Here is a 57,671-nt window from a genome sequence, read left to right on the forward strand (position 1 = left end):
GGTGAACGCCGTCGCCGGTGACACCGGGGGCGGGCGGGTCACCGAACTGGTGGCCCGGCCGCTGCTCGCCGCGCTGCGGCCCGAGCTGGGTTCCATGCTGCAGCCGCTCGGCGGCGAGTACGCGGCCACCCGGGAACTGCTGACTTCGGTGCCGTTCGCTCCGGGCTACGGTGTGGAGATCGGCCTGTTAGTGGACACGTTCGACCGGCTGGGTCTGGACGCGATCGCGCAGGTCAACTTGGGTGTTCGCGCGCACCGCAACCGCCCGCTGGCCGAGTTGGGCGCGATGAGCCGGCAGGTCATCGCCACCCTGCTGTCGCGCTGCGGGATCCCCGACTCCGGGGTCGGTTTGACCCAGTTCGTGGCCGACGGCCCCGGCGGCTCCGATGTTGAGGGCTACACCCAGCACACCTCGCCGGTGTCGCTGGCGGACCGGCCGCCAATGCAGATGATCAGGCCCCGGTAGGCCCGGGCGCGGTCACGCTGACCGTCGCCGTGTCGGCGGCATAGGGCAGTATCGATCACGTGGCGTTGGTGTTGCTGTACCTGGTGGTTCTGGTGCTGGTGGCGATCGTCCTGTTCGGCGCGGCCAGCCTGTTGTTCGGTCGCGGCGAGCAGCTGCCGCCCCTGCCCCGGGGGACGACGGCCACGGTGCTGCCCGCGTTCGGGGTGACCGGCTCCGACGTCGACGCGGTCAAGTTCACCCAGGTGCTGCGCGGTTACAAAACCAGTGAAGTGGACTGGGTGCTGGATCGGCTTGCGCGCGAGCTCGAGGCGCTGCGCGGCCAGCTGGCCGCCGTGCACGCCGCTCCGGGCGTGGGGCAGCAGACCGAGGGCGAATCCGGGGAACCCGACGACGGCGAGGATCGTCAGGACTCAGTGTGAGTGAAGACGAGCTGGTTCGCTGCAGTTGGGCGACCGTGCGGCCCGGACCCGATTTCGAGCTCTACCGCGACTACCACGATCGCGAATGGGGCCAACCGGTGCGCGACGGGGTCGCGTTGTTCGAGCGGATGAGTCTGGAGGCCTTTCAAAGTGGCCTGTCGTGGCTGATCATCCTGCGGAAACGGGAGAATTTTCGGCGCGCGTTCGACCGATTCGACATCGCCAAGGTCGCCGGATACACCGATGCCGACGTGCAGCGGCTGATGGCGGATCAGGCAATCGTCCGCAACCGCGCCAAGATTGAGGCGACGATCGCCAACGCGCGTGCCGCCGCTGAACTGGGAACTTCGGCGGACCTGGCGGACCTGTTGTGGTCATTTGCGCCGTCGCCGCGCGCCCGCCCGTCTGACCCATCCCAAATCCCCTCGGCCACTGATGAATCGAAGGCCATGGCGCGTGAACTCAAGCGGCGCGGATTCCGGTTCGTGGGGCCGACGACCGCCTATGCGCTGATGCAGGCGACCGGCATGGTCGACGACCACATTCGCGGTTGCTGGGTGCCCGCAACAGCCTGCTGAGAACACAGATGTGGGTCTTTGTTCAAGTGGTGACCTGGATAGGGAACAATGGAGGGGTGATTACGCAGTTCGATGCCGGGCATGGCTTGAAGTTCGCTGGCCGGGCATGCTCGGTGCCGACCGGGTCCGCACGGGCGGGCCGGCTCGAACCTGGAGGGAGCACTCGATGGCGGCGATGAAGCCCCGGACCGGAGACGGTCCTCTGGAAGCAACAAAGGAGGGGCGCGGCATCGTGATGCGGGTACCACTTGAAGGAGGCGGTCGACTGGTCGTCGAGCTGACTCCCGACGAAGCCGCTGCCCTCGGTGACGAACTCAAGGGCGTCACGAGTTCCAGCTAGGGCTTGCCGCCGAACGGATGTCGGCGGCGCTACGCACACACCTTCCGATAGATCTCCAGGGTCTGCTCGGCGACGTGGGCCCAAGAGAACTCCTCGACGCAACGCTGGCGTCCTGCCTTGCCGTAGCGCTGCGCTTTTTCGCGGTCGGCGATCAGCTCGTTGACCGCATCGGCCAATCCGGCCTGATACCCGCTCACATCGTCGGGCTCATAATGCACCAGTGTCCCGGTGATCCCGTCAGCGACCACCTCCGGGATTCCGCCGACATCGGAGGCCACCACCGCAGTCGAGCAGGCCATCGCCTCCAAATTCACGATCCCCAACGGTTCGTACACCGAGGGGCATACGAAAACTGATGCCGCCGACAAGATTTCGCGTAACTCCCCGATGGGCAGCATTTCCCGGATCCAGAACACGCCCGTGCGACTGCGGGCCAGGGCGGCTACGGCGTCGCGAATCTCCTCGGCTATCTCCGGGGTATCGGGGGCGCCGGCGCACAACACCACCTGCGCCTCAGGGCTGAACCGGTGGGCGGCCGCCACCAGGTGCGCCAGCCCCTTCTGCCGCGTGATCCGACCCACGAACACCACGATGGGCCGGGCCGGATCGACGCCGAGTCCGGTCAGCATCGAACCGGTTTGCAACGGCCCCGCCGGGTACCAGACGTCGGCGTCGACCCCGTTACGAATGACGTGCACGGCGCTGGGATCCAGTGCGGGATAGACGCGCAGGACGTCCTCGCGCATCGCGGAGCTGACCGCAATAACGGCATCGGCGGCCAGCACCGCGGTCTGCTCGACCCAGCTTGAGATCCGGTAGCCGCCACCGAGTTGCTCGGCCTTCCACGGGCGCAGCGGCTCGAGCGAATGCGCGGTCAAGACGTGCGGGATGCCGTAAAGCAGCGCGGCCAGATGCCCGGCCATGCCGGCGTACCAGGTGTGTGAATGCACCACGGCGGCCCCCGATGCCGCATTGGCCATCATCAGGTCGGCCGACAGGGTCGACATCGCCGCGTTCGCGCCCTGCAGCCGCGGGTCGGGCTGGTGCGCCTGCACTCCCTGGGCACCCGGACGCGGTGCGCCCATGCAATGCACATCGACCGCGCACAGCCGGCGCAGCTGGGCGACGAGTTCGGTGACGTGTACTCCCGCTCCGCCGTAGACCTCCGGTGGGTACTCCCGCGTCATCATCGCCACCCGCATACCCGAACGGTAGTTCGCCGGTCGGGTCCCCCGCGAGTCGGGTTGGCCACCCAGTGCGGACGATGTTTGCGACGTGCGCGGCCAAATACCTTGACAGACAGCCCCACAGAACTTCGCCAATCGACCCTGCCCCCTGGCAGCCCTTCGCAACGGCCGATAGGTTTGACACCATGAGGGAAGCGCCACACGTGCTGGGTATCGTCCTGGCCGGCGGTGAGGGCAAGCGGCTGTATCCGCTGACCGCGGACCGCGCCAAGCCCGCGGTTCCCTTCGGTGGCGCCTATCGACTGATCGACTTCGTCCTGTCCAACCTCGTCAATGCCCGGTATCTGCGCATCTGCGTTCTGACCCAGTACAAGTCGCATTCCCTGGACCGTCACATCTCGCAGAATTGGCGGTTGTCCGGCCTGGCCGGTGAGTACATCACCCCGGTGCCCGCGCAGCAGCGCCTCGGCCCCCGCTGGTACACGGGCTCGGCCGACGCGATCTACCAATCGCTCAACCTGATCTATGACGAAGACCCCGACTACATAGTGGTTTTCGGTGCCGACCACGTGTACCGGATGGACCCCGAACAGATGGTCCGATTCCACATCGACAGCGGCGCCGGCGCGACGGTCGCGGGCATCCGGGTACCGCGCGGCGAAGCCACCGCGTTCGGCTGCATCGACTCCGACGAATCGGGCCGCATCCGCAACTTCGTGGAGAAGCCCCTGGATCCGCCGGGAACCCCGGATGACCCCGAGGCGACGTTCGTGTCGATGGGCAATTACATCTTCACCACCAAGGTGCTCATCGACGCGATCCGCGCGGACGCCGACGATGACCATTCCGATCACGACATGGGCGGTGACATCATCCCGCGACTGGTCGATGACGGGATGGCCGCGGTGTACGACTTCAGCGACAACGAGGTCCCCGGCGCCACCGATCGGGACCGGGCCTACTGGCGCGATGTGGGAACGCTGGACGCGTTCTACGACGCGCACATGGACCTGGTGTCGGTGCACCCGGTGTTCAACCTGTACAACAAGCGCTGGCCGATCCGCGGGGAGTCGGAGAACCTGGCGCCGGCCAAGTTCGTCAACGGCGGTTCCGCGCAGGAGTCGGTGGTGGGTGCCGGCAGCATCATCTCGGCGGCTTCGGTGCGCAACTCGGTGCTGTCGTCCAATGTGGTGGTCGACGACGGCGCGATCGTGGAGGGCAGCGTGATCATGCCCGGCGCCCGGGTCGGCCGCGGCGCGGTGGTGCGCCACGCGATCCTGGACAAGAACGTCGTCGTCGGTCCGGGCGAGATGGTGGGCGTGGATCTGGAAAAGGACCGGGAGCGCTTCGCGATCAGCGCCGGCGGCGTGGTCGCGGTGGGCAAGGGCGTCTGGATCTAGCGCTGCGACGACGCGGTCCGGTCAGGCGGGACACCCCGAGCATGACCACATCGCCGTCGCTGCACCGCTGTCCGGCGATCCACTGCGCCAGGTCGTAGGTGTCCTCGGCTTCTTGGGAGACAGTAAGTTTTCCGGTGCCGTCGGAATGGCCGCAGCCGCGGGAGTCGGCGTTCACCACGACGAAGCCGTGCACGGTCCACCCTGCCGGATCCGGTGCCTCCCAACCAGTCCGGGTGGAAAAGGCGACCGGTTGCGGCTGGCGTATCACGCGGTACTGCGTGGAGAACGTCGTCTTGTTGCCGCGCCGGGTCGGCAGGTCGTCCTTGCCGTAGGGGTGAATGCTCAGGATGACCGGTTGGGGTACGGCCCGGTCGCCACCTGCGTGAAAAACGTTGATCCGCAACATCATTCGTCCCGCGCGGCGATGGCCACGTCTCGCTCGACATGCAGACCGTTGGGTGGTCGGTGACGGTGACGGGGGGCGGGCGATGCCGCGACCTGTTCAAGGCGTAGCCCAGCACGTCGGGGCGCCACGGACGGTCAAGGGCCGGTGGCCGATTGGGCAGCACGCGAATACCCTGAGCGGCCGGCCCGGTGGCTACCAGACGTAGGGCACCATCCGGTAGCCCACGCGTTGGGCGTATTCGCGGTATCCGGGTAGTTCCCGGGTCAGCAGCTGTTCTTCGTCGAGGATGCGCAGCGTGAGCACCAGGGTGCCCGGGATGAGGAAGAGTAGTCCCCAGTAAGAGCCGAGCGCCAGGGGGATACCGACCATCATGATCACATTTCCGACGTACATCGGGTGACGCACGAACTTATACAGGCCGTCGGAAACAACTGTCTGCCCGGTTTCCACGGTGACCGTGGCCGCGGCATAACTGTTCTGGACGATCACCAACATGGCGATGCCGAGCCCCGTCGTCACCAGCGCGTCGCCGAGCACCGACAGCCAGGGCGGCACCGACGACCAGCCGAACCGATGATCGAGCGCACTGAACACCATCGTCGCGAACAGACCCAGAAACGAGCCGGTGATGATGAACTTCTGAGCCTTTCGGGGTTCCGCCCGCGGGCCCGCGCGCATGCGGCGCTGCAGGGCCGCGGGATTGGTCCGGCCCAGGTAGACGGTGGGGACGATGGTGGCCACCGTGAACACGGCGATGAAGAGCCACGCCTGCCAGTAGTGCAGCGTGCCGGCCGGCAGGAGCAGGATCAAGATCCACGAGAGGATGCCCCAGACGGATGTCGCCGTTATCCGGATTCCGGTCTTCATCGCGCTCCTAGCAGCGTAGATCGCGGCGCCGAAGAGCCATGGCACCGAGAATCATCAACCCTACGTCGATGGCCAGTAGCCACAACAGTGGTACGACGGTGAAATCTGCGCCGATCCGCGGGATGTGTGCGAAGGGTTCCAGGTCGAGCAACCACTGCGAGAACCCGGCCAACGACCCGATCAGGTACAGGGCGACGAAGCCGATCAGCACACCCCAGGCCACCGGCGTCAGGCGCGGCGCGACGCCGAACACACAGACCGTCACGGCCGACAACAACCACACCGCGGGCAGTTGAACGGCCGCGCTTGCCACGACCATCGGCAATTTGGCGCCGACATCGCCGACCGCGACGCCGTAGACAACACCGGCGGTCAGCCCGCTGGCCAGCATCGCCACCGCGGATCCGGCCAGCGCGGTCGCCAAATGGCTTGCCAGCCAACGGGTTCGCGACACCGCACCGGCCAGCACCGTTTCGGCTCGCTGGCTCGACTCTTCCTGGTGTAACCGCAACGTGAGCGAGACGGCGAATGCCGCGGCAACCATGCCCATCATGGCGAACGCGACGGCGATGAACGCCTCCTCGAGGGCGCTGGTGCCGCCCATCCGCGCGACGATGTCGCGCGCCACGCCGCTGCCGCCCAGCTCATCGCCGATGCCGTGCACCACGCTGCCGATCAGCAGGCCATACAAGCACAACCCCACCGTCCACAGCAGCAGCGCGGCGCGGTCCAGCCGCCACGTCAGCCCGAACACGTTGCCCAGCGCCGGCCCGGCGCTGGCCGGGCCGGGCCGCTCCGCGATCAGCCCGGCGCCGACGTCGCGGCCGGCCAGCAACCGATACGCCAGCACGGTCAACACGGCCGTCGTCACCAGGTGCAGCACCAGCACCCACCACCGGTCGCCCGCATACGGTTTGACCTGCAGCGACCACCCCAGCGGGGAGAGCCACGAGAGCGTGCCGTCACCGGCGTCGCCGACGGCGCGCAGGGTGAACGCGGCGCCCAATACGGCGAATGCGGCGCCGCGGGCGAACCGGGCGCTCGGCGACAGCTGCGCGGTCACCGCGGCGACGGCGGTGAATACCAGGCCGGAGCAGGCCAGCGCCGCCCCGAAGGCCAGCGACCCGCCGGCCGGGACGTCGGTGCCCAACAGCCCGGCCGCACCGATCGCGCCGGTGGCAATCGATGCTCCGAACGACAGCAGCAGCGCCGCGCTCAGTCCGGCGTAGCGACCGATCGCGGTCGAGTCCACCAACTCGGTCCGACCGTTCTCCTCGTCGGCGCGGGTATGCCGGATCACCGTGAGGATGACGGCCACCGCGATCAACACATGGAACATGCCGGCTTTCCAAATCCCCACGGCACCAAGGCTGTTGTTGTAGATCTGGCCGTAGAGGGCGCGCTGGGCCGGGCTGGCCATGATGGAGGCCGCGAAACCGGCGCGGCCGGCCTCGGTGGGGTAGATCTTTTCGATGCTGCCGACGTATACCGTAGCCAACGGTACCGACAGCAGCAGCACCCACAACGGCATCGAGACCCGGTCGCGGCGCAGGTAGAGGCGCAGCATCGCGAGCGTCCCGGCGAAATTCGAACTATGAAGCGGCGCAGGCGATGCCGACGCGAACGATCGGTCCAGTGTTGTGGTGCTCATGACAGCGAGACCCTTGCCGCATCGCGTCCGTGCCGACCGTCGCCGCCCGAGGTGTCGTAGTGGCGCAGGAACAGCTCTTCGAGAGTCGGCGGCTGGCTGACAAGACTGCGCACCCCGGCATCGCCGAGCACGCGGATGAGCTCACCCAGGCTTTCGCTGTCGACCTGGGCGCGCAGCGTATTGCCCTCGACGCTGACGTCCTCCACCCCTTTGATGCGCCTGAGATCACCTGGATCACCGGTCATTTCGGCCTTGATCGAGGTGCGGCTCAGGTGTCGCATCGAGTTCAGCGAACCGCTTTCGATGGTCTTGCCGTCCCGAATGATCGTCACCCTTTCGCACAACGCTTCCGTTTCGGCCAGGATGTGGCTGGACAACAACACCGTCGTGCCCCGGTCGCGGGCTTGTGCCACGCATTGTTGAAACACGTTCTCCATCAACGGGTCCAGGCCGCTGCTCGGCTCATCCAGGAGCAGCAGCCTGGCGTGCGACGAGAACGCCGAAATCAGGGAGACCTTCTGGCGGTTGCCCTTGGAATACGTGCGCGCCTTCTTGTGCGGGTCCAGATCGAAGCGTTCGATCAGCTCGGCGCGGCGCTTCTTGTCGATGCCGCCTCGCATGCGGGCCAGTAAATCGATGGTTTCGCCGCCGGTCAGCGAGGGCCACAACGTCACGTCGCCTGGAACGTAGGCGATTTGGCGATGCAGGGCGACGGCCTGAGTCCACGGGTCGCCGCCGAGCAGTCGTACAGTGCCCCCGTCGGCCTTCACCAGACCCAGCAGGACGCGGATGGTCGTCGACTTCCCCGCGCCGTTGGGCCCGAGGAACCCGTGGACTTCGCCTTCCTGCACCGTGAGGTCCAGGCCGTCCAGCGCCCGCACCGAACCGAAATTCTTGGTGAGACCTCGGATCTCGATGGGGGCGTTTTCAGTTGGCATCAGATTCTCCTTGATCTTCGGCGGCCAGGAATGCGTCGTACATGGTCCGGTCGGTCAGCAGTCCCTCGGTGTAGACCTCGAGCGCGGGCAATACCATGTCGCGCGAGTAATCGCGCAGCACCGCCCGCAGATCAGTGGGGGTCTCATGCATTTGGATGTAGAGAAGGAAGCCGCCCCCGCCGGTGATCGCCAGATATCTGGCCCTGGCCTGGGGGTCGCGGCTGGGCTTGACCGTCCCGGCGCGCACGCCCTCTTCCATGTATTCCTCGGCGTTGTCAATCATCTTGCGCCACAGCATGTTTGCCAGGGCTCCGCCGGCTTGCATGCTGCGCACCAGATACGCCATCAGTGGCGCGTACTCCTCGATCTCGGCCATCTGGGCGAACCACGTGGCTGGGTCGTTGGATTGCAGCGCGTCGGACTTGGTGCCACGGATCGTCTCGGCGATGTAGTCCTCGCAGGCCTTGCGCAGGCCTTCCTTGGAGCCGAAGTGATGGATGACCAGCGCGGCACTCACGCCGGCCGCTTCGGCGATGGCGCGAAGTCCGACGCCGAACCCGTGCTCGCCGAATTGCTCGATCGCCGCATCTCGGATCCGGGCGGCGGCCGTCAGGTCGGCTGAACGCATGTTCAGTAGGCTAAACGCATGTTCAGTGCGCGGTCAAGGCCGGTGCGCGTCAAGAATTCATAAAGGGCGCGGCCCACCCCCGAAAAAGCGTGGTCAGGGCAGAAGTGGCTAGCGGCGAATAGGAGGCCTGCCGCGAATCAGTCGCGAACGGCGGCCAGAATGCCGTCGCCGAGCGGCACCAGCGCCGGGGTGAGCCGCTCATCCTCGGCGATCAGGCGGGCCGCCTCCCGCACCGCGACCACCTCGGCATCGCGGGCGGCCGGATCGCCGGCCCGGCCCCCCAGCGCGGCGCGATGCACCACGATCACGCCACCGGGACGCAGCAGCCGCACGCCCTCGACGACGTAGTCCGGCTGGTCGATCGGGTCGGCATCGACGAACACCAGGTCGTAGGACGCGTCGGCGAGCCGGGTGAGCACCTCTTGGGCGCGGCCACCGATCAGCCGGGTGCGCGACGGACCGATGCCGGCTTCGGTGAACGCCTGCTTGGCCAGCCGCAGATACTCGGGCTCGATGTCGATCGTCGTCAAGACCCCGTCGTCGCTCATGCCGGACAACAACCACAGCCCACTGACGCCCGCGCCGGTGCCCACCTCGGCGATGGCCTTGCCGCCACTCAGCTTGGTCAACAGGCTCAGCAACGCACCGACCGCGGGCGTCACCGCACCCGCACCGATGTCCACAGCACGCTCACGGGCGGCCGCCAGCAGCGCGTCTTCCGATATCGAGCTTTCGGCGTGCGCGAAGAGCGATTCGGCCCGACTGGGCACTGTCTGGCCGGGAGCTTCTGCGTCGGTGCCGTCCATGCCCGCAGCGTATTCCACTTCGGCGCGCAGTCCGACAGGCGCGCCTGAATGCGATTCGGGTGACACGCCCAACAGGCCGGACGCGTTTAAGGTCACTCCGCGATGGATATCTCCTGCACAGCGCAGGTAACAGTACGGTTTCTCAGGGTCAGCTCAGACTGTTCATATACCGCACATACTCCGGTACGCGACGGTAGCCCTATGGATCGCGGAGGGCGTTGGACCGGGAATACCGACTGGGAACTACCTGTTGCCGCAAATGACGAAATGTCACTGCATGGCACGCCGAATTCGGAGGATTCGATCATCACCACGCTTCTCAACCCGTCCAGCATGTCTCACGCGCAGGGGCTCCCTGCCGACGAGTGGGTGGAGCCGGCCGACGCGCCGCAAGGGACCGCGGTTTTCGATGCGACCGGAGACAAGGCGGCCATGCCGTCGTGGGACGAGTTGGTGCGGCAGCACGCCGACCGGGTGTACCGGCTCGCTTACCGGCTTTCCGGCAATCAGCACGATGCCGAGGACCTCACTCAGGAGACCTTCATCCGGGTCTTCCGGTCGGTGCAGAACTACCAGCCGGGGACGTTCGAGGGGTGGTTGCACCGCATCACCACCAACCTCTTTCTCGACATGGTGCGCCGGCGCTCGCGCATCCGCATGGAGGCGTTGCCCGAGGATTACGAGCGGGTGCCCGCCGACGAGCCCAACCCCGAGCAGATCTACCACGATTCGCGGCTGGGACCCGACCTGCAGGCCGCGCTGGATTCGCTGCCGCCCGAGTTTCGTGCCGCCGTCGTGCTGTGCGACATCGAAGGCCTGTCTTACGAGGAGATCGGCGCCACCCTGGGCGTCAAGCTCGGCACCGTGCGCAGCCGCATCCACCGCGGGCGCCAGGCGTTGCGGGACTATCTGGCCGCGCACCCCGATCACGATGCATTGCGCGCCCGATCGGCCTAACAGACAACCGGACCGCCTAACGTTCGGGCAGCTATTCAGCGGCTTTGCGGCCTTAGCCTCGGTACTGCGCCCCCGCTCGCGCTACATTCGAGATGAGGCGGCAATAACTAATGAGTGGCGAGGAGTTGGTGATGCCCGATCGAGGACATGTGTTCCGCCGCGCGTTCTCCTGGCTCCCCGCTCAGTTCGCCTCCCAAAGCGACGCGCCCATCGGTGCGCCGCGCCAGTTCGGTTCCACCGAGCACCTGTCCGTCGAAGCGATCGCGGCGTTCGTCGACGGTGAGCTGAGGATGAACGCGCACCTGCGGGCCGCGCATCATCTCTCGATGTGCGCCCAATGTGCGGCCGAGGTCGACGATCAGAGCCGGGCGCGTGCGGCGCTGCGCGATTCGCGCCCGATCCGCATCCCCAGCACGCTGCTCGGCATGCTGGCTGACATTCCCTACGATTCGCCCGATGACTCCTCGGCGCCGGCATCCGAGCATTTCGCGGACCGTGACGCGCGCGAGCGGCGCAGGCGCAGGTAGCGTGCCGCTTTTTCACCGATGCCCCCGCGATTGATCCGCGCCACGCGGCCCGCGGCCACCCCACACGCGCGTTCGTGCCGACCCACCGCGGGCCGTGGATACTAGGGTGGACACGGACAACGCCGGTGCCGCGTATTTCGCCCGGTAAAGGCCTGTCTCGAGCGCTCAAGTAGAGGATCCAAAAAGGGATAACGTGACCTCCGACCAAGGCTACGACCAAGCAAAAGACAGCGGCAACCGCTTAGCCCCGCGTCCCGTCTCGCGTCCGCCGGTCGACCCCGCATCGCGTCGGGAGTTCGGTCGTCCCGACGGGCTGCGCGGGTCGTTCGTGGCCGAACGGGTCCGTCCGCCGAAGTATCGGGACCAGGCCGAATTCCGGCCGAGCGACCGACCGGCCGACCCCGTCCTGCAGGAGGCATTCCACCGGCCGGACGGCAGCCCCGAGTCGCTGCAGCGCCACCCGGTGGACGCCAATGCGCTGGCTGCCGAGAAAGACGGTGTGGAGCCCGACGAGCTCGACGATCCCTGGCGAAACCCGGGGGCGGCGGCGGCCTTGGGCACACCGGCGGTGGCGCCGTCGCGATCCGGGACAGCGCTGGGTTACGGCGGAAAACTGGGCGTGCGCGACGTGTTGTTCGGCGGCAAGGTGTCCTACCTCGCGTTGCTGGTATTGCTGCTGATCGCGTTGGTCATCGGCATGCTCGGCGGTGTGATAGGCCGCAAGACGGCCGAGGTCGCCGAGGCGTTCACCACCTCGAAGGTGACGCTGTCGACCAGCGGCAACGGCGAAGGCCCGGCCGGCCGTTTCGCCAAGGTGGCTGCCGCGACGGCGGGCGCCGTGGTGACCATCGAGTCCAAGAGCGACCAAGAAGGCATGCAGGGCTCCGGCGTCGTCATCGACGGCCGCGGCTACATCGTCACCAACAACCACGTCATCTCCGAGGCGGCGAACAACCCGAGTCAGTTCAAGACCACGGTGGTGTTCAACGACGGCAAAGAGGTGCCGGCGAACCTGGTGGGCCGCGACCCCAAGACCGACCTGGCCGTGCTGAAGGTCGACAACGTCGACAATCTGTCGGTGGCGCGCCTCGGTGATTCCGACAAGGTGCGGGTGGGTGACGAGGTCCTGGCCGCGGGTGCGCCGCTGGGGCTGCGCAGCACCGTGACGCACGGCATCATCAGCGCGCTGCACCGACCGGTGCCGCTGTCGGGGGAGGGCTCGGACACCGACACGGTGATCGACGCGCTGCAGACCGACGCGTCGATCAACCACGGAAACTCCGGCGGTCCGCTGATCAACATGGATTCCCAAGTGATCGGCATCGACACCGCGGGGAAGTCGTTGTCCGACAGCGCAAGTGGGCTTGGCTTCGCGATCCCGATCAACGAGGCCAAGCAGGTCGCGCAGACGCTGATCAAGGACGGCAAGATCGTGCACCCGACGCTGGGGGTCAGCACCCGGTCGGTGAGCAACGCGATTGCATCCGGCGCTCAGGTGGCCAACGTGAAGGCGGGCAGCCCCGCGCAGAAGGGCGGAATCCTGGAGAACGACGTCGTCGTCAAGGTCGGCAACCGCAAGGTCGCCGACGCCGACGAGTTCGTCGTCGCCGTGCGGCAGCTGACCATCGGCCAGGATTCACCGATCGAGGTCGTCCGCGACGGACGGCACGTCACGCTGACCGTCAAACCAGACCCCGACAGCTGATGTTCGGCAGCCTGAGCTGGGAGCACATGCTCGTCCTCGTCGTGGTCGGGCTGGTGGTCCTTGGGCCGGAGCGGCTGCCGGGTGCCATCCGGTGGACGTCGAACGCTTTGCGTCAGGCGCGTGACTACCTCAGCGGTGTGACCAGTCAGCTGCGCGAGGACCTCGGACCCGAGTTCGACGATCTACGCGTTCCGTTGAGCGAACTGCAAAAGCTACGGGGCATGACGCCGCGTGCGGCGCTGACCAAGCATCTCCTGGATGGCGACGATTCCTTCTTGACCGGGAGCTTCGACAAACCGGTGAGTGGCGCGTCAGCGCAGACTCCGCAACCGGGCACTCCCGCGGCGAACGGGCAGACGTTGGCGGCCGAACAGCAGGCCGGCGGTCATACGCCATTCGACACCGACGCGACCTGAACGCCATCAAGGGCTTTGGGCCGCAGGGTCGTGAGTCCTCAGCGCCGGGTGGGATCGAGCCCGAGCGATACCCCGGCAAGTCCCCGCTTGCGCGACGACAAGCCGTCGGCCACCCCGCGCAGGGCCTTGCCCACCGGCGAATCGGGTGCGCTCAGCACCAGCGGCGTGCCGGAATCGCCCGCGGCCACCAGCTCGGGATCCAGCGGAATCTGACCCAGCAATGGCACATCGGCGCCGACCGCCCGGGTTAGCCGCTCGGCGACCTGATGGCCGCCGCCCTCACCGAACACCTGCAACGTGGAGCCGTCGGGCAGGGTGAGGCCCGACATGTTTTCCACGACGCCGACGACGCGCTGACGGGTCTGCAGCGCGATGCTGCCGGCCCGCTCGGCGACCTCGGCCGCGGCCAACTGCGGCGTCGTCACCACCAGGATCTCCGCGTTCGGGATCAGTTGCGCCACCGAGATGGCGATGTCGCCGGTGCCCGGCGGCAGATCGAGCAGCAGCACGTCCAGATCGCCCCAGTAGACGTCGGCCAGGAATTGCTGCAGCGCCCGGTGCAGCATCGGCCCGCGCCACACCACCGGGGTGTTGCCCTCGGTGAACTGAGCGATGGAGATGACACGCACCTCGTGAGCGATGGGCGGCAGGATCATCGATTCGACCTGGGTGGGCCGCTCGGTGGTGCCCATCATGCGGGGGATGGAATGGCCGTGGATATCGGCGTCCAGCACTCCGACCGACAGGCCGCGGGCCGCCATCGCCGCCGCCAGGTTGACCGTGACGGTGGACTTTCCGACGCCGCCCTTCCCGGACGCGACCGCGTAGACCCGGGTCAGCGAATTCGGTTGTGCGAACGGGATCACGGGCTCGCGGGCATCCCCACGCAACTGCTTGCGCAGCTCGGTGCGCTGCTCGTCGTTCATCACGTCCAAGGTGACTTTGACCGCGCCGGTGCCCGGCACGTCGGAGACCGCCTGGCTGACTCGGTCGCTGATCTCGGTTTTCTTCGGGCAGCTGGCGGTGGTCAGGTAGATCGCGACGTGCACCGCGCCGCCGGGCTCGGTGTCGATGCTCTTGACCATCCCGAGTTCGGTGATCGGACGTCGCAATTCGGGGTCGATCACCTTGCCCAGGGCGGTGCGGATAGCCGCGTTCAGGTCGGCTGCTGAATCAGAAGAGTCATGGCGGGACATCACCGCCGAGTGTAGGCGTGCGGGAAGGGGCCGTTTGGCGGGCCTGGATCAGCCGGCCGAACCGGGGCCGGGCTGCTTCGGTTTGGGCGCACCGGCCGCCGTGCTCGACGGGGCGGCGGGCTTGGGCGCCGGTACGACTTGCGAAGGTCCGGCGGCCGGGGGCGCCGGCACCGCGGCCGGGGGCGCCGGTGCGGGACCGGCCTCCGGCGGCGGCGCACCGAAGGGCGGTGGCGCGGTCGCCGGTGGCGCGAACGGCGGCGGGGGTGCGAACGGCGGCGGGGGTGCGAACGGCGGCGGCGGCCCGGCGGGCGGCGTCCCCTGCGAGCTGATGCAGATCACCGTGCAACCGACTTGGGTCGGCGCCTGCTGGGGGGTGGGCGTCATCCAGGGGAACATCGGCGGCGGACTGACCATCGCCGGGCTGCTCAAGTCGATCAACGGGACGCGCGCCAGCGGGTCGTCCAGTGGCAGACCGTTGATGTTCAAAGGCAGGTTGGGTCCGAGCCCCTCGGGGTGCTCGAGGTGCGCGTCGCCCAGTGGCGGCGGCGGTCCGGTCATCGGCGGCAGGTCGACCGGCACGACACCGGTGGCGTAGGCCGCCGCCCAGCCCAACACGTTCTGCGCGTAGGGCATCGAGTTGTTGTAGCGCAGGATCGCGGTCAAGACCTGCGACTGATCGCGCAGGTTGAGTCCGCCGCTGCACAGGTACCGCGCGGCCGCCAGGGTGGCGTCGAAGATGTTCTGCGGATCCGCCACGCCGTCGCCCTTGCCGTCGGAGGCGTAGCGCGCCCAGGTCCCCGGCAGGAACTGCATCGGTCCCATCGCGCGGGCGTAGGTGACGCGGTTGCCGGCGCTGCTCTGGATGATGGTCTCGTTGCCGGGCAGCGTGCCGTCCAGGGAGGGGCCGTAGATCGGGTTGATCGCGGTGCCGCGCGCGTCGACCGCACCGCCGCCCGCGTGCCCCGATTCGATGCGCCCGATTCCGGCCAACAGGTTCCAGCTGACGCCGCAGCCCGGGACGGCGACGGCCATCTTCTGCTCCGCGCTGCGGTACGCAGCCAGCGCGACACTTGGAATACCAAGTGCGCCACGCGCATTCACAATCATCGCCGGCGGCGGAGCGGACAACGCGGGCTCGGCGACGTGAAAGACGGTCGGGCCGCGGTCGATCGCGACGACGGCGGGCCCGGTGAGGTCGGGGAAGGTCGGGGAGACGGCGGCCACCGGGGTGACGGCGGCATGCACCGGCGGCATTCGCATGGGAAGCGAAGGAGCTGCGGCGCTGACCGCCCCCGCGAAGACCAATGGAGTAATCATTGCCACGCCGAAAATCGGCTTGCGCGTGTTCCGAAGTGCTCGCTGCCGCACAGTCGCGGCGGCGGGGCTCTCACCCCGGCTTCCCCCTATGCGCACTCGACCGTCCTAGATATGTGAGCTGGGTCCACTTTCTGTTAGCTCGGTGAACCAGATCACCATACATAACTCTTGTGACACGAGTGGCGCAATGGTCTAAACGGTTCTCACCTGGATTTCTTAGCTGTTCGCTCCAGGCCGTCGCCGACCTGAACCGGCTCGGCATCCGCGGTTTCCGGTCGCAAGTCGGCCAGTAGTTCACGCAGGTCATCGAGCTCGTGGCGCAGGTATTCACGCGTCACCACCTCGCCGACGGCCAGCCGCACGGCGGCCAGTTCGCGGGCCAGGTACTCGGTGTCGGCCTTGGTCTGCGCGGCACGACGGCGGTCGTCTTCGAGTGTGACGCGATCCCGGTTCTCCTGACGGTTCTGGGCCAGCAGGATCAGCGGCGCTGCGTAGGCGGCCTGGGTGGAGAAGGCCAGGTTCAGCAGGATGAACGGATAGGGATCCCAGCGCAGTCCCACGGCGAACAGGTTCAGCGCGATCCACACGATAACCACGATCGTCTGCAGTAGTAGGTATCGGCCGGTGCCGAAGAAGCGTGCGATCGACTCGGTGAACTGCCCGACCGTGTCGGGATCCAGCCGCAGCGAGTACCTGCGCGATGTCCGCGGGGTGTAGAGCCCCCGCGGAGCCGTGGACTTGCTCACGCGGATCCTCCCAGTCCTTCGAGCCGGCCGACGGTGTCGAGTTCCTGCATGTCCACCCGCCAGTCGTGCGGCAGTAGATGATCGAGCAGGTCGTCGACGGTGACCGCCCCCAACAGATGGTTCTGGTCATCGACCACGGGTCCGCACACCAGGTTGTACGCGGCAAGGTAGCGGGTCACCGAGACCAGCGGTGTCTCCGGCGTCAGCGTCAGCAGGTCGCTGTCGACGATCCCGCCGACCAGTTCGCCCGGTGCCTCCCGCAGCAGTCGCTGCAGCGCCACACAACCCAGGTAGCGTCCGGTGGGAGTGGCCGTGGGCGGCCGCACCACAAACACCATGGACGACAGCGCGGCGCTGACCTCGGGATCACGGACGCGGGCCAGCGCCTCGGCGACCGCGGTGTCCGGGGTCAGCACCACCGGGTCCGAGGTCATCAAGCCGCCCGCGGTGTCCGGCGAGTGGGTGAGCAGCCGGCGCACCGAGGCGGAATCTCCCGGGTCCATGCGGGTCAGCAGCATTTCGGCGTCGGTCGGATTCAGCACGCCCAGCAGGTCGGCCGCATCGTCGGGATCCATCTCCTCGAGCACGTCGGCGGATCGCTCCGTGCCCAGCTGCGACAGCACGTCGGCCTGATCCAACTCGGGCAGCTCCTGCAGGATGTCGGCCAGCCGGTCGTCGTTGAGCGCCTTGAGCACCTCGTAGCGGCGCTTGGCCGGCAGTCCGCGGATGGCGTCGGCCACGTCGACCGGTTTGCGGCCCTCGAACTGATCCAACAGCTGTGCCACGCCTTGACCGGGCAGCGCCAGGGCCGACGGGGTCAAGCCCTGCACGTTGCGCCAGTCGACGACGTGTACGGGACCCCGCCGTCCCAGCCGGCGTTGGCTGCGCACGGCGACCCGGCTCACCATCCAGTCCCGCGTCCGGGTCTGCTCGATACCCAGGTCGGTGACCACCACGTCGAGGCCGGCCAGCTCCGGCAGGTCGGGGTCGTTGACCTTGACGACCGTGTCGAGCACCTGGCCGATCGCCAGCACCTCGCCGGGCCGCTGCACGAAATGGCGTAAGGACACGTTGCCGGTGCTCAGCGTCACGGCGTTGGGCTCGATGGAGGCGACGCGCAAGATCGGGATGAAGATGCTGCGTCGTGTCGCGAGGTCGACGACCAACCCCAGCACGCGCGGTTGCTGGCGGACGATGCTGATGCTGATCACGACATCGCGCACGCGCCCGACGGATTCGCCGAGCGGACCCAACACCAACATCCGCGAAAGCCGCGCGACGTACACCCTGTTGACCGATCCCATGGAAGAGAGCCTAGGCAGCCGCGAGGCCGATGGCAGACAACCCGGGCCGATCGGCCGGGGTCTGATGCGTGGCGACCCGCTGCGCCCGGCTCCGCCGCGCTTGCGATCGCCCCGGTCTGATGCGTGGTGACCCGCTGCGCCCGGCTCCGCCGCGCTTGCGATCGCCCCGGGGGGAATGCGCTAATACACGTGCAGCTTAAAGAGCAGGAACACCAAAGCCACTACCAGAGTGGCGATTCCGATGACGATGCCGGCGACCGCCATGCCGAAGCCATCCTGGCGAGTCCGCTTGATCTGATCCAGGGCGATCACGCCCAGCACCAGGGCCACGATCGAGCCGATAAAGCACAGCAGCCCCGTGAAGGACGCGATGAGCGAGGCGATCGCCAGGGCGTTCGTCCCGGGCTGCGAATAGCCACCGTGGTAATCGGGCGTCGGGTAATAGCCGCCCGGATATGCGGGGGGCCCGTAAGTGGGCGGCCCACCGTACGGCGGAGGCGCCGGCGGGTAGGCCGGTCCGCCATAGCCGGGCGGCTGCTGCTCGTATCCGGGTGGGGGAGGAGGCACGGGCGGCGGGTACCCGGAGGCGTAGTCGGGGGAGTAACCCGGTGCGGGATACATCGGTGGCGCCGATTCGGCCGGCGGGGGCGCGGCGGGCGGTTCCCAGGGAGCGGCCGGATCCGGCGGCCCGGCGGCTCCGGCGCCGGCGGGGGGCGGGTCAGCCTCGTGGTCGTGGGCGCCCTCACCGAAGCCACCCCCGGGAGCTGTCATGGTGTTCAACCTAACCCATGCGCAGGTGGCGGGTGCCGCCGCGAATGGCCCGCAGGCAGACCAGCATGCCGCAACGGTCGGTGCGCGCGCTGGTGCGAAACCTCGGCTCGTCGTGGCACCCGGGGTTGGATCGGTGCCGCCGTGCCTATCGTGTTTTCGCAGGTGACGGGAGGTCAGTGGTTAGGGTGGAGAGGCCCTGAGATGAAACGACGGCCGAGGCGGAGGACAATGAGCGGCGATGACTAATCCTTTCCAGCCTGGGCAGGTTCCCGGCGCGACGCCTCCGGGTGCGGCGGGTCGCCGCGGAGCGCCCGGACTACCGACGCCGCCGCGAGGCTGGCCGGTCGGGTCGTATCCCACCTACGCCGAGGCGCAGCGCGCCGTCGACTACCTGTCCGACCAGCAGTTCCCGGTGCAGCAGGTGACCATTGTCGGTGTCGACCTGATGCAGGTGGAACGGGTCACCGGCAGGTTGACCTGGCCCAAGGTGCTTGGCGGCGGCGTTCTGAGCGGGGCGTGGCTGGGGTTATTCATCGGGCTGGTGTTGGGCTTCTTCAGCCCTAATCCGTGGGGGGCGTTGGTCACGGGTCTGGTCGCCGGTGTCTTCTTCGGGCTGATCACCTCCGCCGTTCCTTATTCGATGGCCCGTGGCACAAGGGATTTCAGCTCGACGATGCAATTGGTAGCCGGGCGCTACGACGTGCTATGTGATCCGCAAAACGCAGAAAAGGCGCGGGACCTTTTGGCGCGCTTGGCGATCTGAGCCGCGCACGAGAGGCGTGAACTAGTGGTGAGTCGGCGCGGGCGCATGCGCCGGGTAGGCGCAATCGCGCTGGCGACGGCGATCATCGCCGCGGCGGTATCGGCGTGCGGTTCCGGAAGCCACGGGTTGGTCATCAGCTTCTATACGACGGCCGCCGACGGTGCGACGTTCACCGCGGTCGCCCAGGACTGTACGAAGCAATTCGATGGTCGCTTCGCGATCCAGCAGATCAGTCTGCCCCGGGCCCCCGGCGAGCAGCGTTTGCAGTTGGCCCGCCGGCTGACCGGTCACGACCGCACGCTGGATGTGATGTCGCTGGACGTGGTCTGGACGGCCGAGTTCGCCGAAGCGGGCTGGGCGTTGCCGCTGTCCGACGATCCCGAGGGGCGCACCGAGACCGACGCCACCGTCGATACCTTGCCGGGCCCACTGTCGACAGCGCGCTGGAAAGGCAGGCTGTACGGTGCCCCCGTCACCACCAACACCGAATTGCTTTGGTATCGGCGCGATTTGGTGACACAGCCGCCGCGAACCTGGGACGGCATGGTGTCAGAGGCCACCAGATTGCACGCCGCGGGACAGCCCAGCTGGATCGGCGTGCAGGCCAACGAGGGCGAAGGTCTGGTGGTCTGGTTCAACACGCTGCTTGCGAGCGGGGGTGGTCAGGTGCTCTCCGAGGATGGCCGCCGTGTCACGCTGACCGATACGCCCGCGCACCGGGCGGCCACCGTCAAGGCGTTGCGCATCCTCAAGTCGGTGGCCGTCGCGCCCGGAGCGGATCCGTCGATCAGCCGGACCGATGAGAGCACGGCGCGATTGGCGCTCGAGCAAGGTCGGGCGGCGCTCGCGGTCAACTGGCCGTACGCGCTGGCGTCCATGCTGGAGAACGCGGTGAAGGGCGGGGTTCCCTTCTTGCCTCTCAACCGGAATCCGAAGATGGCCGGCAGTGTCAACGACGCCGGGACATTCGTGCCCAGCGACGAGCAATTCCGTATCGCGTATCAAGCCAGCCAGCGAGTTTTCGGCTTCGCGCCGTATCCCGGTGTGGCGCCGGGCCGTCCGGCCAAGGTGACGATTGGCGGGGCGAACCTGGCGGTGGCCAGCACCAGCCGTCACCGCGCCGAAGCGTTCGAAGCCATCCGCTGCCTGCGTAACCTGCAGCACCAGAAGTACGTTTCGCTCGAAGGCGGCCTGCCCCCGGTACGTACCTCGCTGTATTCCGACCCGCAATTCCAGACCAAATATCCGATGTACACCATCATTCGCCGCCAGCTCACCGATGCCGCAGTGCGCCCGGCAACGCCGGTCTACCAGGGTGTGGCTATCCGGCTCGCCGCGACACTGAGCCCCATCACCCAGATCGACCCCGAGCGGACCGCCGACGAGCTCAGCACCCAGGTGCAGAAGGCGATCGACGGGAAAGGGCTACTGCCGTGACGCGTGCCGGTGACGACGCAGAACGTAGCGATGCGGGGAAGCGGCGCCGATGACCGTAGCCGTTCCCGAAACCCGCACCGCGCGAGCACCTTTCGTGGCACCCCGGTTGCGCAGTCGGCCATCCGAACGGCGACTGGCATTTGTTCTGGTCGCCCCCGCCGCGATCCTGATGCTGGCGGTGACGGCGTATCCGATCGGCTATGCCGTGTGGTTGAGCCTGCAGCGCAACAACCTTGCCGTTCCCAACGACACCGCGTTCGTCGGACTGGACAACTACGTGACGATCCTCACCGACCGCTATTGGTGGACCGCGCTGGCGGTGACGCTGGGCATCACCGTGGTCTCGGTGTCCCTCGAGTTCGTCCTGGGCCTGGCGCTGGCGCTGGTGATGCACCGCACCCTGGTGGGCAGAGGCCTGGTGCGCACCGCGGTCCTGATCCCGTACGGCATCGTCACCGTGGTCGCCTCGTACAGCTGGTATTACGCCTGGACGCCCGGCACCGGTTATCTGGCCAACCTGTTACCGCAGGGCAGTGCGCCGCTGACCGAACAGATCCCGTCGCTGGCGATCGTCGTCGTCGCCGAGGTCTGGAAGACGACGCCGTTCATGTCGTTGCTGCTGCTGGCCGGATTGGCCCTGGTCCCAGAGGATCTGCTGAAAGCGGCCCAGGTCGACGGTGCCGGCGCGTGGCGGCGGCTGACCAGAGTCACCCTGCCGATCATCAAGCCGGCGGTGGTGGTCGCGTTGTTGTTCCGGACCCTGGACGCGTTCCGCATTTTCGACAACATCTACGTGATCACCAACGGCGCCAACAACACCGGATCGGTGTCGATCCTGGGCTACGACAACCTGTTCAAGGGCTTCAACGTCGGGCTCGGCTCGGCGATCAGCGTGCTGATCTTCGTCTGTGTGGGTCTGATCGCCTTGCTGTTCATCAAGGTGTTCGGCGTGGCGGCGCCCGGGGGTGACGTCGATGGCCGCTAACGGGGCGGGCTTATCGATGGGCGCGCGGCGCACTGCGGCGTGGGCCGTCATCGACACCCTGGTGGTGGTGTATGCGCTTCTTCCGGTGTTGTGGATCTTCAGTCTGTCCCTGAAGCCGAGCTCAACGGTCAAGGACGGCAAGCTGATTCCGTCGTCGGTATCCTGGGACAACTATCGCGGCATCTTTGGCGGTGACTTCTTCAGTTCGGCGCTGATCAACTCCATCGGGATCGCGTTGAGCACCACCGCGATCGCCGTGGTGCTCGGCGCGATGGCGGCATACGCGGTTGCCCGGCTGGACTTTCCGGGCAAGCGGTTGCTGGTCGGGGCCACCCTGTTGATCACCATGTTTCCCGCGATCTCGCTGGTGACGCCGCTGTTCAACATCGAACGCTTCATTGGTTTGTTCGACACCTGGCCGGGTTTGATCCTGCCCTACACTACGTTCGCGCTGCCGCTCGCGATCTACACGCTGTCCGCCTTTTTCCGGGAGATCCCTTGGGATCTGGAGAAGGCGGCGAAAATGGACGGTGCGACGCCGGCTCAGGCGTTCCGCAAGGTGATCGTGCCGCTGGCGGCGCCCGGTGTGGTGACGGCGGCGATCCTGGTGTTCATCTTCGCCTGGAACGATCTGCTGCTGGCGTTGACCCTGACCGCCACCAAAGCGGCCATCACCGCGCCCGTGGCGATCGTGAACTTCAGCGGCAGCTCCCAGTTCGAGGAGCCGACCGGGTCGATCGCGGCGGGCGCCGTCGTGATCACGGTCCCCATCATCATTTTTGTTTTAATCTTCCAACGACGAATCGTCGCCGGGTTGACCTCGGGCGCGGTGAAGGGATAACTCGATGACCGAGATTGTGCTGGACCATGTCAGCAAGAGTTATCCCGATGGCGCGACGGCGGTGCACGACCTGAACCTCACCATCGCCGATGGCGAATTCCTGATCCTGGTCGGCCCTTCGGGCTGCGGCAAGACCACGACCTTGAATATGATTGCCGGGCTTGAGGACATCTCATCCGGCGAGCTGCGCATCGGCGGTGAACGGGTGAACGAGAAAGCGCCCAAAGACCGCGATATCGCGATGGTGTTCCAGTCCTATGCGCTGTACCCGCACATGACGGTGCGGCAGAACATCGCCTTCCCGTTGACGCTGGCCAAGATGAAGAAGTCCGACATCGCCCAGAAGGTCGAAGAGACGGCGAAAACCCTCGACCTCACTGAACTTCTGGACCGCAAGCCATCGCAGTTGTCGGGCGGGCAGCGGCAGCGGGTGGCGATGGGCCGCGCAATCGTGCGGCATCCCAAGGCGTTTCTGATGGACGAGCCGCTGTCGAACCTGGACGCCAAACTGCGGGTACAGATGCGCGGCGAGATCGCCAGGCTGCAGAAGAGACTGGGCACCACGACGGTCTACGTCACCCACGACCAAACCGAGGCCATGACGCTGGGCGACCGCGTGGTGGTGATGCATTCCGGTGTTGCGCAACAGATCGCCACACCGGACGAGCTGTACGAGCACCCGGCCAACCTGTTCGTCGCCGGCTTCATCGGCTCGCCGGCGATGAATTTCTTTCCCGCCACGCTGACGCCCGTCGGGCTCAAACTGCCCTTCGGCGAGGTGATGCTGACACCGGAAGTCCAAGAAGTGATCGCCCAGCATCCCGAGCCCGCGAACGTCATCGTCGGCGTGCGGCCCGAGCATCTGTCCGACGCCGCGTTGATCGACGGTTACCAGCGAATCAGGGCCCTGACCTTCGAGGTGAAGGTCGACTTGGTCGAGTCGCTGGGCGCCGACAAGTACGTCTACTTCTCCACCGCGGCGTGGGCCGCGCACTCGGCCCAGTTGGACGAGTTGGCCGCCGAGTCGGACGCCCACGAAAACCAGTTCGTAGCAAGGGTTCCCGCCGAATCGAAGGCGGCCATCGGACAGTCGATCGAGTTGGCGTTCGACACCACCAAGCTGGTGGTTTTCGATGCGGATTCCGGGGCAAACCTGACCGTCGCGCCGGCCGGGGCATCGTGACACAGGATCGGGTGCGCGCGCATCTGCAGGCTCACTTCACCGACGCCGAGCCCGATGCGGCGAGCGTGACGTTTCTGGGCACCGAGACCATCGAAGTGCTGCGATTCCGCGAGCCGGACGCGACGGTGCACTACGCCACGTTGGGCTGCTCACGCCATCCCATGACCGAACCAACGCTGGATATTGCCGACCCGGTGCGCGGCCCGCGCGCCGAAATCGTGCTGCAATTGCGCGATCCCGGACCGGTCACCGGCATCGCGCGCAGCCTGGCGATACTGGCGGCGGCCCCGGCCGTCGACGGTGTGGTGCTGTGCGCCGACGCGCTGGTCGATCTCGGCTCGCCGTTGTGGGCGTCCCCGTCGGCGCGGGTGCCGTTCACCGCCGTGCTGTTGGGCCGCAGCGACATCGACGATCTGCCGCTGGATGCGCCCCGCGACCCCGTGCAGTTTCTGTCGGCGACGCCCATCACCGCAACCGAAGCGGCGTGGGTGCGGCTCAAGGGTGCCGAGGCGATGCGGCAAGCGTGGGACAACGACGGTGTCGATGTGCTGGATCCGAATCGCCCTGCCGCACAGCCTGGTTGACGCCAGGCGCCGATCCCTCGAGCGTGCTAGAGCCAGTTGTTGCGCCGGAACTGGAAATACAGTCCCACGCAGGCGACGGTCATCACGGCCATGATCCCCGGATAACCCCACGTCCAGTTCAGCTCGGGCATGAAGTGGAAGTTCATCCCGTAGATTGCCGCGACCATGGTGGGCACCGCCAAAATACCGGCCCAGGCCGCCATTTTGCGCATGTCGTTGTTCTGCTGCATCCCGACCCGGGCCAACGCCGCCTGGATCAACGAGTTGAGCATGTCGTCGTAGCTGGCGATCTGGTCCGCGGCCTCGGAGTGGTGGTCGGCGACGTCACGCAGATAGCGCCGCACTTCTTTGGAGATCACGTCCTTGTTGTCCATCTGGATGCGATGGAATGCGCCCGACAGCGGACTGACGCACCGGCGCAGTTCGACCACCTCGCGCTTGAGCAGATAGATCGGTTCGACGTCGATCTTGCTGCCCGGGGCGAACGCCAGCCCCTCGATGCCGTCGATGTCGGACAGCATCAAACTGCTCACCTCGAGGTAGTGGTCCACCACATGGTCGGCGATCGCGTGCATCACCGCGTAGGGGCCCAACTGCATCTGCTCGGGGTCGCCGTCCATCCGCTTACGCACGTTGGACAGTCCGCCGTGTTCGCCGTGGCGGACCGTGACCACGAAATCCCCGCCGACGAAAACCATGATCTCGCCGGTCTCGACGATCTCGCGGGCCAGCACCACCGATTCGTGCGGCACGTAGTTGACGGTCTTGAGGACAAGAAACAGGGTGTCGTCGTAGCGCTCCACCTTGGGCCGCTGATGGGCGCACACCGCGTCTTCCACCGCCAGCGGGTGCAGCCCGAACACGTCAGCCACTTCCTGCATCTCGGACTGGCTGGGTTCGCGGAGGCCGACCCAGACGAATGCCTGGTGCCCCAGCGATTCGATCTCGCGCACTTTGTCCAGTGCGGCCGCGTACCCGAGTTTGCCGGGCAACCGATGGCCATCGGCGTAGACGGCGCAGTCGACCAGCGTCTCCTTGCGCGGCTCTGGGGGCGGGCTCGGCTTGGGGTGCGGATCGTGCGCAAGGGGCCGAAGCGCTTCGGGCAATGCGTCGAATCCTTGGAACACATCCACCTCCCACTACGCGCAGATCCGACCAGGCGGTGCTCCATGCTACGCGTCCCGGCTGTTCAAAGCGCGACGATCAGGTGTCGAAAAGCCCTGGTAGTGGACCGGAGATCGTCGGCCGACGAGAGTGCGCTAGTTTCGAGCCGAAACCCGAATCTGCACGAACTTCTCCACAAGGAGTAAAACGACGTGAGCGCAAGTCCTCTCAAGGTCGCTGTCACCGGCGCCGCCGGCCAGATCGGCTACAGCCTGTTGTTCCGCCTGGCCAGTGGCTCGCTGCTGGGCCCCGACCGCCCGATCGAGCTGCGTCTCCTGGAGGTCGAGCCCGCGCTCAAGGCGCTGGAGGGCGTCGTGATGGAGCTCGACGACTGCGCGTTCCCGTTGCTGTCCGGCGTCGAGATCGGCGCGGACGCGAACAAGATCTTCGACGGCGTCAACCTGGCGCTGCTGGTCGGCGCGCGGCCGCGCGGCCCGGGCATGGAGCGCAGCGATCTGCTGGAGGCCAACGGCGCGATCTTCACCGCGCAGGGCAAGGCGCTGAACTCCGTCGCCGCCGATGACGTCCGTATCGGCGTGACCGGCAACCCGGCCAACACCAACGCGCTGATCGCGCTGAGCAACGCCCCCGACATTCCCAAGGAGCGGTTCTCCGCGCTGACCCGCCTGGACCACAACCGGGCGATCTCGCAGCTGGCCCGCAAGACCGGTGCCGCGGTGACCGACATCAAGAAGGTGACCATCTGGGGCAACCACTCGGCCACCCAATACCCCGACATCTTCCACGCCGAGGTCGGCGGCAAGAACGCGGCCGAGGTGGTCAACGACCAGAACTGGATCGAGAACGACTTCATCCCGACCGTCGCCAAGCGCGGCGCGGCGATCATCGACGCGCGCGGCGCCTCCTCGGCCGCTTCGGCGGCGTCGGCCACCGTCGACGCGGCCCGTTCCTGGCTGCTGGGCAGCCCGGACGGTGACTGGGTGTCGATGGCGGTCTACTCCGACGGCTCCTACGACGTGCCCGAGGGGATCGTGTCGTCGTTCCCGGTGACCACGAAGGACGGCAACTGGTCGATCGTGCAGGGGCTGGAGATCGACGAATTCTCGCGTGGCCGAATCGACAAGACCACCGCCGAGCTGGTCGACGAGCGCAGCGCGGTTACCGAGCTCAAGCTGATCTGAGACCCACGTCACCAATTAGGGCTACTAATGGGTAGTCAGTACCCTGAAGCGCGTGTCCGAATTGCTTGAATCGATACAGACGCGCGCAGAGCAGGGCGTGATCACCGACGCGGAGATCTTCGAGGCACACGTAGGCGGCAAGCTTTCGGTAGGCCTGACGTCGCCCCTGGACACCCAACGCGCATTGTCGATCGCCTATACCCCCGGCGTGGCGCAGGTCAGTCGTGCGATCGCCGCCGACCACGCCCAGGCCGCTCGCTACACGTGGGCGAACCGGCTGGTCGCGGTGGTCAGCGACGGCAGCGCGGTGCTGGGCCTCGGCGACATCGGGCCCGCGGCGTCGCTGCCGGTGATGGAGGGCAAGTGCGCCCTGTTCCAGGCGTACGGCGGACTGAACGCCATCCCGATCGTGCTGGCCACCAAAGATCCCGACGAGATCGTGGAAACCCTGGTGCGCCTGCGCCCGACGTTCGGCGCCGTCAACCTCGAGGACATCGCCGCACCGCGCTGCTTCGAGATCGAACGTCGCCTGATCGAGGCGCTGGACTGCCCGGTGATGCACGACGATCAGCACGGCACGGCGATCGTGGTGCTGGCCGCACTCATGGGTGCGAGCAAGGTGCTCGGCCGCGACATGACGTCGCTGAAAGTGGTGGTTTCCGGAGCCGGCGCGGCCGGTGTCGCGTGCACCAATCTCCTTATGGTGATGGGTGTTTCGGATATCACTGTGCTCGATTCGCGCGGGATTCTGCACCCTGGCCGCGACGACATGAACGACGTCAAGGTGGCTCTGGCGCGGCGCACCAATCCCGACGGCCTCACCGGCAGTCTGGCCGAAGCCGTCCAGGGCGCCGACGTTTTCCTGGGGTTGTCGGGGGGTGTGGTGCCCGAAGAGATGATCGCCACCATGGCGCCCAACGGGATCGTGTTCGCGCTGTCCAACCCCGATCCGGAAATCCACCCCCACGTCGCGGCCAAGTACGCCTCGGTGGTGGCCACCGGCCGCAGTGATTTCCCGAACCAGATCAACAACGTGCTGGCCTTCCCCGGGGTCTTCCGCGGTGCGCTGGAAGCCGGTGCCCGCCGGATCACCGAAAAGATGATGGTCGCCGCGGCCGAGGCGATCTTCTCGGCCGCCAGCGACGACCTTGCGCTCGACCGGATCGTCCCCAGCCCGCTGGACACCCGGGTCGGGGAAGCCGTCGCCACAGCGGTGGCGCTGGCCACAGAAGCCTCAGACACCTCCGTCGCCGGGGGGTGAGAATCGCCAGGCTGGCGGTGCCGCTGCTCGCCGCCGCACTCGTTGTGGCCGGTTGCGCAACCGACACCGGCGACCGTCGTGCCCGTGCCGAAGTGGTGGTCGGATCCCGGCCTGACGCCGATTCGGTGCTGCTGGCCGGCGTGTACGTCGCCGCCCTGCGGTCCTACGGGTTCGGTGCGCGGGCCGCAACCGCGGCCGACCCGAAGCAGCAACTGGATTCCGGCGCATTCACCGTCGTTCCCGCCTTCACCGGGCGCATGCTGCAAACCTTGCAGCCCGGCGCGACGGCAATGTCGGACAAAGACGTCTACCGCGCGATGATCGCCGCGCTGCCCGAAGGCGTCGTGGCGGGCGACTACACGACCGCCGCTGAGGACAAGCCCGTCTTGCTAGTAAGCCGGCCCACCGCCAAAGCGTGGGGCGGCAGCGATGTTAGCGCGGACTTGAGCACGCTGCCCCGACACTGCGACGGCCTTGTCGTCGGGGCCGCCGCCGGGCGCCAGGAACCGTCGACAGTTGGCTCGTGCCGACTTCCCGCGCCGCGTGAATTCCCCGACAGCGCAACGATGTTCGCGGCAATCCGGGGCGGCGAGCTGACGGCGGGATGGACCACTACCGCCGACCCGGGCACTCCCGGCGATCTGGTCGCGCTGGCCGACGGCAAACCCGCACTGATCCGCGCCGAGAACGTGGTGCCGCTTTATCGCCGCAACGCGCTCAGCGAACGGCAGTTGCTGGCGATCAACGAGGTGGCCGGCGTGCTGGACACCGCCGCCCTGGCCGAGATGCGCCGGCAGGTGCGCACCGGCGCCGACCCGCAGGCGGTGGCGGGAGGCTGGCTGGCCGAGCATCCGCTCGGCCGCTGACGGCTAGGGCTGACGTGCCCCGGCTCTCTTTCGCGCGTATCCACGCGCTCATCGACCGGGTCAGGGCTGACGTGCCCCGGCTCTCTTTCGCGCGTATCCACGCGCTCATCGACCGGGTCAGCGCTTCGGCATCAACCGGTGCACAACCTGCTGAAGCCGGCCCATGATGGGGCCGCCGAGCAGCCGCTCCGGTCTCGAGCCCGTCAGCCGTACGACCAGGTCCATCGCTTTGACGTCGGGACCGACCAGCACCCGCGCCTTGTTTTTGCGCACGCCTTCGAGGATGAGCTGGGCGGCTCGCTGCGGGGTGGTCTTGGCCTGCTGCTCCTCGAACATACTGGCCAGCTCGGCATGGTCGAGGCCCTCGACCCCGGTGGCGTTGCGGGCGAACGCGGTCTTGATGCCGCCCGGATGCACCGTCGTCACCCGCACCGGGTGACCGGCCGCCGCCATCTCCTGATGCAGCGCCTCGGTGAACCCCCGGACGGCGAACTTCGCCGAGACGTAGGCCGCCTGGCCGGGCGCCGAGAACAGCCCCAGCGCACTCGAGATGTTGATGACGTGCCCGTCGCCGGAGGCGATAAGGTACGGAAGGAATGCCTTGGTGCCGTTGACGACGCCCCAGTAGTCGACGTCGATCACCCGCTCGATGTCCTTGAACCGGCTGTCCTCGATGGATCCGATGAACGTGATGCCGGCGTTGTTGTAGATCTGGTTCACCGTGCCGAAGTGCTCGTTGACGGCGTCCGCGTAGGCCAGGAAGGCCCCACGCTCGGTCACGTCGAGCCGATCGGACTTGAACGCCGCGCCGATCGCCGTCAGCTGTTCGGCGGTCTGCGCCAGCCCCTCGGTGTCGACGTCGCTGATCGCCACCTTGGCACCCGCCCGGCTCAGCTCCACCGCCAACGCCTGGCCGATACCGGAACCCGCACCGGTGACGACGGCGACCTTGCCGGCGAACCTATCCATGCAACACTCCCTCGACCAGGGTTGACCGCTTGACGCTAATCGTTACCAGCGATGCTGGCTACAGCAGGCCGAAATGGTGAATCAACGGTCATCGACCCTGAGAGATCGGTCACTGCTTGGGCAGCAACCGGCCCATCACCGGCCCGAACAGCTGCTGATAACCCGAACCCGTCAGCCGCACCAAGAAGTCCAGGACCTTGGCGTCCGGTCCGACCAACACCCGCGCCTTCTTCTTGCGCACCGCGTCCAGGATGATCTGGGCGGCGCGGTGTGGGGTGGTCTTGGCCAGCCGCTTGTCGAACAGTTTGGCCAGCTCGGCCTGGTCGAGGCCCTCGGCGGCGGTGGCGTTGCGCGCGATCGCGGTCTTGATGCCGCCGGGGTGCACCGTGGTCACGGCCACCGGGTGGCCGGCGGCCGCCATCTCCTGGCGCAGCGCCTCGGTGAAGCCACGCACGGCGAACTTGGCCGAGTTGTAGGCAGCCTGCCCGGGCACCGAAAAGAGCCCGAACACGCTGGATACGTTGATGACGTGCCCGTCGCCGGAGGCGATCAGGTGCGGAAGGAACGCCTTGGTGCCATTGACGACGCCCCAGAAGTCGACGTCCATCACCCGTTCGATGTCCTTGAACTGGCTGACTTCCACGTCGCCGGTGAAGGCGATGCCGGCGTTGTTGTAGATCTGGTTGACCTTGCCGAAATGCTCCTTGACCCCGTCAGCGTAGGCCAGGAAGGCCTCGCGCTCGGTCACGTCGAGCCGATCGGACTTGAAGGCCGCGCCGATGGCTTTCAGCTGGTCCTCGGTGTGGGCCAGACCCTCGAGGTCGACGTCGCTGATCGCCACCTTGGCCCCCGATCGGGCCAACTCAAGGGCCAGCGCCTGCCCGATACCCGAACCCGCGCCCGTCACCACCGCGACCTTGCCGGCGAACCCTTGCATGAGCACCCTTCCTAATCGGCACGTTTGCGTCGAGGCTAGCCGGTACCAGCGGTCCCTGATACCTGCGGGTAGCCGATTGCGCCCTCGCCGGTCTAGCCGAAGGCCGTGTCGAGGATCTCCTGCTGCTCGACGGCGTGCACCTTCGACGAGCCCGACGAGGGGGCCGACATCGCCCGGCGCGAGATGCGCTTGATCCCGGTCAACTTGTCGGGCAGCAGCTCGGGCAGCTCCAGCCCGAATCGCGGCCATGCACCCTGGTTGGCCGGCTCCTCCTGGACCCAGAAGTACTGCTCGACGTTCGGGTAGCGATCCAGCGTTTCGCGCAGCCGGCGCTTCGGCAGCGGAGCGAGTTGCTCGATGCGCACGATCGCCACATCGTCGCGGTTGTCCTTGGCCTTGCGGGCCACCAACTCGTAGTAGATCTTGCCGCTGGTCAGCAGGACCCTGCTGACCTTGCTGCGATCACCGATGCCGTCCTCGTAGGTGGGCTCTTCGAGCACCGAGCGGAACTTGATCTCGGTGAAGTCCCTGACGTCGCTGACCGCGGCCTTGTTGCGCAGCATCGACTTCGGCGTGAACACGATGAGCGGACGCTGCACACCGTCGAGGGCGTGGCGCCGCAACAGGTGGAAGTAGTTCGACGGTGTCGAGGGCATCGCGATCGTCATCGAACCCTCGGCCCACAGCTGCAGGAAGCGCTCGACGCGACCCGAGGTGTGGTCGGGGCCCTGGCCCTCGTGGCCATGCGGCAGCAGCAGCACGACATTGGACAGCTGGCCCCACTTGGCCTCACCGGAGCTGATGAACTCGTCGATGATCGACTGCGCACCGTTGACGAAGTCCCCGAACTGCGCCTCCCACAACACCAGGGCGTCCGGGTTGCCCACCGTGTAGCCGTACTCGAAGCCGACGGCGGCGTACTCGGACAGCGGCGAGTCGTAGACCAAGAACTTGCCGCCGGTCGGGGTGCCGTCGGCGTTGGTCGCCAACAGCTTCAGCGGCGTGAACTCTTCGCCCGTGTGGCGGTCGAAGATCACCGAATGCCGCTGGGAGAAGGTGCCGCGCCGGGTGTCCTGCCCCGACAGCCGCACCAGCTTGCCCTCGGCCACCAGCGAACCCAGCGCCAGCAGCTCACCGAAAGCCCAGTCGATCTTGCCCTCGTAAGCCATCTCCCGGCGCTTCTCCAGCACCGGCTGCACGCGCGGGTGCGCGGTGAAGCCGTCCGGAATCGCCAGGAATGCGTCACCGATGCGGGCCAGCAGCGCCTTGTCCACCGCGGTGGCGAGGCCGGCGGGCAGCATCTGGTCGGCCTCGACCGATTCGCTGGGCAGCGCGCCGTGTTTCTCCAGCTCGCGAACCTCGTTGAACACCCGCTCCAGCTGGCCCTGGTAGTCGCGCAGCGCGTCCTCGGCTTCTTTCATCGAGATGTCGCCGCGGCCGATCAGGGCTTCGGTGTAGCTCTTGCGGACTCCCCGCTTGAGGTCGACGACGTCGTACATCGCGGGGTTGGTCATCGACGGGTCGTCGCCCTCGTTGTGGCCGCGCTTGCGGTAGCACAGCATGTCGATGACGACGTCCTTCTTGAACTCCTGCCGGAAGTCGACGGCCAGCTTGGCCACCCACGCGCACGCTTCCGGGTCGTCGCCGTTGACGTGAAAGATCGGCGCCCCGATCATCTTCGCGACGTCGGTGCAGTACTCGCTGGACCGCGAATACTCCGGCGCGGTGGTGAAGCCGATCTGGTTGTTGGCGATGATGTGGATGGTGCCGCCGACGCGATAACCGGGTAGGTGGGTCAGGTTCAGCGTCTCGGCGACCACGCCCTGGCCGGCGAACGCGGCGTCGCCGTGCAGCATCATCGGCACCACCGAGAAGGCTTTTTCGTCCCCGTGGTCTTCCGCACCGCGGTCAAGCAGGTCCTGTTTGGCGCGCACCAGACCCTCGAGCACCGGGTCGACGGCTTCCAGGTGCGACGGGTTGGCGGTCAGCGACACCTGAATGTCGTTGTCGCCGAACATCTGTAGGTACACACCGGTGGCGCCCAGGTGATACTTCACGTCCCCGGACCCGTGCGCCTGTGCCGGGTTGAGGTTGCCCTCGAACTCGCTGAAGATCTGGGAGTACGGCTTGCCGACGATGTTGGCCAGCACGTTGAGCCGGCCGCGGTGCGGCATGCCGATGACCACCTCGTCGAGTCCGTGCTCGGCGCACTGATCGATCGCGGCGTCCATCATCGGAATGATGCTTTCCGCACCCTCAAGTGAAAAACGTTTCTGGCCAACGTATTTGGTTTGCAAGAAGGTTTCGAATGCCTCGGCCGCGTTCAGCTTGCTCAGGATGAACTTCTGCTCGGCCACCGTCGGTTTGACGTGCTTGGTCTCGACGCGCTGCTGCAGCCATTCCTGCTGTGTCGGTTCGAGAATGTGGGTGTATTCCACGCCGATGTGGCGGCAGTAGGCGTCGCGCAGCAGACCCAGCACGTCGCGCAGTTTCTTGTACTGGCATCCGGCGAAGCCGTTGACCTTGAATACCCGGTCCAGATCCCACAGCGTCAGGCCGTGGTTGAGAATTTCGAGATCGGGGTGGCTGCGGAAGCGGCTGCCGTCCAACCGCAGCGGATCGATGTCGGCCATCAGGTGACCGCGATTGCGGTAGGCCGCGATCAACTCCATCACCCGGGCGTTCTTGTCGACGATCGAGTCCGGGTTGTCGGTGCTCCAGCGCACCGGCAGGTACGGGTTGCCCAGCTCGCGGAAGATCTCGTCCCAGAAGGCATCCGACAGCAGCATCTCGTGAATGGTGCGCAGGAAGTCGCCGGACTCCGCGCCCTGGATGATGCGGTGGTCGTAGGTCGAGGTCAGCGTGATCAGCTTGCCGATACCCAGCTCGGCAATGCGTTCCTCGCTGGCGCCCTGGAACTCCGCGGGGTACTCCATGGCGCCGACACCGATGATGGCGCCCTGGCCGCTCATCAGCCGCGGCACCGAGTGCACCGTGCCGATGGTGCCCGGGTTGGTCAGCGAAATAGTCACGCCGGCAAAGTCTTCGGCGGTCAGCTTGCCATCGCGGGCGCGTCGCACGATGTCTTCGTAGGCGGTGACGAACTGCGCGAACCGCATGGCTTCGCAGCCCTTGATCCCCGCGACCACCAGGGAACGCTTGCCGTCTTTGCCTTGTAGGTCGATGGCCAGGCCGAGGTTGGTGTGCGCGGGCGTCACCGCGGTGGGCTTGCCGTCGACCTCGGCGTAATGCCGATTCATGTTCGGGAACTTCTTGATCGCCTGCACCAGCGCGTAGCCCAGCAGGTGGGTGAACGAGATCTTGCCGCCGCGGGTGCGCTTGAGCTGGTTGTTGATGACGATCCGGTTGTCGATCAGCAGCTTGGCCGGGACGGCGCGGACACTGGTCGCGGTCGGCACGTCCAGCGACGCCGACATGTTTTTGACGACGGCCGCCGCGGCACCCCGCAGGGTCTGCAGCTCGTCGCCGTCCGCCGGCGGGGGAGCAGAGGCCTTGGCCGGCCGCGCCGCGCTCCCATTGCCGGCGGCAGTGCTGGCAGGCGGTGTGGGCCTGGCGGGCTCGGTGGTTTGCGGGGTCGCCGGAGCCGGTTTCGGCGGTGCCGCCGCGGTGGCCTGCGGGCCATCGCCGCTGGTCGAGGCGGCCGGCGCGAATTCACTGGTCGCTTCGGGGTTGTAGTCGACCAGAAACTCGTGCCAGCTCGGATCGACTGACGAGGGGTCGTCGCGGAACTTGCGGTACATCTCCTCGACCAGCCATTCGTTTTGCCCGAATGGTGAACTTATGTTGCTCACGACCGCAGTTCGCCTCAATCCTTCTGTTTCGCAGGCGCATTCCCGTGGCACCTGCACTCTTGTCGGCCCCGGATGACCGGACACCTCACACCCATGGCGGTACCCATTGTTCCGCCCTATAAGGCTAACCTTTCGCTGCCGATCCGCCAGGCTGACCGGGGTCACCAGGACCGCCGAGGGGCGGTCCCGATGGTGGCGACCCGCTGCGCCCGGCTACGCCGCGCTTGCGATCGCCACTAGCCGGCTTCGTGGACCGGGGGCACCAGATGCAGCGCGCGGGGCCAGCGCGCGGGCGGGGCGCCGAAAGCCCGGTTGGCATTGCGGATCATCTTCTTACCGGCAAGGTAGTTGCCGATGGCACCCACCACGACCCCGATCCCGACCGGCAGCAGTTTGCCGAACAACAGCGCGCCGCGCCGCAGGGTGTACTTCCTGACCCACGACTTGAGCAGCCGTGAGTTCAGCCGCGACATCGACGACAGCGGCAGGGCGGCCAGGCTCTCCGAGATCCAGCCGCCGTTGGTGCGCCTCGGACCGATCAGCTGGGCGACGGCGTGCTCGCTGTTGTCGCCGACGAGCACCGCCAGCACCAGCGCGCGACGTCGCTCCCGGTGATCGGCCGGAATGTCGTAGACCGCCGCCACCGCCAACACCAGGAACGCGGTGGCCTCCAAGAAGGTGACGGTTTCGGCGGCCGCCGCGGACAGGGCACTGATCGTGCCGATGCCGGGGATGGTCGCGGCGGCCCCCACCGCAACGCCGCCGGCGGTCACGATGGCCAGGTATCGCTTCTGCAGCTTGGCCAGGATCTCCGCCGGGCTGGCATCGGGGTGGGCGTTGCGCAGCCGGGTCACATAGGCCTCGGCGGCCGGGCCCTGCAACCGCGAGCTCCGCTCGATGACCTGCGCCAACGCCCGCGCGGACATTTTGGGCCGGCCGTTGTCGGCGCTCGGCGGCTGTCCCGCGTTGGACATGGTGAAAAACCGGTTCGGCGACTTCTTCCGTCGAGCCCGCATATTTGTCTCTCCTGCACCTGGCGTTCTTCCAGGCTAACGCGCCCGCGGCAAATCCTGACGCGATATGCTCCCCGGCCGGATCCTTGGCTGCCGGCCCCTTGCCTCACCGGGAATAATGCAGGCTGGATGTCCGCGACGGTCCGTGCCGTTTCTCGGTCCCCATGCTGGTATCGCTCCGCGCTCGGGTATATCAGCTGCGTGGGTTGGGCCGGTCGACCAAACGGGCCGATACGGCTGAACAGCATCGTCGGGAGTGAAACGAGGTGGGGTGGATGACCACGGCTACGCCCCGCACGCCCGGGGGAGCGCGGCGCGCGGGCTCGGGGCCGGCCCAGGCCGCCAACCGCTGGGACTTTCTCACCCGAAGCACGGCGGCGTCACAGAACCCCTGGAACCCGCTGTGGGCGATGATGATCGGCTTTTTCATGATCATGGTCGACTCGACCATCGTGGCCATCGCGAACCCGACCATCATGGCCAGTTTGCGCATCGGCTACGACACCGTGGTCTGGGTGACCAGCGCCTACCTGCTGGGCTATGCGGTCGTGTTGCTGGTGGCCGGGCGCCTGGGCGACCGGTTCGGCCCGAAGAACCTCTACCTGATCGGCCTGGTGGTGTTCACCGTCTCCTCGGTCTGGTGCGGGCTGGCCGGCAGCGCGGCCATGCTCATCGCGGCGCGCGTCGTGCAGGGCGTCGGCGCGGGGCTGCTCACCCCGCAGACCTTGTCGACCATCACCCGGATCTTCCCGGCGCAGCGACGTGGCGTCGCGGTGAGCCTGTGGGGCGCCACCGCCGGCGCCGCCAGTCTGGTGGGCCCGCTGGCCGGTGGTGTGCTGGTCGACGGGCTGGGATGGCAGTGGATCTTCTTCGTCAACGTCCCCATCGGCGTCCTCGGGCTGGGGCTGGCCTATTGGCTGATCCCGGTGCTGCCCACCCAGTCGCACCGCTTCGACCTGATCGGAGTCGCGCTGTCCGGCGTGGGCATCTTCCTGATCGTGTTCGGGCTGCAACAGGGCCAGGCCGCGCACTGGCAACCCTGGATTTGGGCATTGATCGTCGCGGGCGTCGGATTCATGACGGCCTTCGCGTTCTGGCAGTCGCTCAACGCCCACGAGCCGCTGATTCCGTTGGTGATCTTCGGCGACCGGGATTTCAGCCTGTGCAACGTCGGGGTGGCCATCATCTCGTTCACCGCGACGGCGATGATGCTGCCGCTGACGTTCTATGCGCAGGCCGTGTGCGGGCTCTCGCCGACGCGCTCGGCCTTGCTGATCGCGCCCATGGCGATCGCCAACGGTGTCTTCGCGCCGTTCGTCGGCAAGATCGTCGACAAATACCATCCGCAGCCGGTGCTCGGTTTCGGCTTCTCGGTGCTGGCGATCGCGCTGACCTGGCTCACCTTCGAGATGTCGCCGACGACGCCGATCTGGCGGCTGGTTTTGCCGTTCTTCGCGATGGGTGTCGGAATGGCGTTCGTGTGGTCACCGCTGACGGCCACCGCGACGCGCAACCTGCCGCCGCAGCTGGCCGGCGCGGGCTCTGCGGTGTACAACTCCGTGCGCCAGCTCGGCGCGGTGCTCGGCAGCGCCGGCATGGCGGCGTTCATGACATGGCGGATCACCGCCGAGATGCCGCGGCAGCCGTCCGGCGGGGCCGCCGGCGAGGATGCGCTCACCTTGCAGCTGCCCGGGTTCCTGCGCGAACCGTTCGCCGCCGCGATGTCGCAATCGGTGCTGTTGCCGGCGTTCGTCGCGTTGTTCGGAATCATCGCCGCACTGTTCTTGGTGGGGTTTGCGCCTCGGGCGGGCAAGGGGGATGGCATGGCGGGCGACGGACCGCTCGCATCCGACGGCGATGACATCGTCGACGACGACTACGACGACGACGAGTACGTCGAATTCGTCCTGGTGCGCGAGCCCGACGCCGAGCGGGGACGCAACCTTGAGCCACCCCGGCAGCGGCTCGATCGCCCGCGCCCGGCGCCTACCGCAGCGCCACGCCGCGGTCCCACCGATCCGTGGCAGACGGTGCTCGACGAACCTGCCGCGCAAGGTCAGCCGATCGGCCACGCCCACAATGGGTCTCATGTGGACAGCGGCAAACGGCTCCGCCAGGTGGCGGTGCGGCGTCCGCCTAAATCCATCCCACCGGGCGATCGGCTCACCCGGCCTCCGCGACGCCACCACAACGGCTCGGCGGGGCGGCATTTCACCGAGGGAGAGTCGCTGCGAGGTCAGCATCACCGTTCCGATCCGGACGACGACCCCACCGGTTCGGGCAGGCACTCGTCAACCGGTTAGCCGTCAGCGCAGATCGGGCTGCGTGAGCGCCAGGAAGGCGCCCAGGTCGATCAGGCCCGCGGGTGTGCCGGGCAGATATTCCGTCAGTGCCGCCGAGCGCACGATCACCGCCGCATACTGGGCCCGACTCACCGCGACGTTGAGCCGATTCCTGTTGAGCAGGAAAGAGATTCCGCGGGGCACCACATCCATGGACGACACCGTCATCGAGATGAAGACGACCGGGGCCTGTCCGCCCTGAAATTTGTCGACCGTCCCGACCCGCACCCCACCGAGCCCCGCGGCGGTCAACCGGCGGCGCAGCAACGCCACCTGGGCGTTGTAGGGCGCCAGCACCAGCACGTCACCGGCGGTCAACGCCCGGGTGCCGTGTTCGTCGGTCCAGGAAGCGCCGAGCAGTCGGTTGATCTCGGCGACGATCGCGCCGGCCTCCTCGGGACTCTCGGTCGAGTTGCCCTGGTGCTCAACCGAAACCAGCTGCACGCCAGGCCGGCACCCGTCGAGGCGGCGGGCGGCGGTGCATTCGTGGGAATGCAATCTGTCCTCGTAGGAGAGCGCCGAAACCGCGGCGCAGACGGCCGGATGCATTCGATACGAGAGATCCAAGAAGTAGCCGCGTTCGTCGGGCAGGGTGCGCTGACCGTCGACCAGCCACTCCAGCGCCGAGGTGTCCACGCGCTCGGGATGAGTGCCCTGGCTGACTTGCGGCAACTGCTGAGGGTCCCCGAGTAGCAGCAGGTTGGCGGCGGCCGGGGCCACGGCGATGGTGTTGGCCAAACAGAATTGGCCCGCTTCGTCGATCACCAGCAGGTCCAGGCTTCCCGGCGGTATCCGATTGGCATTGGCGAAATCCCATGCCGTCCCGCCGATCACACATCCCGGCGTGTCGGCGAGGAACGCGGCGTACGCGCCGCCGTCGATCTCCCGCCAGCGCGGGCCCTGGTGGTCGTAGCGTTTCTTCGCGACCCGTTGCGGATCCAGGCCGGCATCGATCACACAGTCCAGGACGTTCTCCACGGTGGCGTGCGATTGCGCGACGACACCAACGCGCCAGCCGTGTTTGGTGACCAGGTGGTGGATCACGCGGGCGGCGGTGTGCGTCTTGCCGGTACCGGGCGGTCCGTGCACCGCCAGGTACGACGAATCCAGGGCGACTAACGCGGCGGTGATGTCGGCGACGGTGTCATCGCCATGCGGGAGGCCAGCACCACCCCGCGTGCGGGGCGCGCGGCGCAGCAGCACGTCGACGATGGCGCTGCCGGGCAGTTGCGGCAGTCCGGCGGCCACCGCCGCCGCGGTTTCCTCGATCGACTCGCGCAGGGCCGTCGTTTGAATGGGCGGGCCGGGGGTCAGGGCGAACGGCAGCTGGTGAAAGGTCTTGCCGTCGCCGCCGACTCGCTCAAGCACCACCACTTCGGTGGGGACCGCCGGATCGTCGGCTTCGACGACCGAGGCCCGCCCGGCCGCGCGCCGGTCCGGGTTGTCGGTCATGCCGGGCGGCGCCGGCGGGTCGTAGAGCGCAAAAACGTCGCTCTTCAAGTCACCGCGCGCCAGCTCGCCGCGTAGCTGCAGCCGCCGCTGCGGTTTGCGCGCGCGGGGAGGCGTGTTCCAGTCGACACTGACCGACACGCGCTCGACGACGAACACGTCGGTGTTATCCGCCCACTCGTCGACGGGGAAGTTCAGCCGGTCGAAATGCGCCCACCAGAAGGGCTTGTCCTCGCGCCGGTGGTAGCCACGCGCCGCGGCCAGCAGCGCCACCGCTGTCTGCTGCGCGGTACGGTCGTCGATGCCGGCAGCTCCGGTGAACGCCGATAACGTCACCGCCAGCCGGTCGCGGTCATCGACGGTGTTGCCGTCGGCCACGGGCTGGACGCCGATCGGTACGACGCCAGATTCGTAGGCGCGCAGCATCAGCCAGTTACGCAATTCCTGAGTCGACCGGCAATCGTAGTGGTTGTAGTCCTCGATCTCCTTGAGCACCGACGCGGCCTCGTCGCCGCGGCCGTCCGCCTGGAGTTCGCAGTACCGTGCGTAGGAGGTGATCGAACCGGTGGCCGTGGTCACGTCGCCCGCGCGCAGTTGGGCCCCCATGTAGAGCGGTTCCAGCGCCTTGAGACTGAACGACTCCGCACCCACGCGAATGCTCCTGCGCACCAAGGGGTAAAGGTCGACCAGCGTGCCGCTGCGCAGCAGTTCGTCGACGTCGTCCTCGCCCACTCCGTAGCGACCTGCGAGTCGCAGCAATGCGGTTTTCTCGTAGGGCGCGTAATGGTAGATGTGCATGTTGGGTCGGCGCTTGCGGCGTTTGGCCACCAGCGCCAAGAAGTCGATCAGCGCCTTGCGTTCGTCGGCTCGGTTGTGCGCCCACAGCGGGCGGAACTTGCCCGTCGGCCCGGCTTCTAACACGCCGAACAGATATTCCAGGCCCCACTCGCGACCATCGGTGGTCCACAGCGGGTCGCCTTCGAAGTCGAAGAACAGGTCTCCCGGGTCGGGCTCAGGTAACAGGGCAAGCGGCTGAGGATCGATGACCTCGACCTGGGGAACGCCGGTTTCACGTTGGCGGACTTGCAGTTTCGCCTGGATGGTCAATTTGTTCAGGACGCCCGCGGCCAGGCCGGGCACGGGCCCGCGATGATCGGCCAGCTCGGCAACCGTACTGATGCCGGCGCCAAACAGCTTGTCGCGCTGGCTTACTCGCATGCCCGCGACCAGCAGCACGTCGTCGGCCGCCCGCAGCTGCTCGAGGCACAACGGGCAGCGAAAGCAGGCGGCCACGCCTTCGTCGTCCCAGCGCACCGCGGTACCGCCCGCATGGTGCTCATCGAGGAGGCGCTGCAAGCGGGCCCGCTGGGAGCGGTACACCGGGATGAGGTCGCAAAGGCGATGCCGCACCGCGGTTCCATCGCCCAGCCGCAGTTCGGCCTCCGGCGTGACCGGGACGCCCGAGGCGGCCAACGCGTCGGCGTAGGCGGCCAGCTGCAACAGCGCGGTCACCTTGGCTGAGCGGGCCAGTTTCGTGTCAACGACGCGATACCGCTCGCCGTCGCGGACCAGAAAATCGGCGAAGCCGGCGAAGCGGCCGTCGAACATTGCGGCTTGATACACCACGGGCGCGCGGTCGGCGACGGCACGCCGGGTGGCGTCCGCGGCTGCCGCCAGGCCCGCGGGCGTGTAGGCGGGGCGGCCGATGATCGCGACGGACTGTCCGAAGCGGTCGCGCAGCGAGGCGAGCTCGCGTCGCTCGTGTTCGCTACCGAGGGCGGCCGTCCGCGTGAGCAGATCGTCCTCGACGGTGACCGCTGGCCCGCGGCCCAGCCTCGCGTCGAAATCGCGCAGCAGGGCGAATTCACAGCGGGCGGCGGCGGCAAGATCCGATGCGCTGTAAACGATGCTGTCGCCGGAGACCAACACTGGAGCCACAGTAGGCCAGCGCTCCGACAGGAGGGTTGTGCCGGGCGGGCGTGCCCTCGATTAGTGGGCGGGGGTGTTGCCGATGAGTTCGACCGCGTTGCCGTTCCAGTGGAACTTCACATCGGTGTTCAAGCCGTTGATCCCGCTGGGATAGGTCAGCGCGACCGTGTCACCCGTGGTTTGCGCTGCGTCGACGCCGTTGAATCCGTAGGTGTCGGGCACACCCTGCGGGATGAATTGCCCGAGGTGGAACAGCACCGCACGGGTGGTCGGACTGACCGCGTTGGTGTTGGCCTTGATGATGACCACCGACAGCTGCGCGCACTGGTTGTAGTTGCCGGCCAGCGGTTCGGGGTTCCAGGGTTGCTGGCTGCGCGGGTCGCGGGGCAGCTCGGACACCACCTTCGCGATGGTGGGCGAGGCGAGGTTGACCGCGCAGGGGTCGGTCGGCGGCGCATTGCCGGGTTGGGCGGCCGGCGACGGTGTGGCCGGAGCGGTGATCGATGCGGTCTCCGAAGTCGTCCTGGGCGGGGGTGTCTTCGCGACGGTGGAGTCTCCCGAACCGCAGCCGGTCAACGTGAAGGCGATGAGAGCGACAGCGGCCGAGCCGCTCAGTGGCTCGGTACGACCCGGTAGCGACCACACATCTCCGCACCGTACCGTCATCGGGTCCGGGGCTGTGGCAGGCATGGCCGGGTGTGCTGATGATCACGCGCAGCGCTCAGCTCGGCCGAGCTCGCGAGCACCACTAGACTCCTTGGACGATGACCCTCCCGGACAGCTCGACTGAAGCTGCCTCACCGACGTTTGCCGACCTGCAGATCAATCCCTTGGTCTTGCGGGCTATCGCCGACGTCGGCTACGAATCGCCCACCGGCATTCAGGCCGCGACCATCCCGGCGCTGATGGCGGGCTCCGATGTCGTCGGGCTGGCCCAGACCGGCACCGGCAAGACCGCCGCGTTCGCGATCCCGATTCTGTCCAAGATCGACGTCACCAGCACCGCAACCCAGGCGCTGGTGCTCGCACCCACCCGGGAACTGGCCCTGCAGGTGGCCGAGGCGTTCAGCCGGTACGGGGCCCATCTGCCCAAGATCAACGTGCTGCCGGTCTATGGCGGCTCGTCCTACAGCGTGCAGCTGGCCGGACTGCGACGCGGTGCCCACGTGGTGGTCGGCACTCCGGGCCGAGTGATCGACCACCTCGAGCGGGGGACGCTGGACCTGTCACGCGTCGACTACCTGGTGCTCGATGAGGCCGACGAGATGCTCACCATGGGGTTCGCCGAAGAAGTCGATCGCATACTGTCCGAGACCCCGGAATACAAGCAGGTGGCGTTGTTCTCCGCGACCATGCCGGCCGCCATCCGCAAGCTCACCACTAAGTATCTGCACGATCCGCTCGAGGTCAGCACCAAAGCGAAAACCGCTACCGCCGAGAACATTTCGCAGCGCTACATCCAGGTCGCCGGCCCGCGCAAGATGGATGCGCTGACGCGGGTCCTGGAGGTCGAGGCGTTCGAGGCGATGATCATTTTCGTCCGAACCAAACAGGCCACCGAGGAAGTCGCCGAAAAGCTCAGGGCCCGAGGTTTTTCCGCGGCAGCCATCAACGGAGACATCCCGCAGAGCCAGCGCGAGCGGACCGTCGCCGCCCTGAAGGACGGCAGCATCGACATCCTGGTCGCCACCGACGTGGCCGCACGCGGGCTGGACGTCGAACGGATATCGCACGTGCTCAACTACGACATCCCGCATGACACCGAGTCCTACGTGCACCGGATCGGACGCACTGGCAGGGCCGGACGTTCGGGAACCGCGCTGCTGTTCGTCTCGCCGCGAGAGCGCCACCTGCTCAAGGCGATCGAAAAGGCCACGCGGCAAACGCTCACCGAAGCCGAATTGCCCACCGTCGAGGACGTCAACGCGCAGCGGGTGGCCAAGTTCGCCGATTCCATCACCACCGCGCTCAATGCTCCCGGGATCGAGCTGTTCCGCAAGTTGGTCCAGGACTATGAACGCGAGCACGACACCCCGATGGTCGATATCGCCGCGGCGCTGGCACTGCAATCGCGCGACGGCGGAGAGTTCCTGATGTCGCCCGAACCGCCGCCGGAGCGGCGCGAGCGGCGTACCGAACGTCGTGACCGCCCCGAAAGGCCAAGGGATGCACGGCCCTTCGCCACCTATCGCATCGCGGTGGGCAAGCGGCACAAGATCGGCCCGGGCGCGATCGTCGGCGCCATTGCCAACGAGGGAGGGTTGCATCGCAGCGATTTCGGCCATATCGCGATCGGGCCGGATTTCTCCCTGGTGGAACTGCCGGCCAAGTTGCCCAATTCGACGTTGAAAAGGCTTGAGAACACCCGTATTTCGGGAGTGCTGATCAACCTGCAACCGGAGCGGTCATCCGCCAATCCGCGCAGCCGAGATGGTGGGAAGCCGCGCAGGAAACACGGCGGATGACGCTGTCCGAAGAACAAGACGCCCAGGGCGGGCTCGAGCAGACCTCTCGCGTCGACCGGGTCGCCTCGCTGACCGGGATCCGCGCGGTCGCCGCGCTCCTGGTCGTGGGCACCCACGCGGCCTACACCACCGGCAAATACACGCACGGCTATTGGGGACTGGTCGGTTCCCGGATGGAGATCGGCGTGCCGATCTTCTTCGTGCTCTCCGGCTACCTGTTGTTCCGCCCGTGGGTCAAGTCGGCCGCGAAAGGCGGCCCACCGCCGTCGCTGAGTCGCTATGCGTGGCACCGGGTTCGGCGCATCATGCCCGCCTACGTCATCACGGTGTTGTTCGCCTACGTCCTGTACCACTTCCGCGATGCCGGGCCGAACCCCGGACACAGCTGGTTGGGGCTGGCGCGCAATCTGACGCTGACCCAGATCTACTGCAACGGCTACCTGGGCAAGTATCTGCATCAGGGGCTGACCCAGATGTGGAGCCTGGCGGTGGAGGGGTCGTTCTATGTCGTGCTGCCGCTGCTGGCCTACCTGCTGCTGGTGCTGATCTGCCGGCGGCAGTGGCAGCCGAAACTGGTGCTGGGCGCCCTGGCGGGGATGCTGTTGATCAGCCCGGCCTGGCTGGTGCTGGTGCACACCGACCACTGGTTTCCCGACGGCGCCCGGCTGTGGCTGCCCACCTATCTAGCCTGGTTCCTCGCCGGAATGATTCTTACCGTGCTCCAGGAGATGGGGGTGCGCGGCTACGGGTTCGTGGCCGTACCGCTGGCCGTCATCAGCTACTTCATCGTGTCCACGCCCATTGCCGGCGCTCCCACGACCTCCCCGGCGACGCTGAGCGAGGCGTTGTTCAAGACATGTTTCTATGCTGTGATCGCCGCACTCGCGGTGGCACCGCTGGCGCTGGGTGACCACGGCTGGTATTCGCGATTACTGGCCAGCCGCCCGATGTTGTGGCTGGGAGAGATCTCCTACGAGATCTTTTTGATCCACCTGATCACCATGGAATTCGCGATGGACTACGTGGTCGGCGCGCACGTCTACACCGGCTCAATGCTGTATCTGTACATCGCGACGGTGGTGGTGACGATCCCGCTGGCGTGGCTGCTGCACCGATTCACCCGCGTCCGCGACTGAGCCACCGCGCGCGCGATCACAACTAGCCGCGGGCGGACACCGGCGTCACGATCGGCACCAGGAATTCCTCGATCATCGCCCGCTCTTCGTCTTCGTCGCGGCCCGGGTACGTCAGCAGCGAGACGATCACCCGCACCGTCCAACGGGCCCGGCGTTCGACGACGGCGGGATCGTCGGGTCCCAGCGAATGCAGGAATGCCACTGCCAGGGCCACGATCACGTCGGATTGCCCGGCCAATTCGCCACCTACGGGCGGGCGGGTGGTGGCAAACCAGGACGCCAGCGCGGGGCTCTGGCGAACCATCCCCAGCGTGACGAGGATGCTCGCGATCAGCCGTTGCCGCGGGTCCTCGATGTCGCCGGTGCGCGCGATGATCTCGCGGCCCAGCCGATGGGTTTCGCGGTGGACGTAAGCGATTCGCAGCGCCTCGCGATTCTCGAAGTACCGGTACAGCGTCGCGCGGGAACAACCTGCAGCCCTGGCGATTTCGTGCATGCCGATCGAGTCCGAGTCGCGCTGTGTATAGAGCTGCTCGGCCGCGTCGAGTATCCGGTCGGCGGCCGCTTCGGTCCGATGCGTACCCAGCCAGTCGTTGCCGGGCATCAGGACTTCACTCGAATCGGCACCGACAGCGGACGCCGGACGTAACTGCCGCCGGCCCAGACGACGCCGGATTCGTCCACGTCGAAGTCCGGACAGCGGGCCAGCAGTTCGGTCAGTGCGACGCGCGATTGCATCCGGGCGGCGGCGGCACCCAGGCAGTGGTGTGCGCCGTGGCTGAACGTCAGGATGTTGCGGGGGCATCGGGTCAGATCGAGTTCGCCTGCGTCCGAACCGTATTGGCGTTCGTCGCGGTTGGCGGAGCCGTATAGCAACAGCACCCTGCGCCCGGCGGGGATGGTCGTCTCGCCGACGGTCACGTCGTGGGTGACGGTGCGGGCCAGTCCCTGCACCGGTGAGGTCATCCGCAGCAGCTCCTCGACCGCGTCGGTGATCAGGTCGGGGTTGTCCACCAGCAACTGACGTTGGTCGGGCCGTTCGTGCAACAGCGGCATCGAGCCGCCGAGCATGCCGGTGACGGTGTCGTTGCCGCCGGTGACCATGGTGAACGTGAACGCCAGGATCGACAGCGTGCCGGCGACGTCCCCGTCGGCGCCGACCCCGGCGGCCACGAGGTGCGAGATGGTGTCGTCCTCGGGTTCGATCCGGCGCCGTTCGATCAGCCCGGTGAAGTAGGCCATCATCGACCCGACCGCATCGCCCACGGTTTCCAGGGCGCCCGCGACGCCGCCTTCGGCGGTGTTGGCCGCGACGATCGCCTGGGTCCAGCCGTCGAATTGCGCCCAGTCTTCCTCGGGCACACCGAGATAGTGGGCGACCACCATCGACGGCAGCGGTTTGAACAACTCCGTGACGATGTCGCCGCCGCCGGCCGAGCGCAACCCCTCGATGCGCTCGACGACGAACTCCCGGACCTTGGGCTCCACGGCCTCGACCTGTCGCGGCGTGAACCCGCGTGACACCATTTTGCGGAACTCGGTGTGTACGGGTGGATCCTGCATCACAAACGGTGGATTATCCTGCAGTCCAATTAATTCCAGGTCGTCATAGTTGACGGTCAGACCCTGGGCGGAGGAGAAGGTCTCGTGGTCGCGGGCCGCGGCCCACACGTCGGCGTGCCGGGAGAGCACGTAGTAGTCATGCTCGGGATGGTTGGGCGGCACGACGTGGTGCACGGGGTCGTGGTCGCGCAACGCGTGGTACATCGACCACGGATTCGGCCACGTGTCGGCGGTGGCCAGCTGAAATGTGACCGGTGCGCTGTGAGACATAACGACAGCCATGTCTCATTCGTACGACAACAGCGGCGATATGTCAACCGTCTCGAGTGTGCGTTAATGGCGTTGGGTGTGCGCTCAGGGCAAAAAAAAGCGCCGAAATCCCGCCTTCAGCGCACACTCGACGTCAAGCGCGAAAAACTAAATGCCCGCGCCGGGGTTGAGGATGCCCTGCGGATCCAGGGCCTGTTTGATGCGCCGGTTGAGGTCCATCACGTCGGGTCCCAGGTAGCCGGCCAGCCAGGGCCGCTTCAACCGGCCGATGCCGTGCTCGCCGGTGATCGTGCCGCCGAGCCCGACGGCCAGATCCATGATCTCGCCGAACGCCAGGTGGGCGCGCTCGGTCATGTCGGCATCGGCGGGGTCGTAGACGATCAGCGGGTGGGTGTTGCCGTCGCCGGCGTGGGCGATCACCGAGATCATCAGGTCGCGTTCCGCGGCGATGCGTGCGATCCCGGTGACCAGCCGGCCCAGCGCCGGAAGCGGCACCCCGACATCCTCGAGCAGTAACGATCCCTTGGCTTCGACGGCCGGGATGCAGAACCGCCGAGCGACGACGAACGCCTCGCCCTCGTCGGGATCATCGGTCGAAAACACTTCCGTCGCAGCGTTTTCCGCGAACACCCTGGCCATGATGTCGGCGTCCTCGCTGCCGGCGCGGCCGCGCTCGTCGGAACCGGCCACCAGCATGGCCGCCGCCCCGCGGTCCAGATCCATCCGCAGGGTGTCCTCGACGGCGTTGATCGCCACCGAATCCATGAACTCCAGCATCGAGGGGCGAAGCCGCGCGGTGACGCCGAGCACCGCCTCGACCGCGTCCTCGACGGTGGCGAAGCTGGCTACCACGATGCTGGAGGCGTTCTGCTTGGGAACCAGCCGCAGCGTCACTTCCGTGACGACGCCCAGCGTGCCCTCGCTGCCGACGAACAGTTTCGTCAGCGAAAGCCCCGCGACGTCCTTGAGTCGTGGCCCGCCCAGCCGCACCGGGGTGCCGTCGGCCAGCACCACCTGCATGCCCAGCACGTAATCGGTGGTGACGCCGTACTTCACGCAGCACAGCCCGCCGGCGTTGGTGGCGATATTGCCGCCGATGCTGCAGATTTCGAACGACGACGGATCCGGCGGATACCACAGGCCGTGTTCGGCGGCGGCCATCTTGACCTCGGCGTTGAACAGCCCGGGCTGACATACCGCGGTCCGGGTCACCGGGTCGACGGCGATGTCGCGCATCTTCTCGGTGGACAGCACGATGCCGTTGTCCAGCGCGGTCGCCCCGCCGGACAGACCGCTGCCGGCGCCGCGGGTCACGACGGGCACCCGGTGTGCGGCAGCCCAGCGCAGCACGGTCTGCACCTCTTCGGTGCGCCGCGGGCGGACCACGGCCAGCGGCTTGCCGGCGCACGGGTCGAAGGCGCGGTCCTGGCGGTAGCCCTCGGTGACGGTTGGGTCGGTGACGACCATCCCGTCGGGCAGGTCGGCGATCAGGCTGGCCAGGGCGTCAGAGCTCACGGCCCGATACTAAGCCCGCTTTACGGACCCGGGTCCTCGGCGAACTCCGGAGCGTGGTCCAGTTCGCGCAGCGACGGCAGCCGGCTGGCGATGAGGCCGATCAGCAGGATCGGCACCGCCAACACCAGGAAGGTCACCTTCAGCCCGGCCACGTCTGTCAGCGGACCGGCTACCAGCAAGCCCAACGGGCCCGCCGCGTAGGTCAACCCGGTCATCACCCCGACGACGCGGCCGCGCAGCCGATGCGGGGCCCGAGTCTGCATCATGTAGTTGTAGATCGGCTGGATCGGTCCGTAGACCACGCCGGTCACCGCGCACAGCACCAGGATCACCGGCAAGGGCGGCAGGAACGCAACCCCGACCGTCGCCGCGCCGAAGGTGAGCGTCGCCGCCAGCACGGCCGTGCGCCGTCGCAGGTGGTTGGACAGGGCGGCATAGCCGATCGCTCCCGCCACGCCGCCGAACCCGATTGCCATCAACGCCCACCCCAGCTGCGCGGGTTGGTGTTGGTCGGAGAAGTACTTGGGAAACAGCACGCTTTCCATCGGCAGGTACAGCGCGGTGACGGCCAGATCGATCAAGCCGAGCGTCCGAAGCACCCGCAGGTTCCAGACGAACCGCAATCCTTCGGCGATGCCGGACAACCACGCGTCCGGCCGGGTCTCGCGCTCGGGCTTGCCGGTACCCGCGAGCCGCAGCGGCCCGATCGTCAGGATGGACAATCCGAACAGCCCCGCCGTCACCCACATCGTGTTGATGCCGCCGACCGTGGCGATCATCAGGCCGCCGATGCCCGGGCCCACGATGAACCCCAGGTTGAGAATCGCCTCGTAGATGCTGTTGGTGCGGGCCAGCGACCAGCCGGCGCGGGCCGCCGCCTCGGGGAGCATCGACGCCCGCGCGGTCGTCCCGGCCGGGTCGAACGCGGCCGCGAAGAAGGCCAGGACGGCCAGCACCACCAGGTTGAGCGCGTCCGCGCCGAGCCACCAGGCGATCAGCGGCACGGCGGTCACCGCCGCCCCGGAAAGCGAATCGGAGACCAGCGATACCCGGCGGCGCCCGAAGAAGTCGACCGCGGCGCCGGCGACAAGTGTGGACAACACCAGCGGCAGCGTCATGGCCAGGGCCACGGCCGACGCGTCGCGCGCGCTGTTGTGGTGCTGCAACGCCAGCCACGGGAACGCGACGATCGAGATGCCGCTACCCGCTGTCGCCATCAACGTGGCGAACAGGATCAGAAACGCTGGGCCGCCGCTTTTCATGGAATATCGCCGCTGAATTTATGTCAAAGCGGTATTTGCGGCGACCGAATTTTTCGACTCATGCAGGATGTTCATGTGCTTGCCCACCCCCGTACCGGCCAGGCGTTCGGCTCTCCGGTTGGTGCCGGCACCGGATGGCCGGGTGATCCGGCCACACCGCAAACCCCCGTGGCGGCCGACGCCGCCGCGGTCGCAGAGCTTGCCGAACACGCCGGCTCGATTCCCGAAATCGACGCTTTGGTGAGCGTCTGCCGGGCCTGCCCGCGGTTGGTCACCTGGCGCGAGGACGTGGCGAAAGTCAAACGTCGAGCCTTTGCCGACCAACCGTATTGGGGGCGGCCCGTGCCCAGTTGGGGCTCGGCGCGCCCCCGGCTGTTGATCGTCGGATTGGCGCCCGCCGCACACGGCGCCAACCGCACGGGGCGGATGTTCACCGGCGACCGCTCGGGCGACCAGTTGTACGCGGCGCTGTACCGGGCCGGGCTGGTGAACCAACCGACCAGCGTCGATGCCGCGGATGGATTGCAGACCAAGAAGATTCGCATCGTCGCGCCGGTGCGGTGTGCGCCTCCGGCCAACGCCCCGACGCCGGAGGAGCGCGACACCTGCTGGCCCTGGCTGCAGGCCGAATGGCGGTTGGTATCCGAGGATGTTCGTGTTGTCGTGGCCCTGGGCGGGTTCGGCTGGCAGATCGCGCTGCGGCTGCCCGGCACCGCCACCGGTCGTAAACCCCGGTTCGGTCACGGCGTCGTTGCTGACCTGGCGCCCGGTGTGCGACTGCTCGGCTGCTACCACCCGAGCCAGCAAAACATGTTCACCGGTAGGTTGACACCAGCAATGCTCGACGACGTCTTCCGCGACGCTAAAGAACTGGCAGGAATCAAGTGACTTCTCATGTCTAGGGTTCTGATATCCGGCGCCAGCGTGGCGGGAGCCGCGGCGGCGTTTTGGCTTGGGCGGCATGGCTTTACGGTGACGGTGGTCGAGCGCCACCGGGGACCGCGGCCGGGTGGTCAGGCGATCGACGTGCGGGGACCGGCGCTGACGGTGCTCGAGCGCATGGGGCTGTTGGGCGCCGCCCAGAAGCGCAAGACGCAAATCCAGGGTTCCTCCGTCGTCGACCGTGACGGCAACGAATTGTCCCGCGACACCGAATCGACTCCCACCGGCGGGCCCATCGACAGTCGCGACATCGAGCTGTTGCGCGACGACTTGGTCGAATTGCTTTACGGCGCAAGCCAATGGACGGCCGAATACCTCTTCGACGACACCATCACCGCCGTGCAGGACGAGGGCGCGGCCGTCCGCGTCACTTTCGAGCGCGCCGCGCCGCGTAGTTTCGACCTCGTCATCGGCGCCGACGGATTGCACTCCAATGTGCGGCGTTTGGTTTTCGGGCCGGAAGACAATTTCATCGAGAGGCTGGGCACACACGCGGCAATCTTCACCGTGCCCAACTTCCTGGGCCTGGACTACTGGCAGACGTGGCACTACGGCGACTCGACCATGGCGGGGGTTTACAGCGCGCGCAACAACGCCGAGGCGCGGGCCATGCTGGGCTTCATGGAAACCGATCTGCGGATCGACTACCGCGACACCGAAGCCCAATTCGCCGAGCTGGAACGGCGGATGGTCGGCGACGGCTGGGTCCGCCCGCAGCTGCTCGAATACATGCGCACCGCCCCGGACTTCTACTTCGACGAGATGTCGCAGATCAAAATGGATCGCTGGTCGCGTGGCAGGGTGGCGCTGGTCGGAGACGCCGGGTACTGCTGCTCGCCCCTGTCGGGCCAGGGAACCAGCGTTGCGCTGCTGGGCGCCTACATCCTGGCCGGCGAGCTCAAGGCGGCCTCCCAAGGCGAGACGGTCGACCATGAGGCCGGCTTCGGCAACTACCACCGCGAGTTCAGTGACTACGTCAAGCGCAACCAATGGCTGGTCGTGGACAACATCCCGGGCGGTGCCCCGATACCGCAAGAGGTGTTCGACCGTATCGTCGCCTCAATCACCCTCAAGGACTACTGAGCCGGGTCACGCCGAGCGGGAACGTTTGCGGGCCGGCGCGCGTTGACGCCATCGTGCGTCTTTCCGTCCTTGATCTCATCCCGGTGCGCACCGACCAGACGACCGGTGGCGCGCTGGCGGCCACCGTGCAACTGGCCCAGGCCGCGGATCGGCTGGGCTTTACCCGCTACTGGGTCGCCGAGCACCACAACATGCCGTCGGTGGGCGCCACCAGCCCACCGGTGGTGATCGCCTACCTGGCCGCACAGACCTCGCAGCTGCGGCTCGGCTCGGGTGGCGTGATGCTTCCCAATCACGCGCCGCTGGCGGTGGCCGAGCAGTTCGCGCTGCTGGAAGCCGCCGCCCCGGGCCGGATCGACCTCGGCATCGGCCGGGCGCCCGGCTCGGATCCGGTGACGTCGTATGCGCTGCGCGGCGGTCGCGACGACCGCGACATCGAGAACTTCCCCGAATATCTGGACGACGTGGCGGCGCTGATGAGCGCTCGGGGCGTGCGGGTTCCATTGCACTCGGGTGATTACACCCTCAAGGCCACCCCGGCCGCGGCGGGCGAACCACGCCTATGGCTGCTGGGCTCCTCGATGTACTCGGCGCACCTGGCCGCCGCCAAGGGGATGCCGTATGTGTTCGCACATCACTTCTCCGGCAATGGAACCGAAGAGGCGCTCGAGGTCTACCGCTCGCGATTCAAGCCCAGTGAGCTGACCGCCGAACCGCTGACATTTTTGACGGTGAACGCCGCGGTGGCCGAAACGCGGGAAGAGGCAACGGCATTGATGTTGCCGAACCTGCAGATGATGGCCCGGCTGCGGACCGGGCAGCCGCTCGGGCCGGTGCCGCTGGTCGAGGAGGCTGCGGCTGCCGAGTTGACCGGACAACAACAGCGGATCGTGGAGAGCGGACTGCAGCGCGCCGTCCTGGGGGCGCCGGCAGAGGCCGCCGAGCAGATCCGGGCACTGGCCGACCGGTTCGGGGTCGACGAGGTCATGGTGAACCCAGTGGCCTCGGCCCGCCGCGGCACCGATCCCGAGACCGGACCGGCCCGGGTCACGACGCTGGAACTGCTGGCCAAAGAGCTGTTCTGAATCCTGCTGCGATCACGCTCGTTCGTTGGACTGGCTCGGGTGGGGGTTCGGCGCGTGGCTGGTGATCCAGTCCCGCAGGTCATCCGGCGGCAGCGGCGGGGTGTGCACGAAACCCTGGGTGATCGTGCAGCCATACCGCCGCAGGGCGTTCAGGGTGGCCTCGTTCTCGACCCCCTCGGCGACCAGATCGGCACCCAGGTTCGACGCCAGCGCCACCGTCGACCGCACGATGGCCACCGACCGCGCGTCATTGGCCAAGCGCGCCACGAAAATCCGGTCGAGTTTGAGCTCGTCGACCGAAACCTCTTGCAGCCGAGCCAGTGACGACCATCCGGTGCCGTAATCGTCGAGTGAGATGCGGATTCCCAGGTCCTGCAGGGCGGCGACGGTGTTGCGGGAGCGCACCGAGTCCACCAGCGCACTCTCGGTGATCTCGAGAATGAGTGCCTCGGCGGGCAAGTCGTAATTCGCGAGGAGCCGCTCGACGGTACCGACAAGTTCGATATCCAGCAGGTTGGTCGTCGACAGGTTCACCGCGACGGTGAGCGGCATGTCTTGCTCACGCCACGAGCGGACCTGTGCGAGAGCCATGCTCAGCGTGCGGTTGGAGATCTTGCGCATCAGCCCGGCGCGTTCGGCGACAGACAGAAACTCTTCCGGCAGCAGCGTTCCGCGCCGAGGGTGCTGCCAGCGCAGCACCGCCTCGACACTGTGGACGCTGCCGTCACGTCCGTCGATCTTGGGCTGGTAGTACAGTTTCAGCTCGTCGGTATCGAACAACGCGGTGCGCAATTCCTCGATCAGGCTGGGGTCGTTGTCGCGATAAACCTCGAACGAGGAGTCATACACTGCGATCTTGCTACGGGCGGATTTCGCGTACGCCATGGTGATTTCGGCGCGGCTCAACAGCTCTTGCGGAGAGTCGCAGTGGTCCGGGCAGAGCGCGATGGCGATGCGGGCATCCACTTGTACGGTGATAGGGTCCAAAGCGATCGGCTCGCTCAAGGCCTCGAGCAGCCGGCCGGCCGAAGCGCTGGCCGCGGTGAGGTTGGCCCCTTCCGAAAGCAGCACGGCGAATTGGTCATCGCCCACCCGTGCGAGCAGATCGTCACGACGGACGCAGCCGGCCAGACGGTTTGCGATATGGCACAGCAGCTCGTCACCGAACTGGCTGCCGATCGAGTCGGTGATCTCGTGGAAATCGCTCAGGCTCAACAACAACAGCGCCTGACGTGCGTGTGCCCTGGTCGGCATCGACGGAGTTTCCGGTGGCGGCGAAGCAGGCAACCCCGTCAGGGCCGTCGCCAGTGAGCGCCGGTTCGGCAGCGCGGTCAACTCGTCGGTCATGGCGAGTTTGTCGTTAGTGTCCAGCAGGCTTTCGTCCCGAAAAGTCAGCGCGAACCGCCCGGCCGCCACGACCAGGCCCAGCGCTGCCAGCGTCGCGGCGAGCCTCGAATGATGCGCCAGGACAATCACGCCCAGCGCCACGATGGCGGACGCGACCGGAGTGACGTAGGGCTCGAATCGGCTTCGGGGTGGTGGCGTGAGCGATGACGATCTGGCCCAGCTCGCCATCGCGATCAGTAACGACGACGCGGCCCAGCAGGCATCCAGCAGGGAACCGGCCCGATACAGGCCGGCGGACGTCTCGAACAGATACGCCGCGTCCGCGACCGCAAACAAGACCAATCCGGCCACCAGCAGCGCCCAGCGAATTTCGTTGCGCCAGCCGAGAATTGGCAACATGCCGGCGGCCAGGGCCAGCAGCATCAGATCGCTCCACGGATAGGCCAGCCCCACCCATACGGTCGCCGGGGCGTGTACCGCCGCCGCCCGGATCGGACCCGCCGTCAACGCCGCGGCCACCGCCGCCAAGGTCAAGGCGCAGATCAACGAATCGAGCTGAATGGGGATCGGCAGTCGTTTGAGCCGTGCCCGCATGAGCAGCAGCAGCCCGGCGTAGACGAAGGGGTAGTACGCGAGGTACTCCGGGTCGGCCGCCGACGGGGATCGGCCGTTGGGCACCCACAACGCGTAGACGACGTCACCCACGGCGGAGGACGCCATGCCGGCAGCAATCAAGGCCCAGCCGAACCGATCAGCTGGGACACGGTACGCGCGAACGGCAATCAATCCGGCCGCGACCACGGTCAGCGCCGTATACAGCGCCGCGGCCGAGAGGATGCCGTGCCCGGCATTTGGGTGTACGACGCTGGACACGGTGAAGGCGACCACGCCGATCGCCAGCAGCACGATGGCAGCGCGGATGTCCCGCGGAGGCCAGCGGACAGCGTCGGGCGCATCCTCGGGCGGGGCCGGTGTCGCGGTCGCAACCTCGGAGACGGGTCGAGACTCCGGCGCCATCTCGACGCCACTGCCAAGTGCACGGGACGCGACCGAGGATCGGTTCGAACCCGGCGCTGGCGGAAACGCATACGGCAGCGGCAGGTCGGGCATGAAGCTGCGAATACATTGGCCGCCTTCACGTTTGGCGGCATACATAGCCAAGTCCGCGTGCCGCAGTAACTGATCGACCGTGCAGTTCGCCGCGCCGGTGGCCACCGTGAATCCGATGCTCGGCCGCACCGTGATCGGAATGCCCTCGATCAGAATGGCTCCGGTGAAGGCGTCGAGAATGCGATGCGCGGCCGACTGCGATTCTTCGACGGAAGCTTCGATGACGGCAGCGAATTCGTCGCCCCCGAGCCGGGCGATGGTGCCCTGGTCCCCGAGCGCCGCGGTGAGCCGGCCGGCCACCCGGACAAGGAGTTCGTCGCCGGCCGGATGGCCCAGGGCGTCGTTGACCGACTTGAAATTGTCGAGGTCCAGACACAACACCGCGATCGGCGTGCCGTCGGGACGCCGTCGCGCGATGGCCTGGTCGAGTCGGTGCAGGAACAGAGCCCGGTTGGCCAGACCGGTCAGGCTGTCGCGGAAGGCCTCCCGCGCGACCTCCGACAACAGGTTCTGGTTCTCGACGAGGACGACGAATTGCCGGGCCAATACGGCGGCCACGAGTATGCCCAGCGCGGCCAGCATCGGTTCGTGCATCGCATTGCCCGCCGCATGTCCCCAACCCACCGTGGCCGCCAGGATCAGTGGTAGGTAGGGCAGCCACAGCCGGGTCCGGAACTCGACCTCATCCGGCGAGGCCTGGACGGGACGCTCGTGCACGCCGGCCAGCGCGGCCAGCGCCAGCATCGCCAGCCCGGCCACTCGCATGACGTCACCGACATCGCCGGTGTGATAGCTGCCGATGCCGGTATAGAAGACGAGCATCATGTCAGCAACGCTGATCGTCGCGACACCTGCGGCGACCAGGCTCCGGCTGGGCCGAGCGCCGGGAAGTGCCCGGGACAACATCAGGATCGCCGTCGTCAGCAGGACGATGTCGTTGAAGATCTCCGCCAGCGTCGCCAACCGGGTACCCGTACGCTCCTGCAGCTGCGCTTCGACGACGAACACCCAGGAGATGACGAACAACGAGGTGGCCACGATGAGACCGTCGAGCAGCAGCCGCCGGGGACTGTTGCGGGACAGCTGGGACAACAGCGTCAGCGACACCATGGCGCCGAACGGCCACAACAGCAGCACGATCTCAGCCGCCGCCGGGTGGGCGGCGTGGTCGATCTCCGGTCGCACGTCATAGACCGCCCAGATGACCTCACCCACCGCCCAGCCGAGCAGGGCCGTCACCAGCGCCAGCCAGCCGTAACGCTGCCGTCCGGACGTGCAGCGGGCCGCGCGACCGGCGCACCCCGCCGCGATCACCAGACACACCGCAGTGACGAACTCGTTGACCGGTCGGCTTCCGTAGGGGCCGTGCCATCCTCGGAACGAGGACAGCAACAGCAGCAATTCGGCAACGCCGTATGCTGCGGCCAGCGTCCAGCCCACGCGCGCGGGCACCCCCGACCGCCGCCACGGATTTACCGCCCAGCGCTTCATAACCGCTCCAGCCGATCCCTGCTGTGTGGTGAAGAAACGAGCGACTTCACCACGAGTTACTGGGCATTAAACCGCTGCTGATGTTCGCGAAGTGTGGCTTTAGCCAGGTTGGTCGCGGCCGCGGCCGTGATCAGACGAGTCCGGTCGGGCAGACGGATGGTCGACGGACCCGATTGCCGCGGCGTTGGACGACCCGCCGATGGGCTCAATCCGTCTGACTCGCATCGATGCGGGCCAGCGCGTTGCGCAGAATCTGGCCGGTGGCGTCCCGGTCGGGATCGCGCCGCAGCAGCATCCCCTTGGCCACCGACAACTTGTCGCCGTTGCGCCGGGGCAGAACGTGCAAATGGATATGGAACACGGACTGGAAAGCGGCGCGACCGTCGTTGACGGCGATGTTGGTGGCGTCGGCCAATTCGGTGGTGCGCGCGGCCCGGGCGATGCGTTGGCCCAGGGTGACCATCCCGGCCAGTGTCTCGGGCGCGGTGTCGGTGAGATCGACGCTGTGCCGCTTGGGCAGCACCAGCGTGTGGCCGCGAGTGAACGGGCGGATGTCGAGGATGGCCAGGTAGTCGTTGTCTTCGTAGATCCGGATGGCCGGAGCTTCGCCGGCGACGACCGCACAGAACACGCAGGACATGTCGCCTACGGTACTTCTTAGTTCGCCACGGCCACGCCGAGACCAGCCGGGGCCTGCCACGATTCTCTCCGATACGCTGCCGCGGTGGACGATCTCGCGTTCGCCGGCGCGGCGGCACAAGCGCGCATGCTGGCCAACGGTGAACTGACCGCGCCGGAGTTGCTCGAGGTCTACCTGGAGCGGATTGCGCGGCTGGACACCCAGCTGCGTTGCTACCGCGTGGTGCTCGCCGATCAGGCTCGATACGAGGCCGCCGTGGCGCAGGAGCGCCTGGACGCCGGCGAACGGCTACCGCTGCTCGGCGTGCCGATCGCGATCAAAGACGATGTCGACGTCGCCGGGGAGGTGACGACTTTCGGCAGCGGCGGACACCGGCCCGCCGTCACCTCCGACGCGGAGGTGGTGCGCCGGTTGCGTGCCGCGGGTGCGGTGATCATCGGCAAAACCAATGTGCCCGAAC

General features: G+C 67.2%; 48 protein-coding genes and 2 pseudogenes (1 of these 50 running past the window's edge). 25 read left to right on the forward strand and 25 right to left on the reverse strand.

Going from position 1 to position 57,671, the window contains the following annotated elements; genetic code table 11:
- From A5782_RS22835 to A5782_RS22850, 4 genes and pseudogenes are all read left to right on the forward strand, one after another.
- A pseudogene (locus A5782_RS22835) lies at positions 1 to 466 on the forward strand (glucosyl-3-phosphoglycerate synthase); the annotation flags it as partial.
- 59 nt (positions 467 to 525) lie between these two features.
- A complete protein-coding gene (locus tag A5782_RS22840; RefSeq protein WP_067104365.1) occupies positions 526 to 885 on the forward strand; it encodes a DivIVA domain-containing protein in 360 nt (119 codons plus the stop codon).
- On the forward strand, positions 882 to 1,463 hold the full coding sequence (locus A5782_RS22845) for a DNA-3-methyladenine glycosylase I (RefSeq protein ID WP_067104366.1): 582 nt from the start codon (positions 882 to 884) through the stop codon (positions 1,461 to 1,463). Before A5782_RS22840 ends, A5782_RS22845 begins: the two co-directional genes overlap by 4 nt.
- Positions 1,464 to 1,629: 166 nt before the next feature.
- On the forward strand, positions 1,630 to 1,803 hold the full coding sequence (locus tag A5782_RS22850; RefSeq protein ID WP_003878471.1) for a DUF3117 domain-containing protein: 174 nt from the start codon (positions 1,630 to 1,632) through the stop codon (positions 1,801 to 1,803).
- Between the two features lie 29 nt (positions 1,804 to 1,832).
- Here the strand turns inward: A5782_RS22850 and glgA are convergent, their stop codons facing one another.
- A complete protein-coding gene (gene glgA / locus A5782_RS22855; RefSeq protein WP_067104367.1) occupies positions 1,833 to 3,005 on the reverse strand; it encodes a glycogen synthase in 1,173 nt (390 codons plus the stop codon).
- 170 nt (positions 3,006 to 3,175) lie between these two features.
- Here glgA and glgC point away from each other — a divergent pair, with 170 nt between their 5' ends.
- Positions 3,176 to 4,390 carry a glucose-1-phosphate adenylyltransferase gene (glgC, locus tag A5782_RS22860; protein ID WP_067104368.1) on the forward strand — a complete coding sequence of 405 codons (1,215 nt, stop codon included), beginning with the start codon at positions 3,176 to 3,178 and terminating at the stop codon, positions 4,388 to 4,390.
- A 22-nt stretch (positions 4,391 to 4,412) separates the two neighbouring features.
- Here glgC and A5782_RS25830 read toward each other — a convergent pair.
- The 6 genes and pseudogenes from A5782_RS25830 to A5782_RS22885 all read right to left on the reverse strand — a co-directional run.
- A pseudogene (locus tag A5782_RS25830) lies at positions 4,413 to 4,959 on the reverse strand (CocE/NonD family hydrolase); the annotation flags it as partial.
- 29 nt (positions 4,960 to 4,988) lie between these two features.
- Positions 4,989 to 5,663 (reverse strand): isoprenylcysteine carboxylmethyltransferase family protein, encoded by a 675-nt coding sequence (locus tag A5782_RS22865; protein ID WP_067104369.1) that lies wholly within the window; start codon positions 5,661 to 5,663, stop codon positions 4,989 to 4,991.
- Between the two features lie 7 nt (positions 5,664 to 5,670).
- Entirely contained in the window at positions 5,671 to 7,314 is a 1,644-nt protein-coding gene (locus A5782_RS22870) for an ABC transporter permease (RefSeq protein ID WP_156624065.1), read from the reverse strand.
- Positions 7,311 to 8,252 (reverse strand): ABC transporter ATP-binding protein, encoded by a 942-nt coding sequence (locus A5782_RS22875; protein ID WP_067104370.1) that lies wholly within the window; start codon positions 8,250 to 8,252, stop codon positions 7,311 to 7,313. The genes A5782_RS22870 and A5782_RS22875 overlap by 4 nt, the downstream gene beginning before the upstream one ends.
- The gene (locus tag A5782_RS22880) at positions 8,242 to 8,880 is read right to left on the reverse strand and encodes a TetR/AcrR family transcriptional regulator (RefSeq protein WP_067104371.1); all 639 of its coding nucleotides are present in this window, start codon (positions 8,878 to 8,880) and stop codon (positions 8,242 to 8,244) included. Before A5782_RS22880 ends, A5782_RS22875 begins: the two co-directional genes overlap by 11 nt.
- A 137-nt stretch (positions 8,881 to 9,017) precedes the next feature.
- A complete protein-coding gene (locus tag A5782_RS22885; RefSeq protein WP_067104477.1) occupies positions 9,018 to 9,686 on the reverse strand; it encodes an O-methyltransferase in 669 nt (222 codons plus the stop codon).
- 201 nt (positions 9,687 to 9,887) lie between these two features.
- Between A5782_RS22885 and sigE the strand changes: the two genes are divergently transcribed.
- From sigE to tatB, 4 genes are all read left to right on the forward strand, one after another.
- Entirely contained in the window at positions 9,888 to 10,643 is a 756-nt protein-coding gene (sigE, locus tag A5782_RS22890; RefSeq protein ID WP_067104372.1) for an RNA polymerase sigma factor SigE, read from the forward strand.
- A 131-nt stretch (positions 10,644 to 10,774) separates the two neighbouring features.
- Positions 10,775 to 11,170, forward strand: coding sequence for an anti-sigma E factor RseA (gene rseA / locus A5782_RS22895; RefSeq protein WP_197694320.1), 396 nt, complete (start codon positions 10,775 to 10,777; stop codon positions 11,168 to 11,170).
- A 193-nt stretch (positions 11,171 to 11,363) separates the two neighbouring features.
- Positions 11,364 to 12,875 (forward strand): S1C family serine protease, encoded by a 1,512-nt coding sequence (locus A5782_RS22900; RefSeq protein WP_067104374.1) that lies wholly within the window; start codon positions 11,364 to 11,366, stop codon positions 12,873 to 12,875.
- On the forward strand, positions 12,875 to 13,291 hold the full coding sequence (tatB, locus tag A5782_RS22905) for a Sec-independent protein translocase protein TatB (protein ID WP_067104375.1): 417 nt from the start codon (positions 12,875 to 12,877) through the stop codon (positions 13,289 to 13,291). The genes A5782_RS22900 and tatB overlap by 1 nt, the downstream gene beginning before the upstream one ends.
- 38 nt (positions 13,292 to 13,329) lie before the next feature.
- On the opposite strand, the gene A5782_RS22910 is transcribed toward tatB, so the two are convergent.
- The 5 genes from A5782_RS22910 to A5782_RS22930 all read right to left on the reverse strand — a co-directional run bounded on the left by A5782_RS22910 (position 13,330) and on the right by A5782_RS22930 (position 18,625).
- Positions 13,330 to 14,487: an Mrp/NBP35 family ATP-binding protein gene (locus A5782_RS22910; RefSeq protein ID WP_156624066.1), complete on the reverse strand. Its 1,158-nt coding sequence runs from the start codon at positions 14,485 to 14,487 to the stop codon at positions 13,330 to 13,332.
- A 48-nt stretch (positions 14,488 to 14,535) separates the two neighbouring features.
- On the reverse strand, positions 14,536 to 15,900 hold the full coding sequence (locus A5782_RS22915; protein ID WP_197694321.1) for a lytic transglycosylase domain-containing protein: 1,365 nt from the start codon (positions 15,898 to 15,900) through the stop codon (positions 14,536 to 14,538).
- A gap of 107 nt (positions 15,901 to 16,007) precedes the next feature.
- Positions 16,008 to 16,550: a DUF1003 domain-containing protein gene (locus tag A5782_RS22920; RefSeq protein WP_067104378.1), complete on the reverse strand. Its 543-nt coding sequence runs from the start codon at positions 16,548 to 16,550 to the stop codon at positions 16,008 to 16,010.
- Positions 16,547 to 17,854, reverse strand: coding sequence for a magnesium transporter MgtE N-terminal domain-containing protein (locus A5782_RS22925; protein ID WP_067104379.1), 1,308 nt, complete (start codon positions 17,852 to 17,854; stop codon positions 16,547 to 16,549). Before A5782_RS22925 ends, A5782_RS22920 begins: the two co-directional genes overlap by 4 nt.
- Positions 17,855 to 18,034: 180 nt before the next feature.
- Positions 18,035 to 18,625, reverse strand: a complete 591-nt coding sequence (locus A5782_RS22930) for a DUF4190 domain-containing protein (protein ID WP_067104380.1) — start codon at positions 18,623 to 18,625, stop codon at positions 18,035 to 18,037.
- A gap of 238 nt (positions 18,626 to 18,863) precedes the next feature.
- Between A5782_RS22930 and A5782_RS22935 the strand changes: the two genes are divergently transcribed.
- From A5782_RS22935 to A5782_RS22960, 6 genes are read left to right on the forward strand one after another with little or no spacing between them, the layout of a single operon-like run.
- Positions 18,864 to 19,388, forward strand: coding sequence for a general stress protein (locus tag A5782_RS22935; protein WP_067104381.1), 525 nt, complete (start codon positions 18,864 to 18,866; stop codon positions 19,386 to 19,388).
- A 24-nt stretch (positions 19,389 to 19,412) separates the two neighbouring features.
- Positions 19,413 to 20,825, forward strand: a complete 1,413-nt coding sequence (locus A5782_RS22940) for an extracellular solute-binding protein (RefSeq protein WP_067104382.1) — start codon at positions 19,413 to 19,415, stop codon at positions 20,823 to 20,825.
- A 49-nt stretch (positions 20,826 to 20,874) separates the two neighbouring features.
- Positions 20,875 to 21,810, forward strand: coding sequence for a carbohydrate ABC transporter permease (locus tag A5782_RS22945; protein WP_067104383.1), 936 nt, complete (start codon positions 20,875 to 20,877; stop codon positions 21,808 to 21,810).
- A 16-nt stretch (positions 21,811 to 21,826) separates the two neighbouring features.
- A complete protein-coding gene (locus A5782_RS22950; RefSeq protein WP_156624073.1) occupies positions 21,827 to 22,651 on the forward strand; it encodes a carbohydrate ABC transporter permease in 825 nt (274 codons plus the stop codon).
- Between the two features lie 4 nt (positions 22,652 to 22,655).
- The gene (locus A5782_RS22955) at positions 22,656 to 23,834 is read left to right on the forward strand and encodes an ABC transporter ATP-binding protein (protein WP_067104385.1); all 1,179 of its coding nucleotides are present in this window, start codon (positions 22,656 to 22,658) and stop codon (positions 23,832 to 23,834) included.
- A complete protein-coding gene (locus tag A5782_RS22960; protein WP_067104389.1) occupies positions 23,831 to 24,418 on the forward strand; it encodes a suppressor of fused domain protein in 588 nt (195 codons plus the stop codon). Before A5782_RS22955 ends, A5782_RS22960 begins: the two co-directional genes overlap by 4 nt.
- A 26-nt stretch (positions 24,419 to 24,444) precedes the next feature.
- Here A5782_RS22960 and corA read toward each other — a convergent pair whose 3' ends face one another.
- Positions 24,445 to 25,545 (reverse strand): magnesium/cobalt transporter CorA, encoded by a 1,101-nt coding sequence (corA, locus tag A5782_RS22965; protein WP_067104478.1) that lies wholly within the window; start codon positions 25,543 to 25,545, stop codon positions 24,445 to 24,447.
- A gap of 189 nt (positions 25,546 to 25,734) precedes the next feature.
- Between corA and A5782_RS22970 the strand changes: the two genes are divergently transcribed.
- Genes A5782_RS22970 through A5782_RS22980 form a run of 3 tightly spaced genes read left to right on the forward strand, consistent with a single transcriptional unit; the run spans position 25,735 to position 28,851 of the window.
- Positions 25,735 to 26,724, forward strand: a complete 990-nt coding sequence (locus A5782_RS22970) for a malate dehydrogenase (RefSeq protein ID WP_067104391.1) — start codon at positions 25,735 to 25,737, stop codon at positions 26,722 to 26,724.
- A gap of 52 nt (positions 26,725 to 26,776) precedes the next feature.
- The gene (locus A5782_RS22975; RefSeq protein ID WP_067104393.1) at positions 26,777 to 27,985 is read left to right on the forward strand and encodes an NADP-dependent malic enzyme; all 1,209 of its coding nucleotides are present in this window, start codon (positions 26,777 to 26,779) and stop codon (positions 27,983 to 27,985) included.
- A complete protein-coding gene (locus A5782_RS22980) occupies positions 27,982 to 28,851 on the forward strand; it encodes a glycine betaine ABC transporter substrate-binding protein (protein ID WP_067104395.1) in 870 nt (289 codons plus the stop codon). The genes A5782_RS22975 and A5782_RS22980 overlap by 4 nt, the downstream gene beginning before the upstream one ends.
- A gap of 117 nt (positions 28,852 to 28,968) precedes the next feature.
- Here the strand turns inward: A5782_RS22980 and A5782_RS22985 are convergent, their stop codons facing one another.
- The 4 genes from A5782_RS22985 to A5782_RS23000 form a co-directional block, all read right to left on the reverse strand.
- Positions 28,969 to 29,820, reverse strand: a complete 852-nt coding sequence (locus tag A5782_RS22985) for an SDR family oxidoreductase (protein ID WP_067104397.1) — start codon at positions 29,818 to 29,820, stop codon at positions 28,969 to 28,971.
- A 109-nt stretch (positions 29,821 to 29,929) separates the two neighbouring features.
- Positions 29,930 to 30,757: an SDR family oxidoreductase gene (locus A5782_RS22990; protein WP_067104399.1), complete on the reverse strand. Its 828-nt coding sequence runs from the start codon at positions 30,755 to 30,757 to the stop codon at positions 29,930 to 29,932.
- A gap of 92 nt (positions 30,758 to 30,849) precedes the next feature.
- The gene (locus A5782_RS22995) at positions 30,850 to 34,569 is read right to left on the reverse strand and encodes a multifunctional oxoglutarate decarboxylase/oxoglutarate dehydrogenase thiamine pyrophosphate-binding subunit/dihydrolipoyllysine-residue succinyltransferase subunit (RefSeq protein WP_067104401.1); all 3,720 of its coding nucleotides are present in this window, start codon (positions 34,567 to 34,569) and stop codon (positions 30,850 to 30,852) included.
- Between the two features lie 236 nt (positions 34,570 to 34,805).
- Entirely contained in the window at positions 34,806 to 35,585 is a 780-nt protein-coding gene (locus tag A5782_RS23000; protein ID WP_197694322.1) for a hypothetical protein, read from the reverse strand.
- Positions 35,586 to 35,857: 272 nt separating this feature from the next.
- Between A5782_RS23000 and A5782_RS23005 the strand changes: the two genes are divergently transcribed.
- On the forward strand, positions 35,858 to 37,885 hold the full coding sequence (locus A5782_RS23005) for an MFS transporter (RefSeq protein WP_067104404.1): 2,028 nt from the start codon (positions 35,858 to 35,860) through the stop codon (positions 37,883 to 37,885).
- Between the two features lie 3 nt (positions 37,886 to 37,888).
- Here A5782_RS23005 and A5782_RS23010 read toward each other — a convergent pair whose 3' ends face one another.
- Together A5782_RS23010 and A5782_RS23015 are read right to left on the reverse strand one after the other, a co-directional pair.
- A complete protein-coding gene (locus tag A5782_RS23010; RefSeq protein ID WP_067104405.1) occupies positions 37,889 to 41,302 on the reverse strand; it encodes a TM0106 family RecB-like putative nuclease in 3,414 nt (1,137 codons plus the stop codon).
- Between the two features lie 60 nt (positions 41,303 to 41,362).
- Positions 41,363 to 41,968 (reverse strand): LppP/LprE family lipoprotein, encoded by a 606-nt coding sequence (locus A5782_RS23015; RefSeq protein WP_067104407.1) that lies wholly within the window; start codon positions 41,966 to 41,968, stop codon positions 41,363 to 41,365.
- A gap of 98 nt (positions 41,969 to 42,066) precedes the next feature.
- Here A5782_RS23015 and A5782_RS23020 point away from each other — a divergent pair, with 98 nt between their 5' ends.
- Positions 42,067 to 43,767, forward strand: coding sequence for a DEAD/DEAH box helicase (locus tag A5782_RS23020; RefSeq protein WP_067104409.1), 1,701 nt, complete (start codon positions 42,067 to 42,069; stop codon positions 43,765 to 43,767).
- Entirely contained in the window at positions 43,764 to 44,903 is a 1,140-nt protein-coding gene (locus A5782_RS23025; protein WP_067104411.1) for an acyltransferase, read from the forward strand. The genes A5782_RS23020 and A5782_RS23025 overlap by 4 nt, the downstream gene beginning before the upstream one ends.
- A gap of 22 nt (positions 44,904 to 44,925) precedes the next feature.
- Here A5782_RS23025 and A5782_RS23030 read toward each other — a convergent pair whose 3' ends face one another.
- The 4 genes from A5782_RS23030 to A5782_RS23045 all read right to left on the reverse strand — a co-directional run bounded on the left by A5782_RS23030 (position 44,926) and on the right by A5782_RS23045 (position 49,513).
- A complete protein-coding gene (locus tag A5782_RS23030; protein ID WP_067104413.1) occupies positions 44,926 to 45,507 on the reverse strand; it encodes a TetR/AcrR family transcriptional regulator in 582 nt (193 codons plus the stop codon).
- Positions 45,507 to 46,748, reverse strand: coding sequence for a cytochrome P450 (locus A5782_RS23035; RefSeq protein ID WP_197694323.1), 1,242 nt, complete (start codon positions 46,746 to 46,748; stop codon positions 45,507 to 45,509). The genes A5782_RS23030 and A5782_RS23035 overlap by 1 nt, the downstream gene beginning before the upstream one ends.
- A gap of 135 nt (positions 46,749 to 46,883) precedes the next feature.
- Positions 46,884 to 48,251, reverse strand: a complete 1,368-nt coding sequence (locus A5782_RS23040; protein WP_067104416.1) for an FAD-binding oxidoreductase — start codon at positions 48,249 to 48,251, stop codon at positions 46,884 to 46,886.
- Positions 48,252 to 48,271: 20 nt separating this feature from the next.
- Positions 48,272 to 49,513: an MFS transporter gene (locus A5782_RS23045; RefSeq protein ID WP_067104418.1), complete on the reverse strand. Its 1,242-nt coding sequence runs from the start codon at positions 49,511 to 49,513 to the stop codon at positions 48,272 to 48,274.
- Positions 49,514 to 49,573: 60 nt separating this feature from the next.
- On the opposite strand from A5782_RS23045, the gene A5782_RS23050 reads away from it, so the two are divergent.
- Genes A5782_RS23050 through A5782_RS23060 form a run of 3 tightly spaced genes read left to right on the forward strand, consistent with a single transcriptional unit; the run spans position 49,574 to position 52,623 of the window.
- Positions 49,574 to 50,401 carry a uracil-DNA glycosylase gene (locus A5782_RS23050; RefSeq protein WP_067104420.1) on the forward strand — a complete coding sequence of 276 codons (828 nt, stop codon included), beginning with the start codon at positions 49,574 to 49,576 and terminating at the stop codon, positions 50,399 to 50,401.
- Positions 50,402 to 50,407: 6 nt separating this feature from the next.
- The gene (locus A5782_RS23055; RefSeq protein ID WP_067104421.1) at positions 50,408 to 51,538 is read left to right on the forward strand and encodes an FAD-binding protein; all 1,131 of its coding nucleotides are present in this window, start codon (positions 50,408 to 50,410) and stop codon (positions 51,536 to 51,538) included.
- Positions 51,539 to 51,591: 53 nt separating this feature from the next.
- Positions 51,592 to 52,623, forward strand: a complete 1,032-nt coding sequence (locus tag A5782_RS23060; protein WP_067104422.1) for an LLM class flavin-dependent oxidoreductase — start codon at positions 51,592 to 51,594, stop codon at positions 52,621 to 52,623.
- Positions 52,624 to 52,635: 12 nt separating this feature from the next.
- Here the strand turns inward: A5782_RS23060 and A5782_RS23065 are convergent, their stop codons facing one another.
- Positions 52,636 to 56,571, reverse strand: a complete 3,936-nt coding sequence (locus A5782_RS23065) for a bifunctional diguanylate cyclase/phosphodiesterase (RefSeq protein ID WP_082943063.1) — start codon at positions 56,569 to 56,571, stop codon at positions 52,636 to 52,638.
- 205 nt (positions 56,572 to 56,776) lie between these two features.
- On the reverse strand, positions 56,777 to 57,211 hold the full coding sequence (locus A5782_RS23070; RefSeq protein WP_067104425.1) for an HIT family protein: 435 nt from the start codon (positions 57,209 to 57,211) through the stop codon (positions 56,777 to 56,779).
- Between the two features lie 84 nt (positions 57,212 to 57,295).
- On the opposite strand from A5782_RS23070, the gene A5782_RS23075 reads away from it, so the two are divergent.
- Positions 57,296 to 57,671, forward strand: the beginning of a protein-coding gene (locus tag A5782_RS23075) for an amidase (RefSeq protein ID WP_082943064.1). Its footprint extends 1,010 nt past the window's final position; 376 of the gene's 1,386 nt are visible here — the first part of the coding sequence; the start codon lies at positions 57,296 to 57,298; its stop codon lies beyond the right edge, outside the window.

This window comes from Mycobacterium sp. 852002-40037_SCH5390672 (assembly GCF_001665875.1).
Lineage (GTDB): Bacteria > Actinomycetota > Actinomycetes > Mycobacteriales > Mycobacteriaceae > Mycobacterium.

What these genes read in the sequence shown, in the direction of transcription:
- A5782_RS22850 (WP_003878471.1), top strand. Translation starts at nt 1,630, where the DNA reads ATGGCGGCGATGAAGCCCCGGACCGGAGACGGTCCTCTGGAAGCAACA.
- glgA (WP_067104367.1), bottom strand. Translation starts at nt 3,005, where the DNA reads ATGCGGGTGGCGATGATGACGCGGGAGTACCCACCGGAGGTCTACGGC.
- glgC (WP_067104368.1), top strand. Translation starts at nt 3,176, where the DNA reads ATGAGGGAAGCGCCACACGTGCTGGGTATCGTCCTGGCCGGCGGTGAG.
- A5782_RS22865 (WP_067104369.1), bottom strand. Translation starts at nt 5,663, where the DNA reads ATGAAGACCGGAATCCGGATAACGGCGACATCCGTCTGGGGCATCCTC.
- A5782_RS22870 (WP_156624065.1), bottom strand. Translation starts at nt 7,314, where the DNA reads ATGAGCACCACAACACTGGACCGATCGTTCGCGTCGGCATCGCCTGCG.
- A5782_RS22875 (WP_067104370.1), bottom strand. Translation starts at nt 8,252, where the DNA reads ATGCCAACTGAAAACGCCCCCATCGAGATCCGAGGTCTCACCAAGAAT.
- A5782_RS22880 (WP_067104371.1), bottom strand. Translation starts at nt 8,880, where the DNA reads ATGCGTTCAGCCGACCTGACGGCCGCCGCCCGGATCCGAGATGCGGCG.
- A5782_RS22885 (WP_067104477.1), bottom strand. Translation starts at nt 9,686, where the DNA reads ATGGACGGCACCGACGCAGAAGCTCCCGGCCAGACAGTGCCCAGTCGG.
- sigE (WP_067104372.1), top strand. Translation starts at nt 9,888, where the DNA reads ATGGATCGCGGAGGGCGTTGGACCGGGAATACCGACTGGGAACTACCT.
- rseA (WP_197694320.1), top strand. Translation starts at nt 10,775, where the DNA reads ATGCCCGATCGAGGACATGTGTTCCGCCGCGCGTTCTCCTGGCTCCCC.
- tatB (WP_067104375.1), top strand. Translation starts at nt 12,875, where the DNA reads ATGTTCGGCAGCCTGAGCTGGGAGCACATGCTCGTCCTCGTCGTGGTC.
- A5782_RS22910 (WP_156624066.1), bottom strand. Translation starts at nt 14,487, where the DNA reads ATGTCCCGCCATGACTCTTCTGATTCAGCAGCCGACCTGAACGCGGCT.
- A5782_RS22925 (WP_067104379.1), bottom strand. Translation starts at nt 17,854, where the DNA reads ATGGGATCGGTCAACAGGGTGTACGTCGCGCGGCTTTCGCGGATGTTG.
- A5782_RS22930 (WP_067104380.1), bottom strand. Translation starts at nt 18,625, where the DNA reads ATGACAGCTCCCGGGGGTGGCTTCGGTGAGGGCGCCCACGACCACGAG.
- A5782_RS22935 (WP_067104381.1), top strand. Translation starts at nt 18,864, where the DNA reads ATGACTAATCCTTTCCAGCCTGGGCAGGTTCCCGGCGCGACGCCTCCG.
- A5782_RS22945 (WP_067104383.1), top strand. Translation starts at nt 20,875, where the DNA reads ATGACCGTAGCCGTTCCCGAAACCCGCACCGCGCGAGCACCTTTCGTG.
- A5782_RS22950 (WP_156624073.1), top strand. Translation starts at nt 21,827, where the DNA reads ATGGGCGCGCGGCGCACTGCGGCGTGGGCCGTCATCGACACCCTGGTG.
- A5782_RS22955 (WP_067104385.1), top strand. Translation starts at nt 22,656, where the DNA reads ATGACCGAGATTGTGCTGGACCATGTCAGCAAGAGTTATCCCGATGGC.
- A5782_RS22985 (WP_067104397.1), bottom strand. Translation starts at nt 29,820, where the DNA reads ATGGATAGGTTCGCCGGCAAGGTCGCCGTCGTCACCGGTGCGGGTTCC.
- A5782_RS22990 (WP_067104399.1), bottom strand. Translation starts at nt 30,757, where the DNA reads ATGCAAGGGTTCGCCGGCAAGGTCGCGGTGGTGACGGGCGCGGGTTCG.
- A5782_RS23000 (WP_197694322.1), bottom strand. Translation starts at nt 35,585, where the DNA reads ATGCGGGCTCGACGGAAGAAGTCGCCGAACCGGTTTTTCACCATGTCC.
- A5782_RS23005 (WP_067104404.1), top strand. Translation starts at nt 35,858, where the DNA reads ATGACCACGGCTACGCCCCGCACGCCCGGGGGAGCGCGGCGCGCGGGC.
- A5782_RS23015 (WP_067104407.1), bottom strand. Translation starts at nt 41,968, where the DNA reads ATGACGGTACGGTGCGGAGATGTGTGGTCGCTACCGGGTCGTACCGAG.
- A5782_RS23020 (WP_067104409.1), top strand. Translation starts at nt 42,067, where the DNA reads ATGACCCTCCCGGACAGCTCGACTGAAGCTGCCTCACCGACGTTTGCC.
- A5782_RS23025 (WP_067104411.1), top strand. Translation starts at nt 43,764, where the DNA reads ATGACGCTGTCCGAAGAACAAGACGCCCAGGGCGGGCTCGAGCAGACC.
- A5782_RS23030 (WP_067104413.1), bottom strand. Translation starts at nt 45,507, where the DNA reads ATGCCCGGCAACGACTGGCTGGGTACGCATCGGACCGAAGCGGCCGCC.
- A5782_RS23035 (WP_197694323.1), bottom strand. Translation starts at nt 46,748, where the DNA reads ATGGCTGTCGTTATGTCTCACAGCGCACCGGTCACATTTCAGCTGGCC.
- A5782_RS23045 (WP_067104418.1), bottom strand. Translation starts at nt 49,513, where the DNA reads ATGAAAAGCGGCGGCCCAGCGTTTCTGATCCTGTTCGCCACGTTGATG.
- A5782_RS23050 (WP_067104420.1), top strand. Translation starts at nt 49,574, where the DNA reads ATGCAGGATGTTCATGTGCTTGCCCACCCCCGTACCGGCCAGGCGTTC.
- A5782_RS23055 (WP_067104421.1), top strand. Translation starts at nt 50,408, where the DNA reads ATGTCTAGGGTTCTGATATCCGGCGCCAGCGTGGCGGGAGCCGCGGCG.
- A5782_RS23065 (WP_082943063.1), bottom strand. Translation starts at nt 56,571, where the DNA reads ATGAAGCGCTGGGCGGTAAATCCGTGGCGGCGGTCGGGGGTGCCCGCG.
- A5782_RS23070 (WP_067104425.1), bottom strand. Translation starts at nt 57,211, where the DNA reads ATGTCCTGCGTGTTCTGTGCGGTCGTCGCCGGCGAAGCTCCGGCCATC.